51 protein-coding genes (2 of these 51 running past the window's edge) are annotated in these 57,671 nt (G+C 68.7%); 23 read left to right on the forward strand and 28 right to left on the reverse strand.

Going from position 1 to position 57,671, the window contains the following annotated elements; all coding sequences use genetic code 11:
- From ACQPYY_RS21155 to ACQPYY_RS21175, 5 genes are all read right to left on the reverse strand, one after another.
- On the reverse strand, positions 1-189 hold the beginning of the coding sequence (locus ACQPYY_RS21155) for a MaoC/PaaZ C-terminal domain-containing protein (RefSeq protein WP_433590692.1). 258 nt of this gene lie to the left of the window's left edge; 189 of the gene's 447 nt are visible here — the first part of the coding sequence; the start codon lies at positions 187-189; the stop codon falls past the left edge of the window.
- Positions 190-203: 14 nt separating this feature from the next.
- A complete protein-coding gene (locus ACQPYY_RS21160; protein WP_433590693.1) occupies positions 204-1,343 on the reverse strand; it encodes an acyl-CoA dehydrogenase family protein in 1,140 nt (379 codons plus the stop codon).
- A 32-nt stretch (positions 1,344-1,375) separates the two neighbouring features.
- The gene (locus tag ACQPYY_RS21165) at positions 1,376-3,526 is read right to left on the reverse strand and encodes a 3-hydroxyacyl-CoA dehydrogenase NAD-binding domain-containing protein (protein ID WP_433590694.1); all 2,151 of its coding nucleotides are present in this window, start codon (positions 3,524-3,526) and stop codon (positions 1,376-1,378) included.
- A gap of 31 nt (positions 3,527-3,557) precedes the next feature.
- Positions 3,558-4,778 (reverse strand): acetyl-CoA C-acetyltransferase, encoded by a 1,221-nt coding sequence (locus ACQPYY_RS21170; protein WP_433590695.1) that lies wholly within the window; start codon positions 4,776-4,778, stop codon positions 3,558-3,560.
- Between the two features lie 73 nt (positions 4,779-4,851).
- Positions 4,852-6,654, reverse strand: a complete 1,803-nt coding sequence (locus ACQPYY_RS21175) for an AMP-dependent synthetase/ligase (protein WP_433594694.1) — start codon at positions 6,652-6,654, stop codon at positions 4,852-4,854.
- A 141-nt stretch (positions 6,655-6,795) separates the two neighbouring features.
- Here ACQPYY_RS21175 and ACQPYY_RS21180 point away from each other — a divergent pair, with 141 nt between their 5' ends.
- Entirely contained in the window at positions 6,796-8,046 is a 1,251-nt protein-coding gene (locus ACQPYY_RS21180; protein ID WP_433590696.1) for a PucR family transcriptional regulator, read from the forward strand.
- A 364-nt stretch (positions 8,047-8,410) separates the two neighbouring features.
- On the opposite strand, the gene ACQPYY_RS21185 is transcribed toward ACQPYY_RS21180, so the two are convergent.
- The 12 genes from ACQPYY_RS21185 to ACQPYY_RS21240 all read right to left on the reverse strand — a co-directional run bounded on the left by ACQPYY_RS21185 (position 8,411) and on the right by ACQPYY_RS21240 (position 20,571).
- Entirely contained in the window at positions 8,411-8,740 is a 330-nt protein-coding gene (locus ACQPYY_RS21185; RefSeq protein WP_433590697.1) for a hypothetical protein, read from the reverse strand.
- Positions 8,741-8,851: 111 nt separating this feature from the next.
- A complete protein-coding gene (locus ACQPYY_RS21190; protein ID WP_433590698.1) occupies positions 8,852-9,652 on the reverse strand; it encodes a DUF4184 family protein in 801 nt (266 codons plus the stop codon).
- 469 nt (positions 9,653-10,121) lie between these two features.
- The gene (locus tag ACQPYY_RS21195; RefSeq protein WP_379104429.1) at positions 10,122-10,409 is read right to left on the reverse strand and encodes a hypothetical protein; all 288 of its coding nucleotides are present in this window, start codon (positions 10,407-10,409) and stop codon (positions 10,122-10,124) included.
- A 64-nt stretch (positions 10,410-10,473) separates the two neighbouring features.
- The gene (locus tag ACQPYY_RS21200) at positions 10,474-11,979 is read right to left on the reverse strand and encodes a hypothetical protein (protein WP_379104431.1); all 1,506 of its coding nucleotides are present in this window, start codon (positions 11,977-11,979) and stop codon (positions 10,474-10,476) included.
- 165 nt (positions 11,980-12,144) lie between these two features.
- Positions 12,145-13,995 carry a 3D-(3,5/4)-trihydroxycyclohexane-1,2-dione acylhydrolase (decyclizing) gene (iolD, locus tag ACQPYY_RS21205; RefSeq protein ID WP_433590699.1) on the reverse strand — a complete coding sequence of 617 codons (1,851 nt, stop codon included), beginning with the start codon at positions 13,993-13,995 and terminating at the stop codon, positions 12,145-12,147.
- The gene (gene iolB, locus ACQPYY_RS21210) at positions 13,992-14,882 is read right to left on the reverse strand and encodes a 5-deoxy-glucuronate isomerase (RefSeq protein WP_433590700.1); all 891 of its coding nucleotides are present in this window, start codon (positions 14,880-14,882) and stop codon (positions 13,992-13,994) included. The genes iolD and iolB overlap by 4 nt, the downstream gene beginning before the upstream one ends.
- An 85-nt stretch (positions 14,883-14,967) precedes the next feature.
- Positions 14,968-15,861 carry a Cgl0159 family (beta/alpha)8-fold protein gene (locus ACQPYY_RS21215; protein WP_357277880.1) on the reverse strand — a complete coding sequence of 298 codons (894 nt, stop codon included), beginning with the start codon at positions 15,859-15,861 and terminating at the stop codon, positions 14,968-14,970.
- Positions 15,852-16,790 carry a 5-dehydro-2-deoxygluconokinase gene (gene iolC / locus ACQPYY_RS21220; RefSeq protein WP_433590701.1) on the reverse strand — a complete coding sequence of 313 codons (939 nt, stop codon included), beginning with the start codon at positions 16,788-16,790 and terminating at the stop codon, positions 15,852-15,854. Before iolC ends, ACQPYY_RS21215 begins: the two co-directional genes overlap by 10 nt.
- On the reverse strand, positions 16,787-17,569 hold the full coding sequence (locus ACQPYY_RS21225; RefSeq protein ID WP_433590702.1) for an ATP-binding cassette domain-containing protein: 783 nt from the start codon (positions 17,567-17,569) through the stop codon (positions 16,787-16,789). Before ACQPYY_RS21225 ends, iolC begins: the two co-directional genes overlap by 4 nt.
- Positions 17,566-18,624 (reverse strand): ABC transporter permease, encoded by a 1,059-nt coding sequence (locus ACQPYY_RS21230; RefSeq protein ID WP_433590703.1) that lies wholly within the window; start codon positions 18,622-18,624, stop codon positions 17,566-17,568. The genes ACQPYY_RS21225 and ACQPYY_RS21230 overlap by 4 nt, the downstream gene beginning before the upstream one ends.
- Positions 18,625-18,644: 20 nt before the next feature.
- Complete coding sequence (locus tag ACQPYY_RS21235) at positions 18,645-19,643, reverse strand: sugar ABC transporter substrate-binding protein (RefSeq protein ID WP_433590704.1); 999 nt, start codon at positions 19,641-19,643, stop codon at positions 18,645-18,647.
- Between the two features lie 16 nt (positions 19,644-19,659).
- Complete coding sequence (locus ACQPYY_RS21240) at positions 19,660-20,571, reverse strand: TIM barrel protein (RefSeq protein ID WP_433590705.1); 912 nt, start codon at positions 20,569-20,571, stop codon at positions 19,660-19,662.
- A gap of 229 nt (positions 20,572-20,800) precedes the next feature.
- Between ACQPYY_RS21240 and ACQPYY_RS21245 the strand changes: the two genes are divergently transcribed.
- The 3 genes from ACQPYY_RS21245 to ACQPYY_RS21255 all read left to right on the forward strand — a co-directional run bounded on the left by ACQPYY_RS21245 (position 20,801) and on the right by ACQPYY_RS21255 (position 23,788).
- Entirely contained in the window at positions 20,801-21,805 is a 1,005-nt protein-coding gene (locus ACQPYY_RS21245; protein ID WP_433590706.1) for a LacI family DNA-binding transcriptional regulator, read from the forward strand.
- Between the two features lie 30 nt (positions 21,806-21,835).
- A complete protein-coding gene (locus ACQPYY_RS21250) occupies positions 21,836-22,846 on the forward strand; it encodes a Gfo/Idh/MocA family protein (RefSeq protein ID WP_433590707.1) in 1,011 nt (336 codons plus the stop codon).
- A 105-nt stretch (positions 22,847-22,951) separates the two neighbouring features.
- On the forward strand, positions 22,952-23,788 hold the full coding sequence (locus ACQPYY_RS21255) for a hypothetical protein (protein WP_433590708.1): 837 nt from the start codon (positions 22,952-22,954) through the stop codon (positions 23,786-23,788).
- 10 nt (positions 23,789-23,798) lie between these two features.
- Here ACQPYY_RS21255 and ACQPYY_RS21260 read toward each other — a convergent pair whose 3' ends face one another.
- The gene (locus ACQPYY_RS21260; RefSeq protein ID WP_433594695.1) at positions 23,799-24,353 is read right to left on the reverse strand and encodes a LysE/ArgO family amino acid transporter; all 555 of its coding nucleotides are present in this window, start codon (positions 24,351-24,353) and stop codon (positions 23,799-23,801) included.
- Between the two features lie 134 nt (positions 24,354-24,487).
- Here ACQPYY_RS21260 and ACQPYY_RS21265 point away from each other — a divergent pair, with 134 nt between their 5' ends.
- The 4 genes from ACQPYY_RS21265 to ACQPYY_RS21280 all read left to right on the forward strand — a co-directional run bounded on the left by ACQPYY_RS21265 (position 24,488) and on the right by ACQPYY_RS21280 (position 27,899).
- Positions 24,488-25,384, forward strand: coding sequence for a LysR family transcriptional regulator ArgP (locus ACQPYY_RS21265; RefSeq protein WP_433590709.1), 897 nt, complete (start codon positions 24,488-24,490; stop codon positions 25,382-25,384).
- A 124-nt stretch (positions 25,385-25,508) separates the two neighbouring features.
- Positions 25,509-26,594: an S-(hydroxymethyl)mycothiol dehydrogenase gene (locus ACQPYY_RS21270; protein ID WP_357277906.1), complete on the forward strand. Its 1,086-nt coding sequence runs from the start codon at positions 25,509-25,511 to the stop codon at positions 26,592-26,594.
- A complete protein-coding gene (locus tag ACQPYY_RS21275) occupies positions 26,594-27,220 on the forward strand; it encodes an MBL fold metallo-hydrolase (protein ID WP_379104462.1) in 627 nt (208 codons plus the stop codon). Before ACQPYY_RS21270 ends, ACQPYY_RS21275 begins: the two co-directional genes overlap by 1 nt.
- A gap of 136 nt (positions 27,221-27,356) precedes the next feature.
- On the forward strand, positions 27,357-27,899 hold the full coding sequence (locus tag ACQPYY_RS21280) for a DUF4333 domain-containing protein (protein WP_433590710.1): 543 nt from the start codon (positions 27,357-27,359) through the stop codon (positions 27,897-27,899).
- A 58-nt stretch (positions 27,900-27,957) separates the two neighbouring features.
- Here ACQPYY_RS21280 and ACQPYY_RS21285 read toward each other — a convergent pair whose 3' ends face one another.
- On the reverse strand, positions 27,958-29,046 hold the full coding sequence (locus ACQPYY_RS21285; RefSeq protein ID WP_433590711.1) for a carboxylate-amine ligase: 1,089 nt from the start codon (positions 29,044-29,046) through the stop codon (positions 27,958-27,960).
- 116 nt (positions 29,047-29,162) lie between these two features.
- Here ACQPYY_RS21285 and ACQPYY_RS21290 point away from each other — a divergent pair, with 116 nt between their 5' ends.
- The 6 genes from ACQPYY_RS21290 to ACQPYY_RS21315 all read left to right on the forward strand — a co-directional run bounded on the left by ACQPYY_RS21290 (position 29,163) and on the right by ACQPYY_RS21315 (position 36,516).
- Positions 29,163-29,498, forward strand: a complete 336-nt coding sequence (locus ACQPYY_RS21290) for a TfoX/Sxy family protein (RefSeq protein ID WP_357084480.1) — start codon at positions 29,163-29,165, stop codon at positions 29,496-29,498.
- Positions 29,499-29,653: 155 nt separating this feature from the next.
- Positions 29,654-30,460, forward strand: coding sequence for an amino acid-binding protein (locus tag ACQPYY_RS21295; protein ID WP_433590712.1), 807 nt, complete (start codon positions 29,654-29,656; stop codon positions 30,458-30,460).
- A gap of 148 nt (positions 30,461-30,608) precedes the next feature.
- Positions 30,609-31,973 carry an ABC1 kinase family protein gene (locus ACQPYY_RS21300; protein WP_433590713.1) on the forward strand — a complete coding sequence of 455 codons (1,365 nt, stop codon included), beginning with the start codon at positions 30,609-30,611 and terminating at the stop codon, positions 31,971-31,973.
- Between the two features lie 31 nt (positions 31,974-32,004).
- A complete protein-coding gene (locus tag ACQPYY_RS21305; protein ID WP_433590714.1) occupies positions 32,005-33,540 on the forward strand; it encodes a flavin-containing monooxygenase in 1,536 nt (511 codons plus the stop codon).
- 28 nt (positions 33,541-33,568) lie between these two features.
- Positions 33,569-36,121, forward strand: a complete 2,553-nt coding sequence (locus ACQPYY_RS21310; RefSeq protein WP_433590715.1) for an SDR family NAD(P)-dependent oxidoreductase — start codon at positions 33,569-33,571, stop codon at positions 36,119-36,121.
- Positions 36,109-36,516 (forward strand): RidA family protein, encoded by a 408-nt coding sequence (locus ACQPYY_RS21315; RefSeq protein ID WP_379104477.1) that lies wholly within the window; start codon positions 36,109-36,111, stop codon positions 36,514-36,516. The genes ACQPYY_RS21310 and ACQPYY_RS21315 overlap by 13 nt, the downstream gene beginning before the upstream one ends.
- A gap of 12 nt (positions 36,517-36,528) precedes the next feature.
- On the opposite strand, the gene ACQPYY_RS21320 is transcribed toward ACQPYY_RS21315, so the two are convergent.
- Positions 36,529-37,071, reverse strand: coding sequence for a lysophospholipid acyltransferase family protein (locus ACQPYY_RS21320; protein ID WP_433590716.1), 543 nt, complete (start codon positions 37,069-37,071; stop codon positions 36,529-36,531).
- 314 nt (positions 37,072-37,385) lie between these two features.
- Between ACQPYY_RS21320 and ACQPYY_RS21325 the strand changes: the two genes are divergently transcribed.
- The 3 genes from ACQPYY_RS21325 to ACQPYY_RS21335 all read left to right on the forward strand — a co-directional run bounded on the left by ACQPYY_RS21325 (position 37,386) and on the right by ACQPYY_RS21335 (position 41,096).
- On the forward strand, positions 37,386-37,661 hold the full coding sequence (locus tag ACQPYY_RS21325; protein ID WP_433590717.1) for a hypothetical protein: 276 nt from the start codon (positions 37,386-37,388) through the stop codon (positions 37,659-37,661).
- Positions 37,662-37,777: 116 nt separating this feature from the next.
- On the forward strand, positions 37,778-39,190 hold the full coding sequence (locus tag ACQPYY_RS21330) for a DUF1254 domain-containing protein (protein WP_433590718.1): 1,413 nt from the start codon (positions 37,778-37,780) through the stop codon (positions 39,188-39,190).
- Between the two features lie 178 nt (positions 39,191-39,368).
- The gene (locus ACQPYY_RS21335) at positions 39,369-41,096 is read left to right on the forward strand and encodes an N-acyl-D-amino-acid deacylase family protein (protein WP_433590719.1); all 1,728 of its coding nucleotides are present in this window, start codon (positions 39,369-39,371) and stop codon (positions 41,094-41,096) included.
- Between the two features lie 4 nt (positions 41,097-41,100).
- Here the strand turns inward: ACQPYY_RS21335 and ACQPYY_RS21340 are convergent, their stop codons facing one another.
- On the reverse strand, positions 41,101-42,225 hold the full coding sequence (locus ACQPYY_RS21340; protein WP_433590720.1) for an AraC family transcriptional regulator: 1,125 nt from the start codon (positions 42,223-42,225) through the stop codon (positions 41,101-41,103).
- 132 nt (positions 42,226-42,357) lie between these two features.
- On the opposite strand from ACQPYY_RS21340, the gene ACQPYY_RS21345 reads away from it, so the two are divergent.
- From ACQPYY_RS21345 to ACQPYY_RS21355, 3 genes are all read left to right on the forward strand, one after another.
- Entirely contained in the window at positions 42,358-42,495 is a 138-nt protein-coding gene (locus ACQPYY_RS21345) for a hypothetical protein (protein ID WP_433590721.1), read from the forward strand.
- Between the two features lie 10 nt (positions 42,496-42,505).
- Complete coding sequence (locus ACQPYY_RS21350; protein WP_433590722.1) at positions 42,506-43,321, forward strand: SDR family oxidoreductase; 816 nt, start codon at positions 42,506-42,508, stop codon at positions 43,319-43,321.
- Between the two features lie 90 nt (positions 43,322-43,411).
- Positions 43,412-44,586 (forward strand): IS3 family transposase gene (locus tag ACQPYY_RS21355; RefSeq protein ID WP_433590723.1). Its coding sequence is split into 2 segments (ribosomal slippage): positions 43,412-43,676 and positions 43,676-44,586, totalling 1,176 coding nucleotides; the frame shifts between segments, so codons are not numbered across the junction.
- Positions 44,587-44,949: 363 nt separating this feature from the next.
- On the opposite strand, the gene ACQPYY_RS21360 is transcribed toward ACQPYY_RS21355, so the two are convergent.
- From ACQPYY_RS21360 to ACQPYY_RS21380, 5 genes are all read right to left on the reverse strand, one after another.
- On the reverse strand, positions 44,950-46,383 hold the full coding sequence (locus tag ACQPYY_RS21360; protein WP_433590724.1) for a DUF222 domain-containing protein: 1,434 nt from the start codon (positions 46,381-46,383) through the stop codon (positions 44,950-44,952).
- A gap of 115 nt (positions 46,384-46,498) precedes the next feature.
- Positions 46,499-47,662, reverse strand: coding sequence for an acyl-CoA dehydrogenase family protein (locus ACQPYY_RS21365; protein ID WP_433590725.1), 1,164 nt, complete (start codon positions 47,660-47,662; stop codon positions 46,499-46,501).
- Between the two features lie 126 nt (positions 47,663-47,788).
- A complete protein-coding gene (gene tuf / locus ACQPYY_RS21370; protein WP_433590726.1) occupies positions 47,789-48,964 on the reverse strand; it encodes an elongation factor Tu in 1,176 nt (391 codons plus the stop codon).
- 243 nt (positions 48,965-49,207) lie between these two features.
- Positions 49,208-50,752, reverse strand: a complete 1,545-nt coding sequence (locus tag ACQPYY_RS21375) for an MFS transporter (protein ID WP_433590727.1) — start codon at positions 50,750-50,752, stop codon at positions 49,208-49,210.
- A gap of 213 nt (positions 50,753-50,965) precedes the next feature.
- Positions 50,966-51,118: a hypothetical protein gene (locus tag ACQPYY_RS21380; RefSeq protein ID WP_433590728.1), complete on the reverse strand. Its 153-nt coding sequence runs from the start codon at positions 51,116-51,118 to the stop codon at positions 50,966-50,968.
- Positions 51,119-51,348: 230 nt separating this feature from the next.
- On the opposite strand from ACQPYY_RS21380, the gene ACQPYY_RS21385 reads away from it, so the two are divergent.
- On the forward strand, positions 51,349-54,240 hold the full coding sequence (locus ACQPYY_RS21385; RefSeq protein WP_433590729.1) for a BTAD domain-containing putative transcriptional regulator: 2,892 nt from the start codon (positions 51,349-51,351) through the stop codon (positions 54,238-54,240).
- Positions 54,241-54,430: 190 nt separating this feature from the next.
- On the opposite strand, the gene ACQPYY_RS21390 is transcribed toward ACQPYY_RS21385, so the two are convergent.
- Positions 54,431-55,507: an acyl-CoA dehydrogenase family protein gene (locus ACQPYY_RS21390; protein WP_433590730.1), complete on the reverse strand. Its 1,077-nt coding sequence runs from the start codon at positions 55,505-55,507 to the stop codon at positions 54,431-54,433.
- A 21-nt stretch (positions 55,508-55,528) separates the two neighbouring features.
- Positions 55,529-56,713, reverse strand: coding sequence for an acyl-CoA dehydrogenase family protein (locus ACQPYY_RS21395; protein ID WP_433590731.1), 1,185 nt, complete (start codon positions 56,711-56,713; stop codon positions 55,529-55,531).
- A 100-nt stretch (positions 56,714-56,813) separates the two neighbouring features.
- Here ACQPYY_RS21395 and ACQPYY_RS21400 point away from each other — a divergent pair, with 100 nt between their 5' ends.
- Both ACQPYY_RS21400 and ACQPYY_RS21405 read left to right on the forward strand, forming a co-directional pair.
- Positions 56,814-57,509: a hypothetical protein gene (locus tag ACQPYY_RS21400; protein ID WP_433590732.1), complete on the forward strand. Its 696-nt coding sequence runs from the start codon at positions 56,814-56,816 to the stop codon at positions 57,507-57,509.
- Between the two features lie 141 nt (positions 57,510-57,650).
- Positions 57,651-57,671: the 5' end (the start) of an LLM class flavin-dependent oxidoreductase gene (locus ACQPYY_RS21405; protein ID WP_379104511.1), read on the forward strand. The gene runs 966 nt beyond the window's last position; the window shows 21 of its 987 coding nt (coding positions 1-21); its start codon is at positions 57,651-57,653; its stop codon lies beyond the right edge, outside the window.

Genomic DNA, 57,671 nt, shown 5'->3' on the forward strand with positions numbered 1-57,671 from the left:
CACGCACAGGGTGTGCAGGCCGCTGGCGATGACCCCGCCGAAGTGTTCGCCGTCGCCGACATGGATCGCCAGCGGATCCCACTGCCGCGCGAAGGCGCGGATGGCCTCCTCGGTCAGGCTGTGTCGGCCGAGTTCTTGTGCGACACCGATGATCTCGATGAGGTCCTCGGCATACAGGCGCTCGCCCACCGGCCGGCTCGCGTTCACCGGGAGTACAAGTCGCGGGCGATGATCATCTTCTGGATCTGCGGTGTGCCGTCACCGATCTGGTAGCCCGAGACGTCGCGCAGCATGGCCTGCAGCGGCATCTCCTCGGACCATCCGATGTGGCCGTGCAGGACGACGCAGTCGTTGATGGCGGCCATCGCGACCTGTGGAGCCCACCACTTCAGCATCGCCGCCTGGGCGGTGTGCGGCTCGCCCGCCATGCGCATGCCGAGGGTCTGATAGGCCAGCGCCCGGACCGCGGTGATGTAGGTGCTGTGCTCGGCCAGCGGGAACTGCACACCCTGGTTCACCGCCAACGGCTGCCCGAAGGTGGTGCGCTGCTGGGTGTATTCCACCGTCATGTCGACGGCGCGCTGTGCGCTGCCGATCACCATGAGCCCGATCAGGGTTCTGGTGAGGTCGAATTCGCGCATGATCCCGTGGAAACCGGTGCCCGGTTCCATCATCACCGAGGCATCGGGCACGAAGGTGCCGTCGAAGGTGAGTGCGCCGCGGCCGATGGCCTTGCAGCCCGGGTCGTGGAAGGCCTGGCGCGCGATGCTCGGATCGTCGAGCGGCACCACGAAGGCGCCGATTCCCTTGGCGCGCTGACCCGGATCGGTCTGCGCGATGACGACGGCGACGTCGGCGTGCGGGGCCTGGGTGATGGAGGACTTCTCCCCGTACAGTCTCCAGCCACCCTCGACCCGCTCAGCGCGGCAGGTCAGCGCGGAGGCGTCGGAGCCGGTGCCGGGCTCGGTGAGCGCGGTGCAGCCGATGGCCTCACCGGAGATCAGCTTCGGCAGCCACTCTTCGCGCACTCCCGCCGGGGCGTGCGCGGCGAAGAAGCTGGTCTGCACATTGACGAAGAAGTACGCCAGCGCCATGGTCGAGCAGGCATAGCCGAGCTCTTCGGCGGCGATCCCGAGGGCGAGCAGGTCCGCGCCCTGTCCCCCGAATTCTTCCGGGACGGCCAGCGCGGTGAGACCCGCAGCGGCCAGATCCCGTAGCTCCGCGCGCGGATACTCCGTGCTCGCGGCCCGCTGCAGCTGACCGGGAATGAACTTCTCGCGAGCGAACTTGCGGATGTTGTCGCGGAAGACGAGGTGGTCTTCGTCGAGGATGTACGCATTCATGATGGTCCGATCTGGTTGCGGAAGTGGGTGATTCAGCGGCCGACGAGAGTGCCGGCCTCGGCGGCGGCCACCAGCGAGGCGGTCGGGGCGAAGCGCGGGCCGTAGGCGGCGGCGAGTTCGCGGGCGCGGGCGACGAATCCGGCGGGGCCGCCGGAGTAGGTGTTGATGAACGACAGCGCGCCGCCGGTGCCGGCCGGGAATCCGCCCATCACCGACCCGACATTGGCCGTGGTCGCGGACTCGACGACGCCTTCCTCGAGGCAGGCGGCCACCTCCAACGAGATCCGGAACAAGTACCGGTCGCGCAGGTCCTGGAACGGGATGTCGCGTGCGGGTCCGAACGCGTCGCGCAGACCCGGCCACAACGTGAGCCGTTTGCCGTCGGCGTAGTCGTAGAAGCCCGCGCCGGCGGCGCGGCCCCGGCGCTCGAACTCGTCGACCATCCGGACCACGACGCCCTCGCCGGCCGTGCGGCCGACCACGCTACCCGCCGACGCTTCCTGGTCGGCGATGATCGACCGGGACAGCGACAGGCTCACCTGATCGAGCACCAGCAGCGGCTGGGTCATCATGCCGTTCTGGAGCGCGGCCTGTTCGATGGAGGTGGCGGGCACGCCATCGGCCACCATCTCGCACGCCTCGAACGTGGCCGCCATGAACAAGCGCGTCAGATAGAAGCCGCGACCGTCGTTGACCACGATCGGCGTCTTGTTGATCAGCCGGACCGCGTCGACGGCGCGCGCCACCGTTTCCCGGCTGGTCAGAGCGCCTTTGACCACCTCGACCATCGGCATCCTGTCCACCGGCGAGGAGAAGTGCATGCCGATGAACGCCTCCGGCCGGGTGACTCCCTCGGCGAGTCCGGAGATCGGGATCTGCGAGGTATTCGACGCCAGCAGCGCGTTGCCGTCGAGGACCGGCTCGACCTGGCCGTAGGTCTGCTTCTTCAGCTCGGGGTCCTCGAACACGGCCTCGATCATCAGATCCGCGCCGGCGAGGTCGGCGTCGTCGGCCGTCGGGCTGATGCGGGCGAGCAGATCGTCGGCGCGCTGCCGGGTCCAGCGGCCCTTGGCGACCGCGGCCTCGACCAGGGTGCGTGAGTACCCCTTGCCGCGTTCGGCGGCCTGCAGCGTGATGTCCTTGAGGGCCACGGCCACACCGGCTTTGGCGTATTCGTAGGCGATACCCGCGCCCATCATGCCCGCGCCGAGCACCGCCACCTTGGTCGGACGGAAAGGCGCCGCCCCGGCGGGGCGATCGGTGTTCCGGTTCACCTGCTGCAGGTCGAAGAATGACTGAATCCCGTTGGCGGTCAGCGGATTCATCGCCAGGTCGACCAGGTACCGGGTCTCGACCGTCGACGCCGCGGTGAAGTCGACGAGGCTGCCCTCGACCGCAGCGGCGATCAGGTTGCGTGGGGCCGGCAGATCGGCGCCCTTGAGCTGCTTGCGCACGGTGGCCGCCAGCGCCAGCACCTGCTGCGACAGCTCGGCCTCGGTGGCGCGGCCGCCCGGCAGCGTATAGCCCTTGCGGTCCCACGGCTGTACGGGAGCCGGATTGGCCGCGATCCACGCCCGCGCGGCGGGCAGCAATTCGGCGTCGGTGCCGACGACCTCGTCGACCAGCCCGGCCGCGAGCGCCTTGCGCGGGCTGAACTTGGCGCCCTTCAGCAGCACATTCGTCAGCGCGCCCGCCAAGCCGAACATGCGCACCGTGCGCACCACGCCGCCCGCGCCGGGAATCACACCCAGGGTCACCTCGGGCAAGCCGATCCGAATTCCGGAACGGTCCACGGCGATTCGGTGGTGCGTGGCCAGCGCGAGTTCGAGGCCACCGCCGAGCGCGGTGCCGTTGATCGCGGTCACCACCGGCTTGCCCAGGCGCTCCAGTCGACGCAGCAGCGCCTTCGCCCCGTCGAAGAAGGTGGCGATCTGTGCCGCGTCCGCGCTCTGGAACAGTGGCCCGACCTCCTTGAGATCGGCTCCGGCGCTGAAGATCTCCTTGCCGGAGGTGATCACGACACCCGCATAGGCTTCCCGTTCGGCCTCCAGGCGGTCCACGGTGACGGCCAGCGACTGCCGGAAGGCGGCATTCCAGGTGTTGGCGGTCTGGGAGGGGTCGTCGATGGTCAGCACCACGATGCCGTCCGCGCCGAGTTCCCAGCCGATGATGTTCTCGCTCATTGTCTTTCCAGTCCTCTCTGGTGCGGGCGGATCAGCTCAGGCGCTCGACGATGGTGGCGATGCCGATGCCGCCGACCGCGCAGAGCGTGACCATGCCGTAGCGTTTGCCGGTGCGCTCGAGTTCGTCGATGACGGTGCCGAGCAGCATCCCGCCGGTCGCGCCCAGCGGGTGGCCCATGGCGATGGCGCCACCGTTGACGTTGATGCTGTCCACGTCGATGTCGAACTGCTGCGCGAAGGTCAGCACCACGGCCGCGAACGCCTCGTTGACCTCGATCAGGTCGATGTCGTCGATGCTCAGTCCGGCTTTGTTCAGCGCCTTGCGGCAGGCCGGGTAGGGGCCGGTAAATCCGATCGATGTGTCGGATCCGGTGACCGCGGTGGCCACGATCCGGGCGCGCGGTGTGAGCCCGAATTCCGCACCGACACGGGCGTTTCCGATGGCGAGCAGCGACGCGCCGTCCACGATGCCCGAAGAATTTCCCGCGGTGTGCACATGCTCGATGCGCTCGAGCTCGTGATAGCGCTGCAGGGCGACGGCGTCGAAGCCGCCGTGCTCACCGATCGCCGCGAACGACGGCCGCAGCGCGCCCAGCGACTCCACGCTGGCGTCCGGGCGGACCAGTTCGTCATGGTCGAGCACGACGACACCGTTGAGGTCGGCGACGGGCACCACGGAATCCTTGAACCGGCCTTCGGTCCACGCTCGGGCGGCGTTCTGATGCGAGCGCGCGGCGAAGGCGTCGAGATCGGTCCGGCTGAACCCGTACTTGGCGGCCAGCAGGTCCGAGGCCGGTCCTTGCGGAATGATCGGGGTGCGCTGATAGACATTGGGATCCGAGGCGACGACCATGCCACCGTCGGAGCCCATCGGAACCCGGGACATGGATTCGACGCCACCGGCGAAGATGAGGTCTTCCCAGCCCGAGGCGATCTTCTGGGCCGCGGTGTTGACCGCTTCGAGTCCCGAAGCGCAGTACCGGTTGAGCTGCACGCCCACCGCGGTCTCACCCAATCCCGCACGCAGTACCGCCATTTCGGCGATGCCGAAACCCTGCTCACCGACCGCGCTGACACAGCCCAGGATCACGTCGTCGATCCTGGCGGCGTCGATGCCCTCATTGCGCCGCAGCAGTTCCCGGATCAGGCCGGTGGCGAGCTCGACGGGCGCGATCGTGTACAGCCCACCGGTCGGCTTGCCCAGACCTCGCGGAGTGCGAATCGCGTCGTACACGAATGCTTCTGTCGTCATTGCTCTCTTTCTTCCGTTCTGTCGCTTCGACGCGACGGTTCATACGATGGGGAATGCCTGAGCGGCAGCGTGTTCAGGTCCGATAGCGCGTGTAGAGGCCATCGATCTCGCTCGCGTATTTCTCGGCGATGACGGCGCGGCGCAGCTTCATCGTCGGAGTGATCTCGTCGCTGCCGGGCGCCCAGAAAGCCGGCAGCACGGTGTAGGCCTTCACCTGCTCGACCCTGGAAAGTCGTGCGTTGGCGACGGCTACGGCTTCGTCGAGCCGACGGCGAACGACCGGATCGGCTGCCAGCACCTGCGGGGACCCCTCGACGCCGTGCTCGGCGGCGAACACGGCCGCAGCCTCGGGCTCGAGGGTGATCAGCGCGGTCACGTATTTGCGTCTGTCGCCGATGGCCACCACGGAACCGACCAGCGGGCTGGCCGCACGGATCGCGCTCTCGATATTGGTGGGCGACATGTTCTTGCCCGCGGAATTGATGATCAATTCCTTCTTGCGATCGACGATGCTGACATAACCGTCGGCATCGATGACCCCGACATCGCCGGTGTGCACCCAGCCGTCGGCGTCAACGGCTTCGGCGGTGCGGACCGGGTCGTTGCGGTACCTCCTCATCACTCCTGGAGTGCGGACCGCCAATTCACCGTCGTCGAGACAGCGAATGTCGACCCGGTTCAGCGCCGTGCCGACGCTGCCCACCCGCTGTGCGCCCGGACGATTGGACGTCGCCAGACCGATCTCGGACATCCCCCATGCCTCGGCTACCGGAATTCCCAGCGCCAGCAGGAATTCCAGCGTCTCCGGGGTGATCGGCGCGGCACCGGTGTAGGCAATGCTCGTCTGGTCCACACCGATTCGTTCCCGCAGCCGCGCCAGCACCAGGCGCTGGGCACACAGATACCGCAGCCGCAGGCCCAGGGAGATCGATCGGCCCGCGAGATCGGCGGCGACCTTGCGCCGGCCGACCTCGAGCGCCCACGCGGCCACCGCACCGCGGGGTCCGGTCTGCTCGGCGAGCGCGGTACGCACCGCCGCCTCGATCTTGTACCAGAGCATCGGCACGGTGATGAACACCGTCGGCCGCACCACCGGCAGAGCGGCCGCGAGGTTCTTGCCGTCGGCCACCGTGTACACCGCCGCACCGGTGACGGCGGGCATGTAGTGGGCGATCCACCGGTTGATGGCGTGCGCATCGGGAAGATAGGACACCACCCGCCCACCGCAACCCGCGGCGAACTCCGGGATCCCCAGCATCGCTTCGGTGCCGAACATGGCGTTGCGATGCGACATCTCCACGCCCTTCGGCGCCCCGGTGGTGCCGGAGGTGTAGATGATGGTGATCGGGTCATCGGCGTCGACCGCACGCCAACGGGACTCGAAATCGAACTGGGGATCGCCCAGGGCTTCGAGTTCGGCGAGCGTCATGGTGCCCGCCGGGGCGTCATCGAGGCAGATCACGTGCTCGACCCGGCCGCCTTCTTTGGCTTCGAGCACGCGTGCCAGGAACTGTGCCTCGCACACGACGGTGCGATTGCCCGCATTGGCGAACAGGTAGGCGATCTGCGCCGGGGCGTTGGTGTTGTAGACCGAGAAGGGGATCGCGCCCAGGTGATACGCGGCGGTATCGATCAGATGGAACTCGGGGCGGTTGGTGAGCATGATCGCGACCGTGTCTCCGCGTCCGACACCGAGGGCCGCCAGCCCGGCGGCGAGCCGGCGTACTCGAGCACCGTATTCACCCCACGTCAACGCGGTCGTGCCGTCGAGTGTGCGCACCGCGAGATCGCCGGGTCGAGTCGCGCAGGTGTGCTGGAACAGCTCGCACAGCGACTTCGCCTGCGTCAGCCGCGAAAGGGTGTCTGTAGTGCTCATGACGGTCAGTGTGCTGTCATGCGCGTATTGGCCGCTTGTACCGTGGATCACAAAGCGACCGGCCGCGATTGTGCCGCCGCCGCAGTCTGTACTGTGCCACCGCTGCCATCCGTACATCGACGTACACCGGGAGAAATTGATATGCGTCAACCCCGTGACCTCGTTGCGGAGGCCAAAGCCTGGTTCGAATCCTTCGCCAACCGTGAGGTGGCCGAGCCGGAGTTGAGCGTCCTGTCCGGGCGAATGATCGACGCCATCGCCGCCGATGTGCCCGAGATCGGATCAGACGCCGCGCTCCGGCAGGAGCTTCGGGTCGCGGTGCACGACGGAGTCGGTGCGTACTTCAGCCAGGGGCCGCACGAACGTCCCGGCGATATCCACCTGCCCAACGCCGCCAAGGCCCTGGGCCGCGCACTGGCCCAGCGCGGCTACGACATCGCGCTGCTGCAACGCTGCTACCGGACCCTGCAGCGCATCAGCTGGGCCGAGATCATGACCTCCGCCTGCCGTGAGATCACCGATCCGGAGTTGTTGCCGGTAGCGCTGGATCTCCAGTGGGATCACTTGAGCCGCACCATATCCGGCGCTACCGAACGCGCCGAAATGGCGTTTCTGGACGAGACGCGGCGGCAAGCGAGCAGCGCGCTGACCCGCAGGCGCGAGCTCGTCGAGGCAATCCTGCACGAGGACCGGGTCGATATCGAACGCAGCACACGGCAACTCGGGCACAACCTCTACATCCAGCAGACCGGCCTGATCCTGTGGACTCTGGACCCCACCGACGACTCCTCCGCGATGCTGGAGACGCTGGCCGTCGACATCGCGACCGCCCTCGGCGCGCCACGTCCGCTGATGCTGCCCGCCGGCGGCCGGATGCTCTGGGCCTGGCTGGCCACACCGGAAGTGCCCGATCTCCGGAAGATCGCTCGACTGAAGGCATTTCAGCAGCGTCAACCGATCGTTCAGTTGGCCGCCGGAGTCCCCGCGGCCGGAGTGGACGGATTCCGCGTCAGCCACCAGGAGGCCCTGCGGGCCTACCGGATCGCCGCGGAGACCGAGCCCGCACCGGTCACCCTGTACCGCGATGTCGAACTCGTCAGCTGCCTGGCCGCCGACATCGCCGCACTGTCGCGGATGGTGCACCGTGAACTGGGCGGCCTCGCGGCGCGGGGCGAGGCTACCGCACGGCTGCGCGATACCGCCCTCGTCTACCTCGAACAAGGGAGTATGGCCAAGGCCGCCGAGTCGCTGGGCGTGCACAAGAACACCGTGCTCTACCGGATGCAGCAGGTCGAGGAATTACTGCCCCAGCCACTCGACGAACACAGGATGCCCTTGGAGGTAGCTCTCCGCGTCGTCGCCACCCTGGGTGAGCGGGTGCTCCCAGACTGAACAGCGGAATCACCACCGCCTGAATGGCCAGTGCGGCGACACCGGCCAGCAACGCGACCGCCGCCCACCGCGCCGCTATGCCTCTCTCTCGATCCTCCATGAAACAGCCCCCAAACGCGCGAAACTTAAAAGGAACGCTAACGATCCCCAACGTGGCCGTTCACGCGCAGCAACTTCCGAATGCACTCAATTCCGCGGCCGCTCAATCTCGCACTATCGCAGTGAAATCGGCAAAAGGTGGCCCGACCGATGCTTGTAGTGCGAGCTATAGCCGGTCGTCAGGAACTCGGCACCACGGCAGGTCGGATGCCTGGTTGGCCGGCTCCGATTCGGGGCGGCCCCGCCACCGCCTACATCATCACCGTCAGCCCGCCGTGACCGGAACGAGTACATCTGCCCGGACGTCGAACACGAAGGGAAGGCCGCCGCGGCTGATCGTCCACCACGCGCGGACCGTGGCGATGTCGCCGTCGACCGCGTCGATCGCGCATTGAATGCTGGTCGGGCGTGGGTAAGTCGATGTCGGCAACAGGTCTGCGCCGAAGATGGCGCACTTGTCGACCAGCCAGTGCGGGCGACCGTGGGCATCGACGAACTCGACGAGGACCAGCCCTGGCTGCGGATCATTGGTGAGCCAGATGGCAGCGGTCGCCGGCAGTTGGCATTCGTCGCCCACGGCCCACTTCGATGTCATGGCAGGACCATATCGCCGCCGCCGTACACACGCGATCCGTCGAGCGCATCGACCGCGTCAGTGATCGCAGACCCCCGGGCGGCATCCACGCCATGGGTGCGGGGTCGGCATCTACAAGATCGAGAAAGGGACGGTGTCGGTGTCTGCGAGGTCGTTCTTGCGGGGTTCCCGGTCAAACAGGCGAATCGACACTGCGCCCGCAAGCAACGACAGCGCCCCGACATAGAGCAAGCGGACTCCCACCACGAACGGCTGAAATGCCAAGGGCATCAGGGGAAGAAGCGACAAACTGAGCGCGGCAACGAGTCCGGCCGCCAGCCAGAACCGCTTCGGCGCGCGCCGGGACGGCGGTGGGTCACCGTGCCAGGCCCGCAGCAGTCCGCGGCGACCGATGTAGTAGAACAAGCCGACCGCGAGTGCCCCGCCGACGAAGGTCGATGTTTGCTGCAGCAGGTACCACCATGGCCTGCCGAGCGGGCCCGGCTGCAAGAGCACGGGGAATGTGGCGACTCCCCAGCCATGCCCACCGGCCGGATCATGCGTGAATCCGTCCCAGAAGATATGGGTCACCGCGCCGAGCAGAATCGAGTAGCCCGTGACATACCACCGATATCGCACAGCACCGAGAACGCCGTAAGCGGGCAGGTCGAAGGCCCCGAGCCGGGGCAGATGGGCGGCGATATCCGCGGCACCCCAACGAATTACCCACGTCGCGACGATTCCCATCGGCAGACACCACCACAGCAGCGCAAGAAGTGTGTGCGTCTCCGGCATCGAAAAGAATCCGGCCACCGGATACGAGGCATCCGGAACCGCCGCACCGACCACCAACGCGACACCATCCAGATGACGCGGCCATCGGATCTTCAACGGGATTACTGCCAACGCATGCGACGGAAAGGTAAGCGGCACGGCCCAGTCTATCCACTGCCGTTTCAACCCGTTCGGGGGACACGGCCACTAACGCCGTCGAATCTCGATGTCGGTTATGGCGATTCACGCGTGGCGAAATCAGCTCCGCCTGTAACGGGTGATGCCTGCCCGGCGACTGATCCATGAAGGCTCCGGGGCGGTAGGGAGCGGACATGCCTGACGTATCCGGACTGTTGGCGCGGTCGGCGTGGGAGCTGTGGCCAAGCCTCATACGACCGATCTTGGGGATTACCGCAGCGGTATTGCTGATCATTGCCGGCGTCGTGTTGTATCCCGACGATCCCTCGCCCGGGCCGGCCGGAAGCCGCATGGTATTCCCGGTTGTGATCAAACCCCTGCCCCAGGAATCCCCACCGACCACGGTTCCGGTCAGCGGGCCTGCCACACCGCCGAAATGAATTCGGCTGGCGACCCGCCCGCCGAAGGCGGTCGGTCTCGGTCGCGGATGTCAGTCGAACACCACACCGCGTAAACGAGCGGTGTATTGGGCTGCCCGCTCCATTGCGTCACCGGCAGCGTCCAGCTCGATCAGCGCTTCCTCCAACACTTCCCGGGCGCCGGCGACACAGTAGCCGGGAGTCGTCAGTGCCCCGGTGCCGACAGTGTCGATGATCAGGCCGGACTCCGGTAGAGCCGCGTATCCGTCGGACAGTTCCGCGACCGCGCGGCGCAGCTCGCTCAGCTGCGCCAGCAGGTGTCCGCGCCTACCTTCGAGCTCGATCGGATCTGCCACCATGCGTCACAGTCTGCCCCAATATGAGAACGTCGGCAGCTCACGTCGGAGGAAGCATTGAGCTCGTTCACGATTCGGTGGCGTTGCGGAAGTAGAGGGTGTTGGTGCCGTGGGCGGAGAGGGGGCCTGCTTCGGCGGCTTGGCGGATGCCGCTGCCAGGGAGGCAGGTGAGTTTGGTGAACATGGTGGTGTTGCCGAAGGCGGAGCGGACCTGGGTTTCGGAGGCGTAGTCGGCGCCGTAGTCGGAGAGGGCCTTGAAGTCCAAGGGGGCCAACGGCTTTTCCAGGGGGATTTGGGCGGCGGGGAGGCCCAGGCAGGCGTATTGGGTGGCGGCGCCGCCCTCGTACCAGCACAGTTCGTAGGACATTTGCTCGGTGGTGGTGACGCTGACGACCGGCCATTCCTGGGAGAGGCGCAGGGCGAGGGGGTGGCGGCCGACGGGGGCCACTTCCCAATTCAGGCTTTTGACCGAGACCCAGTGTTCGGAGACCTTCTCGATGAGGACGACGTCCTCGCCGAGGCGTTCGGCGCGGTTGGGTTCGGGTTCGGGTGTGCTCCAGTGCTTCTGGTCGACGCCCAGGTAGGCGGAGCTCTGGACCGGTTCGGCGCCGTCGGCGGTGTAGGCGGCGAGGATGGCGGCGCGGACCAGGGTGACGGCGTTGCGGGAAGAGCAGCGGACGCCGAGGGCGCCGAAGGCGGTGCTGATCTCGACCGGTTTGGAGGGCTGGTCGGGCAGGGCGCCCGCGGCGAGCGGTTTGAGGCCGACCAGGGCCAGCTGCCAGTTGATCTCCTCGATGGTCGCCAGGTCACCGGCCGTCTGGTAGAGGATCTGCTGCTGGGTCAGGTAGCCGGCGCGCTCGAGGGTGGCGCATTCGAGTTTGCGCAGGGCGGTGACGGTCTTGCCGGTGAATCCGATGTCCTCGACCCGGATTTCGCGCAACCGCTGCGTCATGCCCGCGGAGGTGACCTTGGCGTAGCACTCGCGGTACATGGCCAGGGCCTGCTTGCGCTGACGACCCACCATGAGGGTGCGCAGCAGCGTGTTCAACGTCGCCAGATAGCGGTTGGCCTGGTCCGGATCGGCGGCGAAGAGGCTCGCACGGATACGGACCGCGTCCTCGCCCGCCGCGACGGCGGCCTTGGGGTCGAGCCGGCACAACCACACGCTGCACTTGGACAACGCGTCGGCCGACGCACCCGCGGCGAGGGGATAGGTCTGCGCCACATGCCGATACGCCTGACAGGCGTTGCGGATGGTGGAGGTGGCCAGCTCACGGTGGCCGATCGTGCGGGCGGCCTGCTCGAACAGGCGCAGCGCCTCGGTCACCTCGGCGGCGAACGGTGCGGTCACATGTCCGGAGGTGAGCCAGCGCAGCCGGAGGAGCACCGCCTCCTGCGCGGGCTCCAGCGCCGACGCGGACCGATCCCGCGATTCCGGATCGGACTTGGTCGCCATCAACGCCCGGGCCAGCTCGCACAGCGACGTGGCCAGGGCCAGCTCCGCCTCGAGCGTCCGATCCCGTGCTGCCCCGCGATCCACGGCCACTTGCCGCTCGATGGCGCTGAGATCCATTGCGACCTTCAAACTCCCGTACCCCGTACTGCCTCGATCAATACAACCGTTGATCGCCCATCGACCGACCGCGTGTTTGCGCCGAGTCTGCCATAGATCGCGCGCGCGGGTCGGGCGTCCGCCGGTATGCCCGGATTTCGGGCGACCGGCGCGTCGCGCCCGCGATCAGGCCGGATGGGTGTAGCGCAGCTGCCCGGGCTTCACGCGGTCGTACTCGGCGCGGCCCGAGAGATGGTGAGGCACACCGACTTCCCACCACGCACCGGCTTCGGTCCAGGTGGACGGCTGGGTGCGGACGACGACGACGGCGGGCCGGGACTCGGTTCGGGCGGCCGCCCTGGCGGCGGCGTAGGCGTCGCGGAAGTCGCCGAGTTCGACGGCGGTGAACACCGAACAGCCCAGCGCACGCGCGTGCGCGGCGAAGTCCACGCGCGGCGGGGTGGCGTGCGTGGTGCGGCAGTCGGCGTAGAAGTTGTTGAACGCCGTGCCGCCCTGGCCTTCCTGCAAACGGGCGATCACCGCGTACCCGTCGTTGTCGCACACCACCGCGACGAACGGGTGACCGGCGAAAGCGGCCGAGAACAGTTCGGAGTTGAGCATGAGGTAGGAGCCGTCGCCGAGCAGGGTGGTGACCAGGCCTCCGGCGTCGGTGCGCGCGAGCGCCGCGCCCCAAGCTCCGGCGAGCTCGTATCCCATGCAGGAGAACCCGTATTCGACGTCCATCGTCGGCAGCCCACCGGGCGCGCGCCAGCCGCCGATGAGTTCGCCGGGCAGGCCGCCGGAGGCGGTCATGACGTAGTCCGACGCCTCACTGAGTTCGTTCACCACGCCGACGATCTGCGCGTAGCTGGGCGTCCCGGGCGTGGGCGCGCGCAGTTTGTCGATGTGCGCGTCCCAGTCCGATCGGACCGCCTCGGCGCGCGCGGTCCAGCCGGGATCGGCAGACCACTCCCCCAGTTCGGGTCCGAGATCACGCAGCGTCACGTCGGCATCCCCGACCACCGCCAGCGCCCCGTGCTTGACCGCGTCGAATCGCGCCGTATTGATGTGCACGAGACGGACTTCCGGCGCGAACACCGTCCACGACGCGGTGGTGAAGTCCTGCAGACGCGTGCCGACGGCCAGCACCACGTCCGCCGCCGCGGCCAGCGCATTCGCCGAGGCCGCGCCCGTGATTCCGAGCGGACCGGCGAACAGCGGATGGTCATGCATTACCAGCGTGCGCCCGGCGGTGGTCTCGGTCACCGGAATACCGTGCCGCTCAGCGAATTCCAGCGCCTGGCCACCCGCGCCCGAATATCGCACCCCACCGCCGAGCACCAGCAGCGGACGGTGCGCGTCCCGCAGCACGCGCGCGGCCTCGGTGACCGCGCGCCGATCGGGCCGCGGGCGCGGAACATGGTGCACCACGGGCTCGAAGAGCGCGTCCGGGAAGTCGTAGGTCTCGGCCTGCACATCCTGCGGCAGAGCCAGTACCACCGGCCCGGCGTCGGCGGGATCGGTGAGCACCCGCGCCACCTGCGGCAGCGTCGCGATCAGCTGCTCGGGCCGGGTGATCCTGTCGAAGTAGCGGCTCACCGGCCGGAACGCGTCGTTCACCGTGACGGTCGGATCGCCGAAACGCTCCACCTGCTGCAACACCGGATCGGAGGCCCGGCTGACGAAGGTGTCGCCGGGCAGCAGCAGCACCGGCAGCCGATTCGCGTGCGCCACACCGGCGGCCGTCACCATGTTCAGCGCACCCGGCCCGATCGACGAGGTCGCGACCCCGACCTGCCGCCGCTGCGTGGCCTTGGCCAGCCCGACCGCCGCCAACGCCATGCCCTCCTCGGTGTGCCCGCGCCACAGCGGCAACGCGTCACGATACTCGGCCAGCGCCGTGCCCAGGCCCAGCACATTGCCGTGCCCGAAGATGCCGAAAGCCGCCGGGAACAGCGGCACTTCGACACCTTCGAGGGTTTCCGAGCGCTGGGCGACGAGCCAGGCCACCAGCGCCTGCGCGGTCGTGAGCTTCATCCGAGCCGTCCTTCGTGGGAGGTGACCGGGCACCGCGGGTCCGCCGCTTCCGACGCCCAGCCCGCCCGCACCCAGGCGTGCCCGGGGTCGTCGCAGAAGGCCATGGACCGTTCGGGCGCGGGACCGGCCAGCACGTTCAGGTAGTACATGGGGTAGCCGGGCGCGGCCACGCAGGGACCGTGATAGCCGTGCGGCACGAGGAAGACGTCGCCGTCACGGACGGCCACGTTCTCGTCGAGGGCGCCGTCCGGGGTGTAGGTGCGGTGGAACCCGAAACCTTCCGGGCTCGTGGTGATTCCGTCGCGCCCCGCGATACGGAAGTAGTAGATCTCCTCGTTGACGACCTCGCACTCGGAGGCTTCGTCGTGCTTGTGCGGCGGATACGAGGACCAGTTCCCGTCCGGGGTGATCAGTTCGCAGGCGTTGAGCTTGTCGGCGTGATCCCACGCGCCGGGCGTCCCGAAGTTGGTCACCTGGCGGGTAGCGTGACCAGCGCCGCGCACCTCGACCGGAACCCGCTCGGCCGGAACGTATTTCGGCTCCAGCCGCCTGCTGCACCGAGCCATCGGCAGCGCGACCTCCAGACCGTCCGTCGTGGACAGCTCGACCTCGGCGTCGCGCGGCACATACGCGAAGTCGGTCACCCGCGTGAACACCGAATCCCGCCCGGCGAGTTCGAAGGTCATCCCGTCCACCCGCACCGTGCACGCCCCGGACAGCGGCAGCACGAAGGCCTCGAACTCCCCGGTGGCGATCACCCGCCGCTCCCCCGCCGCCAGACGCAACACCCGCAGCCCGGCGTAGGACCACCCCGCGACCTCGGGGGTCACCAGCACGGGATCGCTGCCGTCGGCCAGCGTTCCGGCCCGGCGATGCAGTCGCGTCATCTCCGCCCCGCCCTCGCGCCGCCGATCGCATCGACCGGTACGCCGTCACCGGCTGCGCGCCATGGCATTGCCCAGCGCCGATCGCTCATCGCGCCGCCTCCAGCACGCGCGCCGCCGCCCGCACCGCGCCCGCGACGTCCCCGTCGGGCGGATAGAGCAGGCTGCGGCCGACCACCAGCCCGCGCGCGACATCGTGACGCAGCGCCGCGGCCCAGGAGGCGAGGTCGGACTCGGGATCATCCGAGGGCGCGCCTCCGAGCACGAGAACGGGCAAGGTGGTGGCGTCGAGCACCGAGACATCGTCGGGTGCGGGAATCTTCAGCCACGTGTACGCGGAGGTGACCCCGAGTCCGGAGGCGACCGTGATCGCACGTTGCAGGGAGGCCGAATCCTTGTGCATGGCCAGCGCGCCGCTGTGATCGCGGGCGTACGGCAGCGGCTCGACCATGGCCATGAGCCCGTGCTCGGCCAGTTCGGATACCGCACGGGCGCACGCTTCCAGGGTCGGGATGGTGCCGGGATCCGAATCCACCAGGCGCAAAAGCATTTTCCCGCCGTCGAGGCGGTACTTCACCAAGGATTCGGCGTCGTATCCGGTGAATCGGTCGTCGATCTCCCAGTCCGCTCCGGCCAGCCCGCCCCGGTTCATGGAGCCGATGACGATCTTGTCGTGGACGGCGTCGAGCAGCAGCAGCTCTTCCACGATGTCGGGTGATCCGAGCACCCCGTCCACGGCCGGGTCGGCCAAGGCGATGAGCAGTCGTTCCAGCAGGGTACGGCGGTCGGCCATGGCGGTGCGGTCCGCGCCGACGCCCAGCGCGCCCCGAGCCGGATGGTCGGCGGCGACCAGGAACAGGGTCCCGGTGCCCGACAGCAGGTTCGGGCGGCGACGCCGGTCGGCGTAGGCGCGGCGGATGGCCTCGGGGTCGGTGGCGCGGGTGCGCAGCAGGTCGTACCAGCGCGCGTCGTTCAGGTGCACAGCATCTCCTCGATCTCGGCAGCGGTCGGCATGGCGTCCGCGCAGGCCAGCCGGGACGCCACCAGCGCGCCCGCGACATTGGCGTAGGCGGCGACCCGGTGCGGGTCCCAGCCCGCGAGCAGCCCGTGGATCAGCGCTCCCCCGAAGCCGTCGCCCGCTCCGAGGCCGCACAGCACCCGCACCGGGCACGGCGGCACCGTCCAGCGCTCGGATTCGGTGGCGATGAGCACGCCCTCCGCGCCGCGCTTCACCACGGCCAGCCGCACCCCGCGCGCCAGCAGCCGGTCGGCGGCCTCGTCGGGATCGGCGGTGCCGACCGCCACCTGCACCTCGGTCCGATTGCCCACCACCACGTTCACGTGATCGACCATCCAGCCGATCTCGGCGCGCGCGGTGTCCACGTCGGGCCAGAACATGGGCCGATAGTCGAGGTCCAGCACGGTGTGCCCGCGCCGGTTCCGGCGTTCGAGGATCGCGCGCTGGGTGGTGCGGCCGGGTTCGGCGCTGACGCCGGTGCCGGTCACCCACAGCAGCGGCACGGAATCCACGACGTCCCAGGGGATCTCGTCCTCGGTGAGGGTGAGGTCCGGTGCGATGGGCGACCGATAGAACAGGAGCGGCGGGTCCGCGGGCGGGTTCAGCTCGCAGAACACCACCGGCGTCTGGAGCCCCGCCGCCGTCCCGACATACCGGGACGCGACCCCGAACCCCTCCAGCGCGTCACGGACGAAGTCGCCGAACCCGTCCGGCCCGACCTTGGTCAGCACCGCGGTCCGCCGCCCCAGCCGGGCGGCGGCCACCGCCACATTGGTGGCGGTGCCGCCGAGGAACTTGGCGAAGGTCCGCACCTGTGCGAGCGGCACCCCGCTCTGTTCGGGATACAGGTCGACGCCGACCCGGCCGATCGTCAGGGCCTCCAGCTCGATCACGGCACCACCCGCTCCAATTCGTGTTGCAGCGCCTCGAGTTCGGCGCCGCCCGCCATCAACCGGGTCAGCTCGGTGAGGTCGATCTGCGACTTCTCGTAACCGCCCAGCGCGGACCCGCGTTTGAGCAGCAGGAACCGATCCCCGACCGGGTAGGCGTGATGCGGATTGTGGGTGATCAGCACGACCCCCAGCCCACGGTCGCGGGCCTGCACCACGTACCGCAGCACCACCCCGGCCTGCTTCACGCCCAGCGCCGCGGTCGGCTCGTCGAGGATCAGCACCTTGGCCCCGTAGTGCACCGCGCGGGCGATGGCCACGCACTGCCGCTGACCGCCGGAGAGCGTGCCCACCGGCTGTTCCAGGTCGGGAATGTCGATCCCCATGTCCGCCAGCCCTTTTCGGGCGATGTCCTGAGCGCGTTTACGGTCCAGCAGCTCGAACGGCCCGTAGCGTTTGACCGGTTCGGAGCCGAGCACGAAATTGCGCCACACACTCATCAGCGGCACGACCGCCAGATCCTGGTACACGGTGGCGATGCCGAGGTCCAAAGCCTCACGGGGCGAGGACAATCGCAGCTCGCGGCCCTCGATCCGCAGTTCCCCGCTGTCGTGCTGGTGCACGCCCGCCAGAATCTTGATCAGCGTCGACTTGCCCGCGCCGTTGTCGCCCAGCACGCAGGTGACCTCGCCCGCGTTCACCACCGTCGACACCTCGCGCAGCGCGACCACGCCGCCGTAACTCTTTCCGATGCCGACGGTTTCGATCAATGGCACGGTCATCGGCGTACCCTTTCGGCTCGCTTCTTGAATGCGTTGTTGACCAGCACCGCCGAGAACAGCAGCACGCCGAGAAACAACATGAACCAGTCGCTGTTCCAGCCCGCCAGCACGATGCCCTGCCGCGCCATGCCGAAGATGAGCGCGCCCACGGCCGCGCCCACCACCGAGCCGAAACCACCGGTGAGCAGGCAGCCTCCGATCACTGCGGCAATGATGTACTGGAACTCCAGACCCACCCCCTGATTGGCCTGCACGCTGGCGAACCGCAGCAGGTTGCACGCGCCCACGATCCAGCCCGCGAACGCGGTGGTCATGAACAGCAGGATCTTGGTGCGGGTGGCGGGCACGCCGACCGCGCGGGCGGTGGGCAACGAGCCGCCGACCGCGAAGATCCAATTCCCGAACCGGGTGCGGGTCAGCACGATCGCCGCGACCACGGTCACCACGATCCACCACACCACCGACGCCTGGATACTGGCGCTACCGATCTTGGTGGTGGAGGCGAAAACCCACCCGGCGGACTGATATCCGTCCGCCGATCGCACCCCCGACACCTGCACGGTGCCGGTGGCCCAGCGGGTCACGCCGAGATTCAGGCCCTGCAACGCCAGGAAGGTGCCCAGCGTGACGATGAAGCTCGGCAGCCCGGTGCGCATCACCACCCAGCCGTTGAGCGCCCCCACCGCGAGCGCGAACGCCAGCGACACCGCCAGCGCGAACCACACGTTCCAGCCCGCGTGCACCGCGAGCAGCCCGGTGATCAGCGCGGTGGAGGCGGTCATCACGCCGGTGGACAGGTCGAACTCCCCGCCGATCATGAGCAGCGCGACGGCCACCGCCATGATGCCGAGCGTGGAGGCGTCGTCCAGCCACGTCGAAATGCCCAGGGGTTTCAGGAATTTGGTGGTGACGATGGTGAAGAACACGAACACCACCACCGCGCCCAGCAGCGCGCCCACCTCGGGACGGGCCACCAGCCGGTTGAGGATGGCGAGCCGATCGGGCGGGGCCACCGCGGTCCGCGCGGTCTCGGATGTCGTTGTCGTCGTAGTCATGTCGGCGTCTCCCGGCCCGTTCACCGCGTGCCCTGGCCGACCAGCGCGGCGACGGCATCGACGGTGGTCTTGTCCACGAACGCCGGCCCGGTCTGCACCGGATCCCGGCCGCCCACGGTATTGAGGTTCGACTTGTACAGCGTCAGCATGACCACGGGCAGATAGCCCTGCTCGTACTGCTGCTGGTCCACCGCGAACAAGAGGTTTCCGGCCCGGATCGCGCTCACCACATCGGAATTCAGGTCGAAGGTGGCGACCGTCGTGGTCGCCGACGACTCCTTCACCGCGTCCACCGCGCGGGCCGCGATCTGCGAGTTCAACGTCAGCACCGCGTCGATGGAACGATCGGCTTCGAGCGCGCCTTTGATGCGCGACTGCACATCGGTCGGATTGTTGATGTCGACCTGCAGCGTGGTGGCCGACCCGAAGCCCTGGATCGCGCCCGCGCAACGCTCATTGGCCCCGACATTGCCAGCCTCGTGAATCACGCACAGCATCTTGTGCTTTCCGGCGTCCGCGAGGCGCTTGCCCGCGGCCTCACCGGCCTGGCGCTCACTTTGGCCGACATGGCCGATCGCCCCGAACGTCGCGCTCTCGGCCTCACCGGAGTTGATGGTCACCACGGGAATGCCCGCGGCCACCGCCTTCTCCACGGAGGGCCGCAGCGCGTCCGGATTGGCCATGGACACCACCAGTCCGTCGACGCCCTGCGCGACGGCGTTGTCGATCAGCTTGGCCTGCTGGGTCGGATCGCCCGCCGAGTTGTACTCGACCCGGATGCCGAGATCCTTCCCGGCGGCCTCCGCGCCGTTCTTCACCACGTTCCAGAAGGCGTCACCGGGCGAGCCGTGCGTCACCACCGCCACCGATCGCACGGTTCCGACCGTGACGGGCGCCGCGCCGGGACCGGTGGCGTCGGTACCCGGGCCGCTACAGGCGGCGAGCACGGCCGCGGCGGCCAGCCACGGCATCAGGCGCAGCCGGCGGGGACGGCGGGGACGGGAGAATGCGGACATCATCGTCGTCACCTCCCCACTAGATCCGAGCCGAGGCGAGACCGGCGGCGATCTCGGCCAGGTGCCGCAGACTCCGGCGCGCGGCCGCCGTCGGGACCTCGGCGGTCTCGCCGGGGCGCAGCGCGGTGTCCTGCTCGATCACGTACCAGCCGCGATAACCGCCGGCGTGCGCCTCACGGACCAGGGTGGTGATATCGACATCGCCCGCCCCGAGCGGAACGTAGAGACCGTGCCTGACCGCCTCGCTGTATTCGACTGTGCCGCCGCGCACTTCGGCGGCCATCGCCTCGCGGACGTCCTTGAGGTGAATGTGCCCGATGCGATCGGGGTGGCGGCGGGCCAGTTCGACCGGGTCGGCGCCGCCGATGAGCAGGTGCCCGGTGTCGAGGCAGAGGTCCAGATCGGAGTCGGCGAGAAAGCGTTCCACCTCGGCGGACGTCTCGACATGCGTGCCCACGTGCGGGTGCAGCACCGGGCGCAGGCCGTGTTCGACGACGATGTCACCGACGGCGGCCGCGGTGTCGAGGAGTGTGCGCCACTCGCGATCGTCGAGGGGTGTGCGAGCGTCGTAGCCGTGCTCCCCGGTCGCCGCGGCCAGCACCAGCACCTCGGCCCCGGCGGCCTCGAACCGTGCGGCGGCCGAGCGCACGATATCCAGGGCGCGACTCGGTTCGCGATGCAGGGTGAGGGCGAGGAAGCCGCCAACCGGCGCAATACCGTAGTCGCGCAGGGTCTTCCGTAGTTCGAGCGGATCGTCGGGTAGGTATCCGGGCGGCCCGAATTCGGCGGCGGACAGGCCGAGGCCCGAGATCTGCGCCAGGACGGTGGCCGGGTCGAGGACGTGCCCCCAGCCGGGGACCTCGCAGACTCCCCAGGAGATCGGCGCGGCGGCGATTCGTAATGGACGCAAGGGATGGAGCGGTTCGGTCATCGGCACTTCCCAGACCCGTCGTTGGCCATCGTGAGGCTCGCTATTGGAGCGCTCCAACAATGTAACCCGGCTCACTCCGGTGTCAAGATCCCGACATGCGCCGAAAAGTAGTGGGCACGCTCGGAAAACACTGCCTTGCAGGGGGAATCACGAGAACTGTCGGTGACTGAAAAGTCCGATTAGAGCGCTCCATTGCCCCGGGCCGCGGCCACGCGGTAGCGTGCGTCGCATGACCCGACCCACCATGGAGGATGTCGCCGCCCGCGCCGGCGTCTCCCGGGCCCTGGTGTCGCTGGTCATGCGCAACTCCCCCAAGGTCAGCGCCCACCGCCGCGACGCGGTGCTGGCGGCCGCGGCCGAACTCGGCTACCAGCCGCACGCCATGGCCCGCTCGCTGGCCAGCCGCACGTCCAACATCGTCGGCGTCATGGTGTCCGACCTGCGCAATCCCTTCTTCGCCGATGTGGTCGAGGGGATGGACCAGGCGGCCGAGGAGGACGGGCTCGAGCTCATCCTCAATACCGGCCGCCGCAGCGCGGGCCGCGAACGCGCCGCCCTGGAGAGCCTGCTCGCCTTCCGCCCGGGCGGGGTGATCCTGCTGTCACCGGTGCTGCCCGCCGCCGCCATCCGCGACGCGGCCGCACGCTGCCCGGTGGTGCTGGTCTCGCGTACCTCCACCAGCACAGCGGTCGACACCGTCAACGACGACGGCGAACTCGGCGCGGCGCTGGCGGTGGATCACCTTGTCGCACTGGGCCATCGGCGCATCGTGCACCTCGACGGCGGCGCGGCCTTCGCCGCCCCGCCGCGCCGCAAGGGCTACACCGCCGCCATGGCCCGCTACGGCCTCGAACCCATGGTGATCCCGAGCGAGCACACCGACACCGCGGGCGCGGGCGCCGTCCGCACACTACTGAACATCTTCTCGCCCAGCACCTTTCCCACCGCACTGGTGTGCGGCAACGATTTCAACGCCGTGGGCGCGGCCGCCGCGCTCGACCAGGCGGGTCTGCGTGTGCCCGAGGACGTGTCGATCGTCGGCTACGACAACACCTCGCTCGCGGCGCTGCGGCACGTCGCGCTCACCACCATCGACCAGCCGCGCAACCGCATCGGGCGACTGGCCGTCGCGGCACTGACCGAACGCCTGCGCGACGGCCGCACCGAGCCGGTGCGCCAGCGCCTCGAGCCGTCCCTGGTCGTCCGCTCGACCACCGCACCACCCCGAGTCTGACCCCGCACCGCGACTGACAGGAGCTTCGCCATGTCCCCGATCACTGTGGGCCTCGCCGGCACCGGCCGCATCGGAACCTCCCACGCCGAGACCCTCGCGACCCTGCCCGGCGTGGCCCGGGTCATCGTCACCGACGCCGACGCCGAACGCGCCCGCGCCACCGCCGACAAGCTCGGGCTGGAGTACGCGCCCGACATCGACGCACTGTTCGACGCCGGGATCGACGGCCTGGTCGTGGCCACCGCCACCGACTCGCATCCGGCCCTGATCACCGCCGCCGTCGACCGCGGCATCCCGGTCTTCTGTGAGAAACCCATCGCCGCCGACATTCTGGGCACGCTGCGGGTGGTCGAACGCCTCGAGCGCTCCGAGGTCCCGGTCCAGATCGGCTTCCAGCGGCGCTTCGACGCCGGCTACCGGGCCGCCCGCGCGGCCATCGCCGCCGGGGATCTGGGCTGGATCCACACGCTGCGGGCCACCACCCTGGACCCCGCGCCCCCGCCCGCGGACTACATTCCGCGCTCGGGCGGGCTGTTCCGCGATTGCGGCGTCCACGATTTCGACATCATCCGCTGGGTCACCGGGCGCGAGGTGGTGGAGGTCTTCGCGACCGGCGCCAACCGCGGGGAGGCGTTCTTCGCCGAGTCCGGTGATGTCGACACCGCCGCGGTGGTGCTGCGCCTCGACGACGGCTGCCTGGCCAATGTCTCGCTCAGCCGCTACAACGGCGCGGGCTACGACGTGCGGCTGGAAGTGCTCGGTTCGACCGGCAACGCCATCGTCGGCCTCGACGAGCGCGCGCCGCTGCATTCGGTGGAACCCGGCTACCCGCCCTCGGCGCTGCCGGTCTATCCGGGCTTCATGGACCGCTTCCACGCCGCCTACGTCGAGGAACTCGCCACCTTCGTGGGCGTGGTCGACGGGCGGCTGGCCAATCCGTGCCCGCCCGCGGACGCCCTGGAAGCGTTCTACATCGCCGAGGCCTGCGAACTGTCCCGCCACCAGGGCAGACCGGTCCGGCTGGCCGACATTCGACGCTGACCGGCCCCCGCCGTGGAAACTCCGGCTACCGCCCGGCGGCATCCCCGTATAACTTCTTTGTTTGCCCGGTGAGAACAGCGGGACCACCGAGCGAGAGTTATTGGGATGAACGGCAATTCGATACCACCCGGCTATGATCCGCACGACGAGTTGTGGACGCAGGACACCGTGGTCTTCGAGGCCGTGCACGACGGCCCCGATCAGCCGTCCGGTGGCCGCTCCGGCGGCCTCGCGGCCCTGCTGGGCGGCTCATCAGCCACGCGGTACGCGATCATCGGCCTGACGGCGACCATCGCGGTGTCCCTGGTGGCCATCGTGATCCTGCTCGTCTCCGGGCACAGCGGCTGGGAAGCCGCACCGAACGCCACCAAGGGCCCGGGCCCGACGCGGGTCCTGGTCACGACCTCGGCGCGGCCCACCACGACCACCGCGGCCGAGCAGGCCGACGTCACGACCGCGCCCGAGCGGACCACGACGACCACGACGACGAGCTCGACCACGACCACCACCACGACCTCGACGACGACCACCACGGTCAGTCCGGTCGTCGGCATCCAGATGCCCTGCGAGCAGGTCGGCATGACCGCCACGACCTCCGATGGCACCGTCCTGACCTGCGACGCGACCGGCGGGGCGAACCCGCACTGGCTGCCCATCACCCGGCCGGCGCTCGGATCCCCGTGCAATGCGGGCGAAGCCGGCAGCTTCGCCTACAGCAGCGGCGGCAGCCAGCTGGTCTGCACCCGCCGCCCCGGCGGCAGCTCGACCCCGTCGTACGTGTGGGACAGCCCCGGGACCCTGACCACCGGCAAGCACGAGCCCGGCCAGGTCTGCAATCTCAAGAAGGACGGCATCGCCCAGTCCTCGAGCGGCCGGGCCGTCTACTGCCTGCCCGCCGACAACAGCAACAGCCCGATCGGGGTGTGGAAGCAGGTGTACTGACCGCCGTCGGTCAGCTCATCAGCAAACCGACGGCAAGCCCGGTCATCACGAGCGCGATCAGCGAGTCCAGCACCCGCCACGCCTTCGGCTTAGCGAAGACCGGGGCCAGCAGGCGCGCGCCGAAACCCAGCGACAGGAACCAGATCAGGCTGCCCGCGATGGCGCCCGCGGTCAGGAACCAGCGGTCCGGGGTGGCGTAGGTATTGGCGAACGAGCCCAGCAGCACCACCGTGTCCAGGTAGGCGTGCGGGTTGAGCCAGGTGACGGCCAGGCAGGTGGCGATGGCCGCGCTCAGCGCGATCGGGGCGCCGCCGCCCGCCGACAGCGCCGACGCGGACAGCGCGCGCTTGGCGGCGAGCGCGGCGTAGCCCAGCAGGAAGGCCGCGCCCGCGTACTTCGCGACGGTCATCACCATCGGCGCGGAGTTCACGATCGCGCCGAAGCCCGCGACGCCGAGCGTCATGAGCACCACATCGGAGCCGATGCACACCGCGACCACCGGCAGGACGTGTTCGCCGCGGATCCCTTGTCGCAGGACGAAGGCGTTCTGCGCACCGATCGCCATGATGAGGGAGAGTCCGAAGCCGAGTCCTGAGATGGCCGCCAGGGCCGCCGATGATGCGTTCACCCTTCGAAAGTAGGCAACCGTCCAGCACCAGGCCAGCTAAAGATTCTGAGGTGCCATTAGAATCTCTTACCGTGGATCTGCAGCTCGACCAACTGCGCGCCCTCGACGCGGTCATCGGAGAAGGTACCTTCGACGCGGCCGCCCGCAAACTCAACGTCACACCCTCGGCTATCAGCCAGCGCATCAAGGCGCTCGAGGACGCGGCGGGCCGCATCCTGGTGCAACGCACCAAACCGGTGCAGCCCACCGAATCCGGGCTGGCCGTACTGCGCCTGGCCCGGCAGATCCAGCTGCTCACCGGCGACACCGCCCGCGAACTCGGCGAGGCGCATCAGCCCGCCGATCGGCCGGTGGTCATTCCCATCGCCGTGAACGCCGATTCACTGCACACCTGGGTGGTGGCCGCGCTCGGCCGCGCCAACGCGATCCAGCCCGGCGCGACGGGGCTCTCGTTCGAGATCCATCGCGAGGACGAGGAGCACACCACCCGCTTGCTGCGCGACGGCACCGTGATGGCGGCCATCACCTCCACCGCCGCGCCCGTGCAGGGCTGCACCGTGCGCCGTCTGGGAGCCATGCGCTACCGCCCGATGGCCCATCCCGAGTTCGCCCGCACCTGGTTTCCCGACGGCGCGAATGCGAAGGCGTTCGCACACGCGCCCGTGGTGCTCTTCGACCGCAAGGACGATCTGCAGTTCCGCCTGGTGCGCCACTACACTCGCAAGCCGGTGGATCCGCCGCGTCATTACATCCCGTCCTCGGCCGCGTTCAACGACGCCGTGCGCGCGGGACTGGGCTGGGGCATGATCCCCGACCTGATGATTCGTCCCGAGGACGGCCTGGTTCCACTGGACGACAAGGTTTTCGTGGACGTGCCGCTGTACTGGCAGCAATGGCGACTGGATTCACCCGCCCTGACAGTCGTCGCCGCGACCATAGCCGAGGCCGCGGAGCAATCGCTGCTGTGATAGGACACTGTTCTTGTGATCGGACACAAGGGGATTCATTGTGCGTGACCCGGGGTAATAGATGACGTGGGCGGAACCGGATGCAATAGTCGAAGGCATTGCGTTTAGCCAGGAAGGAATTTCGTTGTCCCAAATTGTGCGCGGCGTTGTCGCTCGCTCCAAGAACGCGCCCGTCGAAGTCACCGAGATCGTGATCCCGGACCCGGGTCCCGGCGAGGCCGTGGTCCGGGTGCAGGCCTGCGGCGTCTGCCACACCGACCTGCACTACCGCGAGGGCGGCATCAACGACGAATTCCCGTTCCTGCTAGGGCACGAGGCCGCCGGCATCGTGGAATCGGTGGGCGAAGGCGTCACCGATGTGGAGCCCGGCGATTTCGTCATCCTGAACTGGCGCGCGGTCTGCGGTTCGTGCCGGGCCTGCCGGAAGGGCAAGCCCCAGTACTGTTTCGACACCTTCAATGCCGCCCAGCCGATGACGCTGACCGACGGCACCCCGCTCACCCCGGCCCTGGGCATCGGCGCGTTCGCCGAGAAGACCCTGGTTCACGCGGGGCAGTGCACGAAGGTGGACCCGAGCGTGTCCCCCGCCGCCGCGGGCCTGCTGGGCTGCGGCGTGATGGCGGGCCTGGGCGCGGCCATCAATACCGGCGGCGTGAGCCGCGGTGACTCGGTCGCGGTCATCGGCTGCGGCGGTGTCGGCAATGCCGCGATCGCGGGCGCCAAGCTGGCGGGCGCGACCACCATCATCGCGGTCGACATCGACGAGCGGAAGCTGGAGTGGGCCACCGGTTTCGGGGCCACCCACACCGTCAACGCCGCCAAAGAGGATGCGGTGGAACGGGTTCAGGAACTCACCGACAGCTTCGGCGCGGACGTGGTGATCGACGCCGTGGGCCGCCCGGAGACCTGGAAGCAGGCGTTCTACGCGCGCGATCTGGCCGGCACCGTGGTGCTGGTCGGGGTGCCGACCCCGGACATGACGCTCGAGATGCCGCTCATCGACTTCTTCTCGCGCGGTGGGTCGTTGAAGTCCTCGTGGTACGGCGACTGCCTGCCCTCGCGCGACTTCCCGTACCTGATCGAGCTCTACAAGCAGGGCCGTCTGGACCTGGACGGGTTCGTCTCGGAGACCATCGCGCTCGACGAGGTGGAGGCCGCCTTCACCAAGATGCATCACGGTGACGTGCTGCGCTCGGTGGTGGTGTTCTGATGGCGCACATCGACCACGCGGTGACCGTCGGCACCTTCTCCCTCGACGGCGAGACCTTCGACGTCGACAACAATGTGTGGGTGGTGGGCGACGATCTCGAGTGCGTCGTCATCGACGCCCCGCACAATGTCGAGGCCATTCTCGACGTGATCGGCACCCGCGAGGTGAAGGCCATCCTGGTCACCCACGCGCACGACGACCATGTCCGGGTCGCCCCCGAATTGGCCAGGGCCACCGGCGCTCCGATCCTCATGCACCCCGAGGACCTGGTGCTGTGGCAGCAGACCCACCCGCAGGTCAGCCCCGACGGCGAACTGGCGGACAAGCAGATCATCGCGGTCGGCGGCACCGAGCTGCACGTGCTGCACACGCCGGGCCACGCTCCGGGTTCGGTCTGCTTCTACTCCCCCGACCTGGGTGCGGTGTTCACCGGTGACACGCTGTTCCACGGCGGTCCGGGTGCGACGGGCCGGTCGTACTCCGATTTCGGCACCATCGTGGAGTCGATCGCGGACCGGCTGCTGACCCTGCCGCCGGAGACCCTGGTGCACACCGGCCACGGCGAATCCACCACCATCGGCGCGGAACTCCCGCAGCTGGAGGAGTGGCGCGCCCGGGTCGGCTGACCCTTCGGCAGTGATCCGGGCCGGTCGCCGCACAGACCGGACCGGATCACTGCCCGAGCCCCTAATCCGCCCCCAATGCGGCGGAGCGCTTCTCGTTTTCACGATTTCCCGGACGAATCCGCGCCTAGAGTTGTCCATGAGAAAACTGACAGCCGTGCTGGCGCTGACCTCCCTGCCCCTGCTCGCGGTGGGCTGTTCCGTGTCCACCGGTTCCTCGTCCGTGAACAAGAGCGATGTCCAGGCCAAGGCCTCGAGCTTCTACCAGGACAAAGCGCACGAGGATGCGAAATCGGTGTCGTGCGACGGAAGTCTGGCCGCGAAGGTCGACGCCACCCAGACCTGCACCGCCACCGCGGCCGACGGCCAGAACTGGGTGATCGACACCAAGGTCACCAAGGTCGACGGCAGCGACGTCTACTACGACCTGACCTTCGCCGACGCCTACGTCGCCCCCGACGACGTAGCCGCCACCATCGCCGACACCTACCGCCAGAAGTTCGGCATGTCCCCCCAGACCTCCACCTGCAACGGCCTGCTGCGCGGCGCCACCGGCGCCTCCATTCGCTGCGTCGTGACCGAGAACGACGGCACCCGCTGGGGTTTCACCGCCAAGACCACCAATGTGGAAGGCACCAAGGTCAACTACGACATGATCGTCGACGACCAGCCCCTCCCGTAAACCCCGAAATCCGAATCGATCCCAGCCCCGGTACCCGAACGCCGGCCGTCCGTCGGGTCTACCGGCATGTGTACAACGTCGCGTCGGCGAGTTCGGCTACCACGTCCGCGATGTCGCCACGGGCGCGAAAGGCGTTGAGCTGCCGACGCGCTCCGTTGCCGCGGGACAGGAGGGCGGCGATCGCGTCGGTGACGAAGGGGAGGTCTCCCAGGTTTTCCAGGGCGGGCTGGATGAGTGCGACGAAGTGGTCGAGTAGTTCGGGGACCCGGATCGGGCCGCCGGTGACGGGGTCGATCACGATGCCGTCCAGGCCTTCGTGCGCGGCGCGCCAATAGGCCGCGCGGAGTGCGGGTTCCGGGACCGGAGGCCCGAATTCGGCGGTGCGGGCGGTCATGGCGGCGGCGCGGACCAGGGTCGCCAGGAGGGCGGATTCCTCGACGGTGGCGGGGACGTCGCTGACTCGCACCTCGACCGTCGGGAACGTGCAGGAGGGGCGGACGTCCCAGTAGATCATCTTGCGGTCGAGGATCACGCCGAGCGCCAGCATCGATTCCACGGCCGCCTCGTACTCCGCGACCGACGCGAAGTAGGGCGGCGGACCGGCGCTGGGCCAGCGCCGCCACATGATGTTGCGCCAGCTGGCGTAGCCGGTTTCGCAGCCGCGGTAGATGGCGGAGTTGGCGGTGAGGGCGAGCAGTACCGGCAGCCAGGGGCGGAGGAAGTTGCTGACCCGCAGGGCTTCGACGAGGCCGGGGACGGCGACGTGCACGTGGCAGCCGCACAGGCCCTGTTCGCGGGCGAGCCTGCCGAATCGTTCGGCGATGCGGCTGTAGCGCGGCGTGCCGGTGATGGCGAGCTCCTCGGGCACCGAGGGCGGTACCGCGGCGGCCAGGAGCAGGGCGTCGTTCTTCTCGGCGCAGGCGGCCGCGCCGCGCCGGAGTTCCCGCAGTTCCCGGAGCAGGTCGTCGGTGGTGGTGTGCACGCGGGTGCTGGTCTCGACCTGGCAGCGCATGATTTCCAGTTGCAGGTCCATGCCGAGGTCCGCCGCGGTCCGGGCGACGTCGGCATTCCTGCCGACCGGCGCGCCGGTGCGCGGATCCACGAGGAGGAACTCCTCTTCGACACCGACCGTAGGCGGGGCTTCCACATCGGGTGGATACCTCCCCACCGCGGGTCCACACCTGGCGGAGCGGTCTCTCCGGGTCACCCCTACCAGTGTCCAGGACGCCCGGGATTGTCGGTGGGCGGGGTCACACTGTCCTCATGGCATACGACGAGGAGCTGGCCGACCGGATCCGCGACGCGCTCGGCCCCGAGGTGGCCCACGTGGTCGAGAAGAAGATGTTCGGCGGCCTGGCGTTTCTGGTGGGCGGCAATATGGCCGTCGCGGCCAGCGGCAAGGGCGGGCTGCTGGTGCGCGCCGACCCGGACACCGCCGGGGACCTGCTGCGGGCCGGTGCGGTCGAGCCGATGGAGATGGGCGGCAAGAAGATGACCGGGTGGCTACGCGTCACCGCCGAGACGGTCACCGACGACGACGCGCTCGACGAGTGGGTGCGCCTCGGGGTCGGCTACGCCAAGACGCTGCCGCCGAAATAGCACAGGGGCAAACATGTGCCCCGTGGCACAGCGTGAACACCGATGTGTCCGGCTTCACCCAATTGTGAGCTGCCACAACGGGTTCGCCGCGACTTGTCATGCCGTCTTTACACCGCACCACAGTGCGGAAACCTGCGTCACGCACTGTGGTGAACATGAGGCAAACCGAGATACATGCACTGGCATGCGAGGTCTGTGGTCGTCTGCCCCATCCCACGCGCACCCGGCTGGCCCTGGCCAAGCTCGCCGCGGTCTTTCCCGTCGAACTGGCCCTGCACGCCCTGGTCATCCATCTCGAGCTGCCGTATCTGGCGACGGTGGCGATCCTGGCGGTGACCGCGACCATCCTGGTCATCTGGGTGGTCGAGCCGGGAGCGATGCGGTACCTGAGCCGCTGGCTGCACGCCCCGGAACTGCGGCACCGGCACCGCCTCGACAGCGCCGAGCGACTCTGGCGCATCCGCGTGCGCCTGGACAACAAGCCCGGCCGATTGGAACTGCTGGCCAAGCAGCTGGCGGACCGGCGGGCCAATATCCTCGCCATGCACGTGCACCATCTCGAGAACGGCGTACTCGACGAACTGGTGGTCTCCACCCCCGCGGAGGTGCTGCCGCAGCGCCTGACCCACGCGGTCGCCAAGGCTGGTGGCGTGGCGATCGGCATCTGGCCCGCGTCGGCGCTGACCCTGGTCGACGGCCAGACCCGGGCACTGGGCCTGGCCGGACGGGTGGCCGCCGATCCGGGTGAGCTGCCGCTGGCGATCGCGGAACTGCTGGGCGCGCAATACCTTCCGGATCCCGATCCGGCCCGTGTGCCCGGCGGCACGCTGCTCGAAGTCGAAGCCGAATCCGACCGTGCGGCCATGACCTTCCTGCGCACCGGTGAGCCGTTCACGCCCGCCGAGGTGGCCCGCGCACACCGGCTCATCGACCTCGCGGTGGTCGCCACCCGCCAGCCGTAACCGCCCCGACCTGCGGATTCCCGTCGTGCAATCCAGCTTTCGGCCACTCGGACCGAGCCGCCCCGATTTTCATACCGCGCAGTTTCACTTCATGGCAGACTCCCTCGTGCGCGTTCGCTCGAAACGCGCTCGAGGGGTTGGTTGATCGATGAGTGTTCGACGGGCAGGGATCGATATCGGCGGGAATCCGCCCGCCCGCAAGGCGGTTCGCACGGCCAAACTGGCGGCGGTCCCGCTGTCCTTCGCCGGACGGCAGGTGGCCGGGGCGAGCCGGCGCGCGCTGGGCCACCCCGCCGGCGAGATCGATCGTGAGATCCAGCTCCGCACCGCCGAGCACATGGCCGACGTACTCGGCGAATTGAAGGGCTGCGCCGCCAAATTGGGGCAGATCCTGAGCGTCTACGAGCTGGCGCTCCCTGCCGAGCTGGCCGAGCCGTACCGAATCGCGCTCGGCCGCCTCCAGGATGCCGCGCCCGCCATGCTGCCGCGCACGGTGCACCTGGTGCTGGCGGAATCGTTCGGTCCGGATTGGCGCGACAATTTCCGCGAGTTCGACGATCGACGGTCGGCCTCGGCCAGTATCGGGCAGGTGCATCGCGCGGTCTGGCACGACGGCCGTCCGGTGGCGGTGAAGGTGATGTATCCGGGCGCGCGGGCCGCGGTCGACAGCGATCTGCGGCAGTTGCGCGGATTGGCGTGGCTGACGTCGGTGTTCGCCCCGCATGTCGACGGCCGCGCGGTGGTCGACGAGCTCGCCGAATGTCTGCGCGCGGAAATGGATTTCGAGGCCGAGGCCCGGAACCAGCAGCGCTTCGCGGACGCCTACGCCGGCGATCCCGATTTCGCGGTGCCGCAGGTCGTGGCCCAGCGCGGGGATGTGATCGTCTCGGAGTGGCTGGACGGGATTCCGCTGTCGCGCTTGATCACCACCGGCTCGCGGGCCGAGCGGGATCGGGTGGGTATGCAGGCGGTCCGGTTCTTCTGGTCGTCCGCGCCGAAGTCGGGCCTGCTCTACGGCGACCCGCATCCGGGCAATTTCCGGGCGCTGCCCGATGGCCGTCTGGGCGTGGTGGATTTCGGGGCGTGCCCGGTGTGGCCGCCCGCGCAGTTCCCGGCGCTGGTGCACGATCTGGCCGACGCGCTCATTCACGGCGGCCCGGCGGACCTGGACGCCGTGACCCAGCGGCACGGTCTCACCGACGCGCAGCGCGGCCTGGACAGCGCGGCGCTGGCCGCGAAGCTGCTGCCGTTCACCGAACTGCTGCGCCACGAGACGTTCCGAGTCGATACCGACTGGTTGCGCGGCCGCACCCGGGATGCCCTGAGCCCCAAGCTCGACAATGCCTACCGGCAGCTCGGCGTCCCCGCCTATCTGATGCCGTTCCAGCGCGCGCTGATCACCCTGCTCGGGCTGGTCGCCCAGCTGGGCACCACGGGTCCGATGCGCGCGGAGATCCTGCGCTGGTCACCGGAATTGAGCGCGGTGATGGATCGCTGCGCACCCACCCCTTGATCACTGTCCCAGACAGATCTACCCTGGAGTGATGGGCGCAGAGCGGCTTTCGGCTCCCGACCACGAGGTCGTGGTGATCGGTGCGGGCCCGGGCGGAATCGCCGCCGGGGTCGAGCTGAAGCGGGCGGGGGTGCGCGACTTCGTGATCCTGGAGCGCGCCGACGAGGTCGGCGGCAGCTGGCACGAAAACCATTATCCCGGACTGGAAGTCGACATCCCGTCACTGGCGTATCAGTACTCGTTCGCGCGAAATCCGGACTGGAGCAGGCTGTTCGCCTCGGGCGCGGAGGTGAAGCGGTATCACCGCGAGGTGGCCCGCCGCTTCGGGCTGTACCCGCATCTGCGGTTCGGGACCGAGGTGACCGCCGAGGAGTGGGACGAGGACCGGCACCGCTGGTCCCTGCGGCTCGCCGACGGCAGCGCGCTGTTCGCGCGGTTCGTCATCAGCGCGGTGGGCGCGTTCATCAGTCCCAAGGTGGATCCCGGGATTCCGGGACTCTCCGACTACCGCGGCCGGATCCAGCGCCCCGCGGACTGGGATGACGGCTACGACCTGGCCGGGCAGCAGGTCGCGATCATCGGCACCGGCGCGAGTTCGGTCCAGATCACCCCCGCCATCGCGGGCGAGGTGGGCAGCCTCGCGGTCTTCCAGCGCACTCCGGTCTGGTGCCTGCCCAAACCGAATCCGCGGATCCCGCCTGCCGTCCGGCTGGCGCTGCGCGTCCCGGGGGTGCAGGCGGGCGTGCACGGTGCGGCGCTGGTGGCGGTCGACGCCGCACTGCGGACCATGTCCAGCACGCCTCTACCGGTGGTCCGCCCGGCGTTGCGCGCGATCGACGCCACCGCCATCCGCGGCTATCGCGGCCTGCTGCGACTCATGGTGCGGGATCCGGAGATCCGCGAACGCCTGGCCCCGGACTACGGCCCGATCGCCAAGCGCCCGACCCTCAACACCGGCTACCTGCTGGCCTTCAACCGCGACAATGTCGACCTGGTGACCACCCCGATCGAGCGGTTCACCGCGCACGGCCTGCGCACCACCGACGGCGTCGAGCGCGAGTTCGACATGATCGTGCTGGCCACCGGCTATCACGTCTTCTCCGATCCGGAGACCTACACGCCCGGTCTGGTGGTGGGCCGCGACGGCCTGGATCTGGGCAAGTACTTCACCGAGAACGGCCTGCAGGCCTACGAGAGCGTAGCGCTGCCCGGCCTGCCCAATCGGTGGACCCTGGTCGGCCCGTATTCGTGGACCGGCAGCGGCTGGCACGCCTTCGTGGAGATGACCGCGGCCCACGCGGTGCGCGCCATCTCCGAGGCGCGGCGGCGCGGCGCGACCTGTGTGGCGGTGCGCCAGGACGCGCACGACGCCTATCACCGCCGCGTTTACCGCCACGGCGCGGCCATGCGCTACTACCTGGCCGAACTGAACGCGCACGTGCCGACCTACTACCGCAATTCGCAGGGCGATTCGACGTACATCCGGCCCACCGGGTTCTTCTCGGCGCGCCGGGCGCATCACCGATTCCCGTTCTCGGACTACGACTTCGACCGTCTGCCCGCCTGACCGTTCCCGCTCTCGAGGATCCGTGCCCATGATCGAACTGCCGAAATCGGTCCGGATCGCGCTCGGCGCGGCCGGCTACGGCATCAGCGACCGCCGTCTCGCGCCGGCCGTCACCGGTTCCGTGATCCTGGTGACCGGGGCCTCCTCGGGCGTCGGGCGGGCCACCGCGCTGCGGCTGGCCGCCAATGGGGCGACCGTGCTCGCGGTGGCCCGCCGGGCGGCCCGGCTCGAGGAACTGTGCACGGAGACGGCGGATTTCCCGGGGCGGGTGTACGCCTATCCGGCCGACCTGTCCGACACCGATGCCTGCGCCGCGCTGATCGAGCGGGTGCTCGCCGATCACGGGCGCGTGGACGTCTTCGTCAACAACGCGGGCAAGTCGATTCGCCGCTGGCTCTCCGATTCCCTGGACCGCTGGGACAATATCGACGACACCGCGCGCATCAACTTCCTCGGCCCCGCGCGGCTGGTCATGAGCCTGCTGCCGTCCATGCGGGCCCGGCGGCAGGGCCACATCGTGAACATCAGCACCGCCGGAGTGCACGGGCCCGGCGTGGGCTGGACCGCCTATATCGCCTCGAAGTCGGCGTTCAATTCCTGGATGCGCGGCGCCGCACCGGAATTGCGGGCCGATGGCATCGACGTCACGACGGTGCACCTGCAATTGGTGCGCTCGGAGATGCTGGGCCCCTTCCGGATCTACCGTTACGCCCCGAGCATGTCGACCGAGGAGGCGGCGAGCCTGGTGTGCCGGGCGATCGTGGACCGCCCCTTGGCGATTCGCCCGTGGTGGGAGCGGGTGAGCGCACCCCTGTCATACGCGCTCGACAGTTCCCCGGCGGCGCAACGCATGCTGACGCTGTACGCGAAGGCCGGGAACTGGAACAACCGTCCGGTGGATTGGGCCGGTCCACTCGGCCGCCTGGAACGCACGGTCAATCTGCTCGACGATGCGGTCACGCTGGCCGGGCGGATTCCGGCCAGCGGTGTGCTCGAGCAACTGCCGCCCTCCCGGATTCCCCAGCTGGCCATGGCATTACGCGACGGCGTCGGGCTGGCCACGGCGCTGTCGCTGTTCGCGGCGCGGTTCCCGGACCGGCCCGCCATGATCGACGACGACGGCCCGATCAGCGCGGCCGAGCTGGACCGGCAGGTGCGGGCGCTGGCGGCGGCGCTACGAGCGCGCTGGCGAATCGGGCATGGGCAGCGAGTCGGGGTGTTGTGCCGCAACCATCGCGGATTCGTGCTGGCGGCGTACGCGGCCGCGCGGCTCTCGGCGGATCTGGTGCCGTTGAACTACGGTTTCGCCGGGCCGCAGATCGGTGAGGTACTCGATCGCGAACGCGTCGAATTGCTGCTCTACGACGGCGAATTCCACGACGAGATCGAGAAGGCCGGGTACAACGGGCGGCGCGTGGTGGTCCGTGGCGCAGCCGGTGGCCTGCCGACGGTGTCCGAATTGGTCGCGGCGGGCGGGCCGCCGGTGCGCGAGCCCGCGTCCGGGGGCGCGTTGATCCTGCTCACGGGCGGGACCACCGGGGTGCCCAAAGGCGCGCCGCGCACCTTCGGCGGAGGCACAGCCGGATCTCCGAGTCCACGCCTGCTGCTGGCGGTCGGCGATCTCGCCCGGGTCGCGCCGATCCCGCGTCTGGGCCGGCCCATGGTGATCGCGCCGCCGCTGCATCACACCTACGGGTTCCTGGCCACCGCCGGTGCGTTCCTGCTCGGTTCGACCGTGGTCGTGCACGAGCGTTTCGATGCCGCGACCCTGCTCGCCGATATCGAGCGGCATCGCGCGCAGATCGTGTGCGTGGTGCCGACCATGCTCGGCCGGGTGATGGCGCTGCCGCCCGAGGTGCGGCGCGGCCACGATCTGTCGAGCCTGCGCATGATGGTGTGCGGGGCCGCTCCCCTACCGCCGTGGCTGGCCACCGCGTTCCAGGACGAGTTCGGCGAGGTGCTGTTCAACGGCTACGCCTCCACCGAGACCGGTGTCGGAACTTTCGCCACGCCCGCCGATCTGCGGGCCGCGCCCGGCACCGTGGGCCGCCCGCTCGCCGGGATCGTGGACATCCGCATCGTCGACGGCGACGGCCGCGAACTGCCCGCCGGCGTCACCGGCCGGATCGTCAACAAGAACCCGAGCATGTTCCACGGTTACAGCGACGGCCGGACCAAGGAGATGGTCGGAAAGCACATGGACTCCGGCGATCTCGGCCATTTCGATGCCGAGGGCAGGCTGTTCGTGGACGGCCGTTCCGACGACATGATCGTCTCCGGCGGTGAGAACGTCTTCCCGCAGGAGGTCGAGGAGGCGCTGCTGGCTCACCCGGCGGTGGCCGACGCGGGTGCGGTCGGGGTCCCCGACGACGATTTCGGGCAGCGGCTCGTCGCGGCGGTCGTGCTGGAGCCCGGGGCGCGGGTGAACGCCCGCACCTTGCAGCGGCACATCAAGACGACGCTGGCCGGGTACAAGGTGCCGCGCGACATCGTCTTCGTCCCGGAACTGCCGCGCACCACGGCGGGCAAGTTACGGCGGCAACAACTTCCGGCGATCATCGATGCACAATGGGGCGCATGACGCAGCGACAGAATGTTTCCTCCGGCGCGCACTGGGAGCCGATCGTCGGTTATTCGCGCGCGGTCCGGGTCGGCCCGTGGATATCGGTCGCCGGGACCACCGCGGTCGATTCGGACGGCGGCGCGGTGGGCGGCGACGATATCGCCGAGCAGACTCGTGAAGCCTTGCGCCGAATTGTGGCCGCGCTGGCGGAAGTCGGCGCGACACCCGAGAATGTCGTGCGCACCCGCATTTTCGTCACCGATATCTCCCGCTGGGAAGAGGTCGGCAAGGCGCACGGTGAAGTCTTCGCGGCGATCCGCCCGGCGGCGACAATGGTCGAGGTGAGCAGCCTGATCGACCCCGCGCTGCTGGTCGAAATCGAGGCCGACGCGATCGTGCCGGAAACGGTTTGAGCGCATCGGTTTTCAGCCGCGCATACCCTCGATCTCGTGTCGCAGAACGTCCAGGAGTTTCTCCGGGTTGTCGAATTCCGTAGGGTCGATGGGCGTTCCGAAGTGGATGGTAACTGGATGGTGGCGGTTGAATCGGCGGCGGGTGCCGCCCCGGCGCATGGGTAGCACGCCGTCGGTGCCGGTGGTGGCGACCGGGATGATCGGGACACCGGTCGCCATGGCCAGCGTCGCGACGCCCGGTTTGTACGTTTCGCGCTCGCCGGCCGGGACCAGGCGGCCCTCCGGATAGATGATGAGCACGCCGCCGAACCGCAGCACCTGCGCCGCGCGGCTCACCGCGGTGCGCCCGGAGTCGGGGTCGCGCCGGACCACCGGAATATGACCCAGTAACCGGACCAGCCGTCCGACGACCGGCCAGGTCCACAGCTCGGCCATGGCGATGGCCACCGCGCGCCGCCGCAGCGCACCCCACAGGAAGACCGCGTCGAGCAGGGAGATGTGGTTGCTCGCGATGATCACCGGACCGGTCACGGGCACCCGATCGCGGTTGAGCACGGTGACTTGGACGAAGCGGGACTAGGCCAGGGCGCGCAGCGTCCGGCGGACCAATTGCGTTGTGAGCCAAGCCCGTTTGCCCAGTCCGCGGGGTCGTCGCGCATCGGGGTTCATGGCCCTCCCGGATCAATGGTTGTGACAACGGTTTTCATCCTCGTTCGGTGACCGATCGGAGAACACCGCAGAACTACTCAGCCGCAACCGCGTATTTCGAGAAATAGCCTATGGCTATCAAGACCTTTTGGGCGTAGCCTGGTGGTTGCTGTACTCACGGCAATATCACACCGAAACTTCTGCGGAGGTCGTGTGCTGCCATGGTCGGAAACTGGTGGCGTAACACCGTTTTGCTACAACTGCGTCGATCCCCGGCAAGCGCGGCGGTGCTGTTCGTCGTGGCCGATGACGGGACCCCGGTCATCACATTCCCGAGACTCAATTGGGCATGGGTGGCGATCGCTTCCGCGACAGTCCTGTTCTTCGGGATCACTGTCGCAATGTTGGTGAGCCTCGCCTATTTCGACGAGCCCACCAGCACCGTGCCGGAGGCTCCGGCATCCTGTGAACCGTTCTGCGGCGCATCGACACCCTAGAGTGGTTGCCGCGCCACGCCCACAAATATTCGACTCCCCGGTCATTCCGATCGGTAGCGTCTCCACATGCCGGAGTCGGCTCCGGCGAAATGGAGTCATGACATGTGGGAGAGCGAATGAGGTTCTGGAAGGTCTCAGCCGTTTGTCTCGTCGCGGCGGTCACCGCGGTGGCCGCCGGTTGCGGAACCAAGTCTGACGATAAAGCAACCGGTTCGGACGAGGTGCGCGCGATAGCCAAGGAGGCCTATACCTACGGCTTTCCGATGGTCGACATGTACCGCATCGAGAATTCGTATGTGGTGGACAAGAACAGCAGCCAGTACATGGGCGACTGGAACCAGCTGCACAGCATCGCCCGGGTTTTCACCCCGGCGGACACAGCGGTCCAAACGCCCAATTCGGACACACCATACTCGTTCCTGGTCGCTGACCTGCGGACCGAGCCGCTGGTACTGACCGTGCCCCCGATCGAGGAGAAGCGCTACTACTCGGTCCAGTTCATCGACAACTACACCTATGTCTATGACCTGCTCGGAAGCCGGACCACCGGGAACGGCGGCGGCACTTACCTGCTCGCCGGTCCCGGCTGGAAGGGCGACAAGCCCGCCGGGGTGGACAAGGTCATCACCTCGGCGACCGACTTCTCGATGGTGTTGTACCGGACCCAGTTGTTCGATCCGGCCGATCTCGACAACGTCAAGAAGATCCAGTCCGAGTACCAGGTGAAGCCGCTGTCGTCGTTCGAGAACAAGGCGGTGCCGGCCGCCGCGCCGACGGTCGACTTCATCAAGCCACTGACACCGGAGGAGGAGCAGACCTCCCTCGACTTCTTCAAGGTCCTCAACTTCACGCTGAAGTACGCGCCGGTCCAGCCGAACGAGAAGGAGCTGCGCGAGCGGTTCGCGAAGATCGGCATCGGCCCGGACGGCGATTTCGATCCCGCGAAGCTGAGCGACGATGACCGCAAGGCGTTCCAGGACGGTATGGCCGACGCCTGGTCGGACCTGCACAACTTCCAGAAGAACGAGCTGGAGACCGGCAAGGTGAACTCCGGTCAGCTGTTCGGGTCCGCCGAGCAGCTGAAGGGGAACTACCTGTACCGCTTCGCCGGTGCGGTCATGGGCATCCTGGGTCTGCCGGGCGCGGAGGCCATGTACTTCCCGCTCACCAACGACACCACGGGCGCGAAGCTGAACGGCGCCAACAACTACACCCTCACCTTCCCCGACGGGAAGCTCCCGCCGGTGAAGGCGTTCTGGTCGGTGACCATGTACAAGCTGCCGGAGATCCTGCTGGTGGAGAATCCGATCAATCGCTACCTGATCAATTCGCCGATGCTGCCGAACCTGGTGCGCAACCCGGACGGCGGGATCACGCTCTACCTCCAGCAGACGTCGCCCGGCGCGGACAAGGAGGCCAACTGGCTCCCCACTCCTCCCGGTGATTTCGAGATGATCCTGCGGACCTACTGGCCCGAGCAGGCCATCTCCGATGGCAGCTGGACCCCGCCGAAGGTGACCAAGGCCTAGGCCTGGTCGTTCGACGGAGGGAAAGAGTGCCGACGGTGGCTGGGCGAGGACTCGATCTCGAGCCTCGCCCGGCCACCGTCGTTCCTGTCACAGTGACCGTCCACAGGCGGATACTGCATTTATAACGTGTACGAACCACCCGCCACGCGGCGGGACCGATCCACGGGGGTGAACTGCGATGACACGGTTCGATCTGGTGATTCGCGGGGGCACGGTGTACGACGGGACGGGTGTGCCCGGGGTGCGGGCCGATGTCGGGGTGACCGACGGCAAGGTGACCGTCATCGAGGGCGGCGGGCTGCCCGATGTGGAGCGGACGGTCGACGCCACCGGCAAATGGGTGATGCCCGGCATGCTGGACGTGCACACCCACTACGACGCCGAGGTGCTGGGCAGTCCCGGCCTGGGCGAATCGGTGCGGCACGGTGTCACCACGGTGGTGCTCGGCAACTGCTCGCTGTCGACGGTGTACTCCGAGGCCGAGGACTGCGCCGACCTGTTCGCGCGCGTCGAGGCGCTGCCGTGGGACGCGGTGCACTCGGCGGTCAAGGAGCACAAGGACTGGGACGACCCGCGGTCGTACCGGAAGTCGCTCGCCGACCGGCCGCTCGGCGCGAATGTCGCCGCCTTCCTGGGACATTCGGACATGCGCGTGACGGTCATGGGCCTGGGCCGGTCCGTGGACGCGCAGGCCCGCCCGACATCCGCTGAGCTGCAACGCATGTGCGCCATGCTGGAGGCGGCGCTGGACGCCGGATTCCTGGGGCTGTCGACGATCCGCAGCTCGTTCTCGAAGCTGGAGGGCGTGCGGTTCCCGACCCGGCAGCTGCCGTCCACCTACGCGACGTGGCGGGAGTACCGGGCGCTGAACGCTGTGCTGCGGCGACGCGGCCGGGTGCATCAGAGCACCCCGAACCTGACCACCCGCGCCGAGCTGGTCAAGTACTTCGCGCAGAGCGCGGGCCGGTTCCGCGCGCCGCTCAAGACGACCCTCATCGCGGGCATGGACGTCAAGGCCGATCGCACCACCGCACGGGCCGCCATGGCGTCGGCGTGGATCGCGAATACCGTTGGCGGAGCCCGCTTCCGGTGGCAGCATCTGCCGGTGCCGTTCGAGGTGTACGCCGACGGCGTGGATCTGGTGGTGTTCGAGGAGTTCGGCTCCGGCAGCGCGGCGCTGAATATCCGGGACGCCATGAAGCGCGGCGAGCTCCTCGCCGACGAGGACTACCGCCGACAGTTCCGCAAGGACCTGGCCAAGAAGTACGGGCCGCGGGTCTGGAATCGCGACCTCTACGACGCGGTGATCGTCGCCTGCCCGGAGGCGGACGTGGTCGGGAAGTCGTTCGGCGCGGTCGCCGACGAACGCGGTATCGATCCGGCCGACGCCATGCTGGATCTGACGGTGGAGCACGGTCCGGCATTGCGGTGGCGCACCGTCATCGCCAATGACCGTGAGGAGGTGCTCGACCGCTTGCAGCGCTCACCCATGATGCAGGTCGGGTTCGCCGATTCCGGTGCGCACCTCCGAAATATGGCGTTCTACAACTTCGGGGTGCGGATGCTGGAGCGGGCGCATCAGCGGGGGTTCCTGCCGATCGAGACCGCGATCCACCGGCTCACGGGCGAACTCGCCGATTGGTACAGCCTGGACGCCGGGCGCCTGCGGGCCGGCGGGCGCGCCGATATCGCGGTCGTCGATCCGGCGGGGTTCGACGGCACGTCCAGCGCGTACGCCGAGGCGCCGTTCCCCGGGATCGCGGGGTTGCAGCGCATGGTCAATCGCAATGATCGGGCGGTCGCGGCCACCGTGGTCGGCGGCCGCGTCGTCTACGAATACGGTGAATTCGCACCGGGATTCGGCACCACCCTGCACGCGGGCAGCTTCCTGACCGCGCAAGGGTGAGACCCTAGACGAGTTCCGGGGTACGCCCGCGGGCGCGGTACTCCTGCGGTGGGCAGCCCTGCCAGCGCCGGAAGGCACGGATGAAGGACGCCGCCTCGGCGTAGCCCAGGCGGGCCGCCACCTGTTCGGTGGTCATGTCGGTGCGGTCCAGCAGTTCCTCCGAGAGGGCTTGGCGCACCTCGTCGAGCAGGGCGCGGAACGAGGTGCCCTCCTCGTTGAGCCGCCGCGACAGGGTGCGCGGGCTGACGAACAGCCCGGCCGCCACGGCCGACTGATCGGGGATCACACCCGGATCGCGGATGAGGACGCCGCGCACGACGGCCGCGAAACCGGAGCGGACATAGCGGCGCGCCAGCAGTTCCTGGCACATCTGCTCGCAGGTGCTGCGGGCCTGTTCGGTCGGTTGGGGCAGGACGACGTCCAGAAACGAGGAGTCGAAGGCGAGTTCGTCGACGCTGGTGCCGAAGAGCGGCTCGACGCCGAAAACCGACCGGTAGCGGCTGGTATCGGGCGGTGCGGCGTGGCGGAAACTGACGCGGCGCACCGGCACGTTCACCGAGTACAGCTCCCGGCCGAGCATCTGGATTCCGGCCAGGACCCGCTCGGCGACGAAGCCGCGCACGTCCTCCGGAACGTCCCGGTCGTCGAACCGCAGCCGGCCTTCGCCGTCCACTTCCTCGAAGGTCACCTGCCCGAACGCGAAGACCAGCTCGGCGTATCCCGGCGCCACCACGATCGCGTCCCGCATGGTCCGGCTGGCCAACAGCGCCAGACCCCAGGGCCCCGACGGCGACATGTGATACCGCGTTCCCGCCTCCACGCCCAGTCCCGGTTCCCGGCCGAACCGGGCGAGGAGATTCCGCACCACCGCAAGTTCTTGCCGCGCCGTTACTTCCGTGGTCTGTTCGGCCACCGATTCAGGCGCCAGACCTGCTCCGGCGAGGCACTCCCCCGCCGGCATCCCTCTCTCATTGGCGAGCCCGGTCAGAATGTGCACGCCGGACGTGTGCCTGGCTAGATCCCAGTCGAGCATGTGCGCTTTGTCCTCTTCGACTACTCCCGACCCAAATGTCTGTTCCCCATTGGGTTGGCGCAACATATCAACGAGAGACCGCCCGGTGTGGCGCATCCGACATATTCGATCGTGCAGCGGTGATGCGCGCGACGCGCGGAACACGATTCGTCACGTAACAGCCGATGCGCCGGTGCGATTCACCCACAACCGGTTCGGACGACGACCAGCAATCGAGGTCTGCCCACCATGATTTCCACCGTGATCCTGCTACTTCCCATGCTCGCGGCCCCCGCGTTCGGCATCGGCATCTGGCTCGGCGTCCGCTCGGTTACCGGCGAATTCGCCTCCGAACGCCGCCAAGCACGCTGCCGACGCACCCGCTAACGTGCACGGTATGAGCAGCTCACCGACCCGCACCGTGGTCGTCACCGGCGCGTCCTCCGGCATCGGCAAGGCCACCGCCGCGGCCTTCGCGGCCCGCGGACACAAGGTGATCGGCACCAGCCGCAATCCCGAGGCGCTCGCCGAGGCCGACCGCGCGCCCGGCGTCGAGTACCGCGCGCTGGACATCACCGACCTGGAGTCGATCGAACGGTTCACGGCCGAGCTCGGGGCGATCGATGTGCTGATCAACAATGCCGGGGAGAGCCAGGCCGGGCCGCTGTCGGACCTGCCGCGCGAGGCTATCGAAAGACTTTTCCAGCTCAATGTTTTCGGGGCCGTGGCGTTGACCCAAGCTGTCTTGCCTGGCATGCGTGAGCGTGGGTACGGGCGGATCGTCATGGTCGGATCCATGCTCGGGAGCTTCCCGATGCCCTACCGGTCGTCCTATGTGGCAACCAAGGCTGCCCTGCGCGGGTTCGCGACCGCGGCGCGGTTCGAGGAGTCTCCGTTCGGTGTGTGGATCACTACCATCGAGCCCGGCCAGATCGATACGGGGCTGAGTGAGCGCCGGGCCAAGTACATCGCCGATGGGTCGCCGCATGCGGCCGACTTCACGAAATTCATGGCCCGTCTCGATGCTCAGATGAGCAAGGGCATTTCGCCGGTGCATGTTGCGGAAACCATTGTGGCGGCGGCCAACTCCGATCGGCCGAAGCCGCTTTATGCGGTGGGCAGCAATGCGCCGTTGATGTTCGCTGTTCGACGGGTACTGCCGCGAGGCGTCATGGAGCGTGTGATTGCCGCGGCCCAAGGACTCAAACGATAGAGAAGCAAAAGACAAAGAGAACAAGTGAGGTGCCTGATGTTCTTCGGACAGTGTCCCAATCTAGGATTGGGTGACTGAACGGAGTGGCTTGTGGCGCAGAGGAAATCGCGGAAGTTCAGCCCGGAGTTCCGGGAGTCGGCTGCTCGGGAGGTGCTGGACAAGGGGCGGTCGTTCGGCGATGTGGCGCGTGATTGCGGGGTGACCGAGCAGACGATCCGGAATTGGGTTCACGCCTTCCGGGTCGAGAGCGGTGAGACCGGGTCGGATTTGTCGACCGATGAGCGGTCGCGGTTGCGGGTGTTGGAGGAGGAGAACCGGAAACTGCGGGAGGAGAACGAGTTTCTGGGAAAATCAGTGGCCTTCTTCGCGAAGAAGTACCTGTAGCGGCGAAATATGCGTTCGTCGCTTCCGAAGAAGGCCATCACGCGATCGCTGACATGTGCCGGTGGGCCGGGGTGTCGCGGTCGGGCTATTACGCCTGGCGTCACCGGGCGCCCTCGGCCACCGACCGCCACCGGGAGAGGTTGAAGGTCGAGGTCCGGTCGTGTTTCACCCATTCCGACGGCACCTACGGGTATCGACGTGTCCACGCCGCGCTGGCCCGCCGGAAGGTATCGGCAGACCCGGATACGATCCGGAAAATCATGCGTGAACTGGGGTTGGTTGCCTGTCAGCCGCGCCCGTTCCGGCCCCCACCACCGTTTGCCGCCGACCAGCTCGGCCACCCGGATCTGGTTCGCCGTGATTTCACCGCCACCGCGCCGGCCCGCAAACTGGTCGGCGACATCACCTACATCCGCACCCGCCAGGGCTGGCTTTATCTGGCCACCGTCCTGGATTGCTATTCCAGGAAAGTAGTCGGCTACGCCATGGCCGACCACATGCAGACCGAACTCGTTGTCGAAGCCCTGAACATGGCGGCACGAAATCTCCCGATCCGAGCCGGGGACACCATCTTCCACAGCGACCGCGGCACCCAATACCTGTCCACCGAATTCCGTCGAGCCGTTCGGAAACTCGGCCTCCGACATTCCGTGGGACGCACCGGAACCTGTTTCGACAATGCCTGGGCCGAGTCGTTCAACGCCACCCTGAAAAACGAACGCGTCCACCGCACCCACTATCGGACCCGCGAACACGCCCGCCGTGACATCACCGCCTATATCGAGTTACGGTACAACCAGATTCGACTCCACTCCGCGATTGACTACCGCACGCCGAACGAAGTAGAGTCCGCCTGGTTCGCACGGAACAAAACAGCCTGAGAAATCAAACCCTCACTGTCCGAGAACATTCCAGCCCTTCACAAGAGACAAAAGACGCCTGGAGAAGGAAGAGGGTGGCCGAGCTTGCGAGGCCCCCCACCTACCAGCCCCACTCACAGCTCGGCCGCGCGTCCTCCCGAGGAAAACGAAGGGATGGGGTTGGGCTTTTCTGTAGAAGGTGATCCGTGCGGTCCGTGGGCTGGGATGGGTGGGTAACGGCTCCCGGCTCGGCGTCAGCCCCGGTGCGGTAGAGCAGGCGAGGCGACCACGCTCCCGATTGGCTTCGCGCACGCCTGCGGAACATGAGCAGCGGTGGTGGACGCAGCCCGAAGGGCCCCACCTTTGGTGAGTCTCGGACCTGCATCAGGGGCGTGACCACCATGTGACCGGTGGGCGGGTTCGGTCGCGCAAGCGTTCGAGGGAAGCGGCCATCAGCTCGCCCGCGTGATGGCGGTCGTTGACCTGCGGGGTTCGACTCGGGTCGATATGCGCTGGTGGTATCCAACCGGTGCGGCCCGCGTATTCGGAATCCTTGGGCATGGCAACGGTTTTCCAGCCACCCGGTCCGTCGTGGATGAGCGCGTGGCAGGCATCGCAGGCCAGCGTCAGGTTTTCGATGTCGGTCTTGCCGCCCTTGTTCCATTCGGTGACGTGGTGCACCTGGGTCAAGGTGGCAGGAGCGTTGCAGCCGGGGCGGGTGCAACCTCGTTCGGTGGCGATCAAGGCCATGCGCTGTGCGGCATTGGCGAGGCGCTTCGTGCGGCCCAGGTGCAGGGGTCGTCCGGCGTGGTCGAAGATCGCCAGGAACGGCTCGGACTGCTGCGCGAGCTGCAGGGCTTCTTCCAGCGGAACGGTCCCGCCCGAGGCAGTGGTGGCAACACCGGCGGCGGCCTCGACTTCCGCGAGCGACATGGTGATGATCGTGGAGACAGGCAGGCCCCGGTGCCGGCCGGTGTTCTCCGGTCCCATTTCGGGGCGCAGGAACGCCAACAGCGCGTCATGGTTGCGCTGGGCAGCCGTACGCGGATCACGCCGCGCGGCACGCTCCAACCCCGCGAGGGCTTCGTCGTCGAGCCCTTCTGTGGTCCACGGGCTTTCAACGTCATCGCCATTGCACATGCCCGGCCGTGCCAGGCTGGCGAAGATCGGGTCGAGCACGGCGCGCAGCGCGGGCGTCACCTGCGCGGTGATCACCGACATCCCGTCCACACCCTGCTTACCGAGCGTCACACCACGGCGACGCTGCCGATCGACCTCACGGGTGAAGCGCCCATCGGGGTCGAGGTAACCGAGGATCCGGTCACCGATCTTGGGCAGGTCATCCGGCGTGGACCGTGCGGCGAAGCCCGCCAACTCGAATTCAGCGAGATCCCGGTCCTCGACGGCAATTTCGGCGGGAATGCGGTCCATTATTTGTGCGATCCGCCGCGCCGAATCCGCCGACACCATGCCCATCTGCTGGTAGGCGGCGGTCCACGGCAGGCGCGGCTCGAGCACCTCACCACCGGTCTGGCGCATCCCGAGCTGTTCCGCGGCACGCACCCGCGCGCGAGCTTCGGAGTGCCCGAGGCGCAGGGTCTGTTCGAGGTACTTCGAAACCCTTTTCACCCCGGCCTTTTCAGGCAGGTTCCGAGTCTCGATCTCCCGAACCAGCTTGTGCTCGAATGCGGCCATCCGGCGGCGCGTGGTCTCCCAATCCCGCATCAGTTCCACGAGATCCTCATCCGACATCGGACCCAGGGAATCATTGAGCAGGACGTCCACAGCATCGAATACCACACCGGTGGCATCGCCCACCGTGATGTCCTCGCTGAGAATCGGCCCACCCAATTTCATGCCACTATTCTATCAATTCCACCTCCAGTCGTAATCCGAATGAGTATGTATAACAAGGCATTTCAGATTCAAGCCCCTACAATGACGACCGTCCGGTAAGTCGCAAATCCCTGCCGATAATCTCCCGCATGATTTCAGAAGTCCCCCCGTACACCCGAGTGATCCGCGCGTCCGCAGCCATCCGCGCGATCGGGTATTCACGCATGTACCCGTAACCTCCGAACAACTGCTGACACCGGTCGATGCACCGGAACTCCATCTCCGACGCCCACAGTTTGGCCTTGGCGGCGTCCGCAGGAGTCAACCGTCCCGCGTTCAATTCCAGCACGCACTTGTCGATGAACGCTTCCGCGACCGACACCTCGGTAGCCACGTCGGCGAGCGTGAACTTGGTGTTCTGGAATGCCCCGATCGGCTGACCGAAAGCCTCACGCTCCCCGACGTATTCGATGGTCGTCCGCAGGGCGACCCGGGCCCGGGCCAAACAGGCGACGGCGATCTGCATCCGTTCCTGGGGGAGGTTCCGCATCAGGTAGGTGAATCCGCGCCCCACCTCCCCGAGCACGTTCTCCTTGGGCACCCGGACATCGATGAAGTCGAGTTCGGCAGTGTCCTGTGAGTGCAGACCGAGCTTGTCCAGGTTGCGGCCGCGCTCGAAGCCCTCCATGCCGCGCTCGAGCACCATCACGGTCACCCCGGCGTGGCGTTCGGCGGAGGTCCGGACCGCGGTGATCACCAGATCCGCGTTGATGCCGTTGGTGATGAACGTCTTCGCCCCGTTCACCACGAAGTGATCGCCCACATCGACTGCCGCCGTGCGGATTCCGGCGACATCCGATCCCGCGCCCGGTTCGGTCATCCCGATGGCCGCGATCCGGGTCCCCGCCACGAATCCCGGCAGCCACCGCTCCCGCTGTTCCTCGGTCGTCAGATCCACCAGGTACGGCGTGCAGATGTCGTTGTGCAGCGCGAAGTTCAGGCCGACTCCCGCGCAGTCGGCTTCCATGAATTCCTCGATGAGGATCTGGTTGAATCGGAAGTCCGCGACTCCCAGCCCGCCGTAGCCCTGCGGCACCGCGAATCCGAGCAGCCCCAGGTCTCCGGCCCGCGCGAATACCGATCGCGGCACGATCCCGGCCTCTTCCCATCCCAGGTAGTGCGGCGCGACCTCCTTGCGCACGAATCCCCTCGCCAGCTCGGCGAATGCCAGATGATCGTCACCGTAGTGCCCTCGTTCCATGGACCCATGGTTGTGGACGGGCGTGGCGCGGGACCAGAGAATCCCGGCCAATCCCGGGTGTCTCGACATCGAGTGATCGTGGTCGAGGACGGATTCGATCCGCCCTCGACCACTCGCGCGCGACGCCTACCCGTCGACCGTGAGCACCGTGCCCGCGGCGACCGTCAGGTTGCCTTCGCGCACAGCGAATCCCAGTCCCGGTTCCAGCGGAACCGCGCGGTCCAAGGCCACCGCCAGTTCGACGGTGTCGCCCGGCATGGCGCGCCCCTCCGGCAGCGTCACCTGCCCGGAGACGTCGCCCGTGCGGACGAAGAACTGCGGGCGGTAACCGCTGGCGATGGGCGTGCGCCGACCGCCCTGCGCGGCGGTCAGCAGCCGGACGCGTGCGGTGAACCCGGTGTGCACGGCGATGCTGCCCACCGCCGCGACCACCTGGCCGCGCGCCACCTGACCACGCTGCACACCACGCAGCAGCAGCGCCACATTGTCGCCGGCCTCGGCCGATTCCATGGTGCGGCCGAAGGTTTCGACGCCGGTGACCACGGCCTCGATCGCGCCGCCGTAGCCGAGCACCGCGACCTTGTCGCCCATCCGGACCACACCGCGCTCCACCGCCCCCGTCACCACGGTGCCGCGGCCGGTGATGGTGAGCACGTTCTCCACGGGCATGAGGAACGGCGCGTCGAGGTAGCGCTCCGGCATGGGCACGTACTCGTCGACGGCGTCGAGCAGCCGAACCAGCTGGTCGGACCAGTGCTGGTCGCCCTCCAGCGCCCGCAGCCCGGACACCGGCACGACGGGTACGCCGTCGCCGTCGTAGCCGTTGGCGGACAACAGCTCTCGCACCTCCAACTCGATCAGCTCCAGCAGTTCACCGTCGGCGACGTCGGACTTGTTGAGCGCGACCACGATGTGCTCGACGCCCACCTGCCGCGCCAGCAGCACATGCTCGGCGGTCTGCGGCATCACGCCGTCGTCCGCCGACACCACCAGGATGGCCCCGTCGAGCTGGGCCGCGCCGGTGATCATGTTCTTCACGAAGTCGGCGTGCCCCGGCATGTCCACGTGCGCGTAATGCCTTGTCGCCGTCTCGTATTCGACGTGGGCGATATTGATGGTGATGCCGCGCTCGATCTCCTCCGGCGCCCGGTCGATGCGGTCGAAGGGGACAAAAGCGGTGCCGCCGCGCTCGGCCAGCACCTTGGTGATGGCGGCGGTCAGCGTGGTCTTGCCGTGGTCGACGTGACCCATGGTGCCGATGTTCAGGTGCGGCTTGGTGCGGACATAGGCCTGCTTGGCCATGATGAATTCTCCATCCGGGATGTTCGAGGGGGACCTCAGCAGCGAGCCGACCTTCCCCGTCTGAGGTCCCGGGACGTCCCGGAGAAGGTCAGCGTCGTGCGCCGTCGAATGCGGATGCGGATGCCACCAGAGCAAGCGCGGGGAGGTGGAGCGCAGCCATCGCACCCGCGACTGCGGGGTATGCGGCGATGGACTGCGGGAACATGCGAGATATGCTGCCCGGCCGAAGCCGTCTCGCGCCAGTTATTTTCGCGCCGGACCGAATCGGCTCACGGCGACGAAACCCGCGGCGGCCAGGATCATGATGGCCGAAACCAGCAGCGCCACATCGAGTCCGTGATGGAAGGCGACCGTCGCCGTCTGCAGGACCTCGTTCACATGCGGGGCATATTTCAGAGCTGTGGCCAGGTCGACGCCGGCCGGGATACGCCCGCGTTCGACAGCGTCGATCGCGATCGGTTGCAGGTTGTCCGGCAGTCCCAACTCGGTCATGCGAGTGCGCAGGTCGGCGGTGAGGAACCCGTTGACCAGCGACCCGAGCACCGCGACCCCGACGGCTGCCCCCACCTGCCGCATGGTGTTGGTGGCCGCGGCCGCCATCCCCGAGTGCTCGGCGGGCACCCCGGTCAGGACAGCTGACGTCAACGGCACCACCGCGATTCCGAACCCGAGCCCCGCCACCGCCAGCGTGATCGCGAGCGGCGTGAATTCGACCGTGCCGTCCAGCGAATGCCGGGTCAGCAGAATCCCGCCCGCCCCCAGCACGCACCCCACGATCATCGGCATCCGCGCCCCGCTGCGCGCCACCCAGAACCCCGCCGCCAGCGACCCCGCCACGATGGCGACCGCCATCGGCGCGAACACCGCCGCCGTGCGCCCGGCCGAATAGTGGATCATCACCTGCAGGTACAGCGCGGTGAAGAAGAAGATCGAGAAGACCCCGAAGTAGACCGCGAACGCGACCACCAGCGCACTGCGCACCGGCGGCAGCCGCAGATACCGGAAATCGAAGACCGGGTTGCGGACTCGCGTCTCGACGATCAGGAACGCCACGAACGCGACCGCCCCCACCGCGAACAACGCGATCACCGACGGCGCGTCATACCCCCGGCTCTCCCCGGTGATCGCCGCGAAGATCACCGCGCTCAGGAAGATCGCACCGAGCAGTGACCCGAGCCAATCCATCTGCCCCGGTTGCGGATCCGCGCTCTCGGGCACGTACCGCAGCGCCGCCGCCAGCACGACGACACCGATGATCAGGTTGAACCAGAAGATCGACCGCCACCCCCACGCACCGACGAGCGCCCCGCCGAGGACCGGCCCCGCGGCCAGTGCCAGCCCGGACACCGCCGCCCACACCCCCAGCGCCTTCGCGCGGGTTCGGGCGTCCGGGAACACCTGCCGCAGCACCGACAACGTGCCGGGCTCGGAGGCGGCGGCTCCCAGGCCCATGACCGCGCGCCCGAGAATCAGCGCCGGCACGCTCGCCGCCAGCGCCGAAATCACCGATCCCGCACAGAAGATCACCAGTCCGATCACCATCACCCGTTTGCGACCCCACCGGTCGCCGAGTGATCCGGCGGCGAGCATCAGGCTCGCGAACACCAGCGTGTAGGCGTTGACGACCCATTGCAGCAGCTGGACATCGGTGCTCAGATCCGAGCGGATGTCGGCCAGCGCGACGCTGACGACGGTCGTGTCGAGGAAGGTCACGAACAGGACCGCGGTGACCGTGGCCAACGCGATTCCGGGCCGCGCCGCACCGCGCGACGTGTCACCGATTGCCACCTCCCCAGGTTACGGGGCGCCGATAGCAGCCGTCCGGTTTCGATCGGCGTGGCGGACGGCCGTGCGATATCGGTTCGGCGACAGTCGATCAGCTCGACAGGGTCGCCGGCGTACCCGGCTTCAACACGCCCTTCCGCTCCGACCACGGAACGGTGAGGTCGATGGCGCCCGCCGGGGCCCGTTGGCCATCCGGTCGGAGACGGCCGCGAAGTGCTAGCGGCCGCGCTGCTGGTCGACCATCGGGTCGGTGGTCACCGCGGGCGTGCCGACGCCGCCGGGACCGGTGGGCGTGTGCCCCGCCTCGCAGGCGGCCATGCCCAATGACAGGGCGCATAAGGCGATGACGGCGGCGGACTTCAACCGCATGGGATGCCTCCAGGGATTCGGGGGCGTCCGGTTCGTCGCCCACGATCAGAGTCGCTCCGGCGGCTTGGAACCGGCCAATGACCCACCAATCGGCCCGGTGGCGCGCAGGATGGAGGCGGTTCGCGGCGGCGCGGCCGGTTCCCGGACGGTGAAAGGTGAGGATCGGTGCAGGACAGGCGGCTGATCGGCGCCGGCCCGGCCCCTCTAGACTGCCGAACGGGGAGGTCGGTTTGCTGAGGTTCTCGGTACTGGGCGAGGTCCGCGCATGGCGCGGGGACACGCCCCTGGATCTGGGCCCGCCACAACGGCGGGCGGTGCTCGCCGCACTGTTGCTGCGCGAGGGCAAGGCGGTCACGGCCGCCGAACTCGTCGAGGGCATCTGGGGCGAGGACCCGGTGCTGCGCGCCGTCCCCGCGCTGCGCACCCATGTCGCCAAACTCCGCCGCGAACTCGAACCCGACCGCGCCAATCGCGGACCCTCCAGCCTGCTGGTCTCCGTCGGCGACGGCTACGTGCTGCGACTACCGCCCGGCCGCACCGACATTCACGACGTCGCGGGCCAGGTCGCGGCCGCCGAACGACTGCGGCACGACGACCCCGACAGCGCCCGCGGCACCCTCGATTCGGCGCTGTCCCGCTGGCAGGGGGCGGCGCTGGGCGGACTGCCCGGCCCCTACGCCGAACGCCAGCGCGCCCGCCTCGAGCAGTGGCGGCTGTCCATTCTCGAGGACCGGCTCGCCCTCGACATCGAAACCGGCCGCAGCGCCGAGGCCGTCGCCGAACTGGGCCCGCTCATCGAGGAACATCCACTGCGGGAACGCTTCCGCGCGCTGCTCATGACCGCGCTCTACCACTGCGGCCGCCAGGCCGAGGCGCTCGACGAATACGGCCGCGCCCGCCGCGCCCTGGTCGACGGCGTCGGCGTGGAACCCGGTCCGGAACTGAGCGAGGTGCACGCCCGCATCCTGCGCGCCGACCTGCCGAGCGTCGCGCGCCCCGCCCCCACCCGGCTCGCCCCGGCCCAATTGCCGCCCGACATCGCCGATTTCACCGGCCGCTCCCGGGTGGCCGAGCAGATCGCGGCCCAGCTCACCGGCGGCGGACCGGCGGTGGCCATCTCCGCGGTCGGCGGCATGGGCGGGGTCGGCAAGACCACCCTGGCCCTGCACATCGCCCACCAGGTGCGCGACCGGTTCCCCGACGGCCAGCTGTATGTGAACCTGCGCGGCGTGGACCCCGACCCGCTGCCCACCGGCGACGCCCTGGGCGGTTTCCTGCGCGGCCTCGGGGTCGCCGAGGGCGATATCCCGGCGGGCGTCGACGACCGGGCCGCGCACCTGCGGACCCTGTTGAGCGACAAGCGGATTCTCATGGTCCTCGACAATGTCCGCGACGCCGCCCAGGTGTCGCCGCTGCTGCCCGGCACGCCCGGCACCGCGGTCCTGATCACCAGCCGCTCCGCGCTCACCGAACTGCCCGCGGTCCGCCGCACCCGCCTCGACGTCCTCGAACCCGCCGAGGCCATGACCCTGCTGACCCGCATCCTCGGGGCCGAACGCGTTGCCGCCGAACAGGATGCGGCGTTCGCGGTGATCGAGCAGTGCGCGTGCCTGCCGCTGGCGGTGCGGATCGTCGGCGCGCGGCTGGCGGTGCGCCCGCAGTGGACCATCGCCTCCCTGGTCGCGCGGCTGGCCGACGAGAACCAGCGGCTGGAGGTGCTGCAGACCGGCGACCTCACCCTGGAGGCCGCCTTCCGGCTGGGCTACGGCCAGCTGAACACCGAGCAGGCCAGAGCTTTCCGCACCCTCGCCCGCGCTGATGTGCCCGACTTCCCGGTGGATGGCGCCGCCGCGCTGCTGGGCGTCCCGGTGCCCCAGGCCGAGCTGGTGTGCGAATCCCTGGTGGATCTGAGTCTGCTGGAGACGCCCGCGCCCGGCCGCTACCGTTTCCACGACCTGCTGCGCCTGTTCGCCGCACGCCTGGCGGGAACCAACGCGAGCCATGACGCCGGTGAGAGCGAGGCCAAGATCGTGGCCCGCCTGCTGGACTACTACCTGGCCAGCACCAAGAACCTGCTCGGCGCACTGGATTACAGCAACACCACCCTGCTGCTGGTGCCCACCACCGTCCCCGGCCATACCTTCGCCGGCGGCGCGGAAGGCCAGTCCTGGAACGATATCGAGCGCCCGGTGATCATCGCCCTGCACCGGCAGGCGGCCCGGCTGGGCGGCCGGGCGGTGGCGCTGGCCGCGGATCTGGCCTGGGTGATGGCCGAGCTGATGGACACCGGCAGCCGTGCCCGCGAACTCGCCGACGGTCTGAAAGCCCTGCTGGACACCGCGATCCGGGACGGCGACCACGCCAGCGCCCGGCGGCTGCGAGTGGCGCTGGGGGCCATGATGCAGATCGGGCTCGGCGAGGTCGAGGCCAGTCTCGAATTCCTGCAACCCATCTCGCAGCCCGCCGACGACGCAGAGCGGCGGTTGCAGGTGCTGGCCGAGATCCTGCTCGGGGTGGCGGATCGGCGCGTCGGCAACACCAAGGATTCGCACCGGCACTACGCCAATGCCATCGCCTGGACCCGGGCCCTCGACGACCGCTCGCTGGAAGCCTGGATTCTGGCGCTGGCCACCCGCACCCTGTGCGAATCCGGGCAGTACGCCGAGGCGGTGGCGGTGGCCGAGCGGGCCATCGCGCTGGCCCAGGAGTCGTCCAACGCGGTCGCGCTGGGCTGGGCCACCCACGAATTGGCGGCCACCCGGTCCATGCTCGGCGACCACGAGCTCGCGCTCGAGCTGGCGGCCGAGGCGGTGCGCATGACCCACCGCAACGGTGTGCGGCTGTGGGAAGGCTGGGCCCGCACCCGGCTGGCCCAGATCCACCTGCGCGCCGGGCACGATGCCGCCGCGGAATCCGAGGCGACCCAGGCCCTGCGGCTGCTGAGCAAGGCCGCCGACCCGCTGGACCGGGCCCGCGCCCTGTTCCTGCGCGCCACCGCCCGCGTCGGCGACGCCGAGTCCGCCGCCCGCGAGCACGCCGACGCCGCCGAGATCTTCCGTCGTGCCGGACTGCCCGCCCCGACGCCCGCGACCCTGTTCTCACCAGGCCCGGATCAGCCATAGAGAACGTTTATTCGCTTTTTATCGGCCCGTGGGAACCTGCATCCACGCGGGCGCCCCGGAGCTGCAACCTCCGGGGTTCCCGCGCGCGATGAGGTCATGGCCGCATGCGTCACGAGGGGTGCGCATTCGGTTCATGCGGGTCGGACGGCCGTCGCCCACCGCGGCGACGGCTCCACCGCACCACCCGCGATCACACCGGGGCATCCAGGGCCAGACCGAGGCCGCGCAGGTGCGCTGTGGCCGTCCCCGATTCGAACTCGGCTCGTTTGGCGGCCGTGAAGTAGCGCTGCATCGGATAGTCGAGGTAGATGCCGGTACTGGCGTGCACGTGGACGGCGGTGTGCGCGACGCGGTGACCGGCCTCGGACGCCCAGAACTTCGCCACGTCGATCTCGGATTCCGCGGCCAGGCCGTGCGATTCCCGCCAAGCGGCCTGCCACAGGGTCAGGCGTACCGCCTCGACATCGATGTAGGCGTCGGCCAGGCGCTGACGCACGGCCTGGAACGCGCCGATCGGCTTGTCGAATTGCTTTCTGGTGCGGGCGTATTCGGCCGTCATCTCCAGCGCCCGTTCGAGGACGCCCAACTGGTGGGCGCAGACGGCCACGGCCGCGCGGCGCCGGGCCCACGCGGGCGCTTCGGGCGCCGAGATCGCGGCGGCCCGCGGGATCAGGACAGCATCCAGTTCCAGCAGGGCCGCGTCGGTGCCGTTCACCGCGTGCTGCCGGGTGACCGTGACGCCCTCGGCCTCCCGATCCACCAGCAGTAGAACCGAGTTCGCCCCGGCGCGAGCCTCGACCAGGTACCCGTCGGCGAAGGCTCCCGCCGCGACCACCGACTGCGAACCCCGGACCCGCCAGCTCTTCTCGTCCCGCTCGGCCTCGAAGGACGCGAAGTCGCGTGCGAGTGCGGGCGCCAGTGTGCTCTCACCCCGCAGCATCGGCCGCAGCCAGCGCCGCACCTGCGCGTCGTCGCCGAATTCGGCCAGCACCGCCGCGACCACGGCGATGCTCGTGGCATACGGCGCGGGGGCGACGGTCCGGCCGATCTCGATCAGCACGCCGCACTGTTCGAGCAGCCCGTACCCGCCGCCGCCCACCGGCTCGGGCAGCGCCGCCTCCAGCAGTCCCGCACGGGCCATCGCGCCCCACAGCCGCGCGTCGAACCCGGTGTCGTCCGGGCGGGGATGCCGTCCGGCCCAGTCGGTGAGCAGCTCGCGGGCCAGTCCCGACAGATCCCGCTGCGCCTCGGTGTATTCGAAATCCATTGTCCTGCTCCTTTGTTCGGGTCAGCGGGTGACGGGCAGCCCGAGGGCGTTCTTGGCGATGATGTCGCGCTGCACCTCGTTGATCCCGCCGCCGAAGGTCAGGATGAGCGCGGAGCGATGGAACCGTTCGAGCCGTCCGAGCAGCAGCGCGCCCGGGGAGTCCGCGCGCAGCACGGCAGCGGCCCCGAGCACCTCCATGAGCAGCCGGTAGCCCTCGATGGCGAATTCGGTGCCGAACACCTTGGTGGCCGAGGCGTCCGCCGGGCCGAGTTCACCGCGATCGGCGGCCCACGCGGTCCGCCAGTTCCGCAGCTTCAGGTACTCGATGTTGGCGTGCACGCGAGCCAGGTGCAGGCGCACCCATTCGGCGTCCATGACCCGGGTACCGTCCGGCAGCGTGGTGGCGCGCGCCCACGCGACGACCTGGCGCAGTGACTCCTCCAGCGGCGCGGCCGAGGCCAGCGCCACCCGTTCGTGATTGAGCTGATCGGTGATCAGCGCCCAGCCGCGGTTCTCGCCGTGCACCAGGTTCGCGGCGGGCACCCGCACGTCGGAGTAGTAGGTCGCGCTGGTTCCGACACCGGCCATGGTGTGCACCTTCGTCCACGAGAACCCTTGCGCCGTGGTCGGAACGATGAAGACCGACAGCCCGGCATGCTTGCCCGCCGCCGGATCGGTGCGCGCGGCCAGCCAGATGTAGTCGGCGTATTCGATGAGGCTGGTCCACATCTTCTCGCCATCGACCACCCACTCGTCGCCGTCGCGCACCGCTCGGGTGCGCAGCGACGCCAGGTCGGTGCCCGCGTTCGGCTCCGAATAGCCGATGGAGAAGTGCAGTTCGCCCCGCGCGATCCGCGGCAGGAACCAGGCCTTCTGCTCCTCGGTGCCGTAGCGCATGATGGTCGGCCCGACGGTGTTCACGGTGAGGTACGGCAGCGGCACGCCCGCGGCCGCGGCCTCGTCCAGGAAGATCAACTGGTCGAGCATCGAACGTCCCTGTCCGCCATGCTCTTCCGGCCATCCCAGCACCAGCCAGCCGTCCGCGCCCAGCCGGCGCACCACCTCCTTGTAGACGGTTCCGTCGCCGTGCTCCCCGCCCGGCCCCGACCGCAGCGCCGCCCGCACGTCGGGGGTGGCGAGGTCGGCGAAATACTCGCGCAGCCGCTTGCGCAGGCGGTGCTGTTCGTCGCTCAAACTGATGTGCATAAATGGAAGGTAGGAATCGGCCGGGCCGGATCCGCCCCGCTGGCAGGAAGCTGCCAGATTCCGGGGAAACCGCCGGTCACCTGCCAGGATCGGGGAAGTGATGCAGCGACAGCCGACCGGCGCGACCGGGCACCTGGCCACCGGGATCGTCCGGTTCAGCCAGGACGGGCATTGGGACCAGGACGTCCACCACCTGCTCCGCTACGCCCGGCGTGAGGCGGTGGTGGCGGTCTCCAACCCCACCCACTCCACCGATCACCTCCGCCTGGGTCAGGTGGTCGTCGACGACCTGCTGGCCGCGGGCAAGGAGGTCCGGCTCCTCTACTCCCCCGACTATCTGGAGATCCGGGACCACCAACCCCTGCTGCGGCAATCCTCGCTCGGGGCGCAGATCCGCGTCACCGACAACGACTTCCACAACGTCCTGATCCTCGATCGCACCGTCGCGGTGCTGTGGAGCGGCGCCGGAGCCGACCACCCCTACGCCTACCTGGTCCGCGAACCGGCCCTGCTCCGCGCCCTGCACCAATTCGCCCTGCTCAGCTGGCAATCCGGCCACGGCCTCGCCGGCCGCGGCCCCACCGACCCCATCGAACTGAGCCCCACCGCCCGCGCGGTCCTCAACACCCTCAACCTGGGCCTCATCGACGAGACAGCCGCCCGCCGCCTCGACATGTCCCTGCGCACCTACCGCCGCCACATCGCCGGCCTCATGACCCGCCTCGACGTCCGCAGCCGCTTTCAGATCGGCGTGCGCGCCGCCCAACTCGGCCTCCTCGACGAACCTCCGGAGTAGTTCTCACACCGTCTGGCACCCCCACGGGTGGCAGCGCGACGCCGAACGCCTTTGCCGGTGGTGTCACCCCCGCGCGCTGCACCTGACTGGGGCTTCTCCGCAGGTTGTCCTGGGGCACCGGGTCATTCGATATTGCTTGGCATGAACGTGGTGGCGGCGCTC

Origin of the sequence: Nocardia sp. CA-145437 (assembly GCF_050956485.1) — a bacterium.
In the GTDB taxonomy this organism is placed as follows: Bacteria; Actinomycetota; Actinomycetes; order Mycobacteriales; family Mycobacteriaceae; genus Nocardia.

Coding starts and splice junctions, on each gene's coding strand:
- ACQPYY_RS21300 (WP_433590713.1), top strand. CDS start 30,609: ATGAGTGTTCGACGGGCAGGGATCGATATCGGCGGGAATCCGCCCGCC.
- ACQPYY_RS21175 (WP_433594694.1), bottom strand. CDS start 6,654: ATGAGCACTACAGACACCCTTTCGCGGCTGACGCAGGCGAAGTCGCTG.
- ACQPYY_RS21310 (WP_433590715.1), top strand. CDS start 33,569: ATGATCGAACTGCCGAAATCGGTCCGGATCGCGCTCGGCGCGGCCGGC.
- ACQPYY_RS21255 (WP_433590708.1), top strand. CDS start 22,952: ATGAACGGCAATTCGATACCACCCGGCTATGATCCGCACGACGAGTTG.
- ACQPYY_RS21180 (WP_433590696.1), top strand. CDS start 6,796: ATGCGTCAACCCCGTGACCTCGTTGCGGAGGCCAAAGCCTGGTTCGAA.
- ACQPYY_RS21260 (WP_433594695.1), bottom strand. CDS start 24,353: ATGGCGATCGGTGCGCAGAACGCCTTCGTCCTGCGACAAGGGATCCGC.
- ACQPYY_RS21225 (WP_433590702.1), bottom strand. CDS start 17,569: ATGACCGTGCCATTGATCGAAACCGTCGGCATCGGAAAGAGTTACGGC.
- ACQPYY_RS21230 (WP_433590703.1), bottom strand. CDS start 18,624: ATGACTACGACGACAACGACATCCGAGACCGCGCGGACCGCGGTGGCC.
- ACQPYY_RS21335 (WP_433590719.1), top strand. CDS start 39,369: ATGACACGGTTCGATCTGGTGATTCGCGGGGGCACGGTGTACGACGGG.
- ACQPYY_RS21325 (WP_433590717.1), top strand. CDS start 37,386: ATGGTCGGAAACTGGTGGCGTAACACCGTTTTGCTACAACTGCGTCGA.
- ACQPYY_RS21195 (WP_379104429.1), bottom strand. CDS start 10,409: ATGGTGGCAGATCCGATCGAGCTCGAAGGTAGGCGCGGACACCTGCTG.
- ACQPYY_RS21250 (WP_433590707.1), top strand. CDS start 21,836: ATGTCCCCGATCACTGTGGGCCTCGCCGGCACCGGCCGCATCGGAACC.
- ACQPYY_RS21200 (WP_379104431.1), bottom strand. CDS start 11,979: ATGGATCTCAGCGCCATCGAGCGGCAAGTGGCCGTGGATCGCGGGGCA.
- ACQPYY_RS21350 (WP_433590722.1), top strand. CDS start 42,506: ATGAGCAGCTCACCGACCCGCACCGTGGTCGTCACCGGCGCGTCCTCC.
- ACQPYY_RS21245 (WP_433590706.1), top strand. CDS start 20,801: ATGACCCGACCCACCATGGAGGATGTCGCCGCCCGCGCCGGCGTCTCC.
- ACQPYY_RS21305 (WP_433590714.1), top strand. CDS start 32,005: ATGGGCGCAGAGCGGCTTTCGGCTCCCGACCACGAGGTCGTGGTGATC.
- ACQPYY_RS21240 (WP_433590705.1), bottom strand. CDS start 20,571: ATGACCGAACCGCTCCATCCCTTGCGTCCATTACGAATCGCCGCCGCG.
- ACQPYY_RS21330 (WP_433590718.1), top strand. CDS start 37,778: ATGAGGTTCTGGAAGGTCTCAGCCGTTTGTCTCGTCGCGGCGGTCACC.
- ACQPYY_RS21365 (WP_433590725.1), bottom strand. CDS start 47,662: ATGGAACGAGGGCACTACGGTGACGATCATCTGGCATTCGCCGAGCTG.
- ACQPYY_RS21395 (WP_433590731.1), bottom strand. CDS start 56,713: ATGCACATCAGTTTGAGCGACGAACAGCACCGCCTGCGCAAGCGGCTG.
- ACQPYY_RS21295 (WP_433590712.1), top strand. CDS start 29,654: ATGAGGCAAACCGAGATACATGCACTGGCATGCGAGGTCTGTGGTCGT.
- ACQPYY_RS21340 (WP_433590720.1), bottom strand. CDS start 42,225: ATGCGCCACACCGGGCGGTCTCTCGTTGATATGTTGCGCCAACCCAAT.
- ACQPYY_RS21170 (WP_433590695.1), bottom strand. CDS start 4,778: ATGACGACAGAAGCATTCGTGTACGACGCGATTCGCACTCCGCGAGGT.
- ACQPYY_RS21400 (WP_433590732.1), top strand. CDS start 56,814: ATGCAGCGACAGCCGACCGGCGCGACCGGGCACCTGGCCACCGGGATC.
- ACQPYY_RS21160 (WP_433590693.1), bottom strand. CDS start 1,343: ATGAATGCGTACATCCTCGACGAAGACCACCTCGTCTTCCGCGACAAC.
- iolB (WP_433590700.1), bottom strand. CDS start 14,882: ATGACGCGACTGCATCGCCGGGCCGGAACGCTGGCCGACGGCAGCGAT.
- ACQPYY_RS21345 (WP_433590721.1), top strand. CDS start 42,358: ATGATTTCCACCGTGATCCTGCTACTTCCCATGCTCGCGGCCCCCGCG.
- tuf (WP_433590726.1), bottom strand. CDS start 48,964: ATGGCCAAGCAGGCCTATGTCCGCACCAAGCCGCACCTGAACATCGGC.
- ACQPYY_RS21165 (WP_433590694.1), bottom strand. CDS start 3,526: ATGAGCGAGAACATCATCGGCTGGGAACTCGGCGCGGACGGCATCGTG.
- ACQPYY_RS21235 (WP_433590704.1), bottom strand. CDS start 19,643: ATGATGTCCGCATTCTCCCGTCCCCGCCGTCCCCGCCGGCTGCGCCTG.
- ACQPYY_RS21390 (WP_433590730.1), bottom strand. CDS start 55,507: ATGGATTTCGAATACACCGAGGCGCAGCGGGATCTGTCGGGACTGGCC.
- ACQPYY_RS21275 (WP_379104462.1), top strand. CDS start 26,594: ATGGCGCACATCGACCACGCGGTGACCGTCGGCACCTTCTCCCTCGAC.
- ACQPYY_RS21280 (WP_433590710.1), top strand. CDS start 27,357: ATGAGAAAACTGACAGCCGTGCTGGCGCTGACCTCCCTGCCCCTGCTC.
- iolD (WP_433590699.1), bottom strand. CDS start 13,995: ATGAAGCTCACGACCGCGCAGGCGCTGGTGGCCTGGCTCGTCGCCCAG.
- ACQPYY_RS21315 (WP_379104477.1), top strand. CDS start 36,109: ATGGGGCGCATGACGCAGCGACAGAATGTTTCCTCCGGCGCGCACTGG.
- ACQPYY_RS21380 (WP_433590728.1), bottom strand. CDS start 51,118: ATGCGGTTGAAGTCCGCCGCCGTCATCGCCTTATGCGCCCTGTCATTG.
- ACQPYY_RS21185 (WP_433590697.1), bottom strand. CDS start 8,740: ATGACATCGAAGTGGGCCGTGGGCGACGAATGCCAACTGCCGGCGACC.
- ACQPYY_RS21290 (WP_357084480.1), top strand. CDS start 29,163: ATGGCATACGACGAGGAGCTGGCCGACCGGATCCGCGACGCGCTCGGC.